56 protein-coding genes (1 of these 56 running past the window's edge) are annotated in these 57,671 nt (G+C 42.1%); 29 read left to right on the top strand and 27 right to left on the bottom strand.

The genetic code is table 11. The features are described 5' to 3' along the window. Positions 1 to 461, bottom strand: the 5' portion of a protein-coding gene (locus ACFEL9_RS15130; protein WP_385891628.1) for an iron-sulfur binding domain-containing protein. The gene continues 202 nt to the left of window position 1, outside the view; the window shows 461 of its 663 coding nt (coding positions 1-461); its start codon is at positions 459 to 461; its stop codon lies beyond the left edge, outside the window. 11 nt (positions 462 to 472) lie between these two features. Here ACFEL9_RS15130 and ACFEL9_RS15125 point away from each other — a divergent pair, with 11 nt between their 5' ends. Continuing rightward, entirely contained in the window at positions 473 to 925 is a 453-nt protein-coding gene (locus tag ACFEL9_RS15125; protein WP_385891626.1) for a hypothetical protein, read from the top strand. Between the two features lie 32 nt (positions 926 to 957). After that, positions 958 to 1,785: a protein NO VEIN domain-containing protein gene (locus tag ACFEL9_RS15120; RefSeq protein ID WP_385891624.1), complete on the top strand. Its 828-nt coding sequence runs from the start codon at positions 958 to 960 to the stop codon at positions 1,783 to 1,785. 3 nt (positions 1,786 to 1,788) lie between these two features. On the opposite strand, the gene ACFEL9_RS15115 is transcribed toward ACFEL9_RS15120, so the two are convergent. The 5 genes from ACFEL9_RS15115 to ACFEL9_RS15095 form a co-directional block, all read right to left on the bottom strand. After that, entirely contained in the window at positions 1,789 to 2,676 is an 888-nt protein-coding gene (locus tag ACFEL9_RS15115) for a DNA cytosine methyltransferase (RefSeq protein WP_385891622.1), read from the bottom strand. A gap of 98 nt (positions 2,677 to 2,774) precedes the next feature. After that, on the bottom strand, positions 2,775 to 2,903 hold the full coding sequence (locus ACFEL9_RS15110) for a hypothetical protein (RefSeq protein WP_385892611.1): 129 nt from the start codon (positions 2,901 to 2,903) through the stop codon (positions 2,775 to 2,777). Positions 2,904 to 3,044: 141 nt separating this feature from the next. After that, positions 3,045 to 3,284 carry a hypothetical protein gene (locus ACFEL9_RS15105; protein WP_385891620.1) on the bottom strand — a complete coding sequence of 80 codons (240 nt, stop codon included), beginning with the start codon at positions 3,282 to 3,284 and terminating at the stop codon, positions 3,045 to 3,047. A gap of 429 nt (positions 3,285 to 3,713) precedes the next feature. Continuing rightward, a complete protein-coding gene (locus ACFEL9_RS15100; protein WP_385891618.1) occupies positions 3,714 to 4,400 on the bottom strand; it encodes a nuclease-related domain-containing protein in 687 nt (228 codons plus the stop codon). 150 nt (positions 4,401 to 4,550) lie between these two features. Further along, positions 4,551 to 5,690 (bottom strand): YncE family protein, encoded by a 1,140-nt coding sequence (locus tag ACFEL9_RS15095; RefSeq protein WP_385891615.1) that lies wholly within the window; start codon positions 5,688 to 5,690, stop codon positions 4,551 to 4,553. Between the two features lie 72 nt (positions 5,691 to 5,762). Between ACFEL9_RS15095 and ACFEL9_RS15090 the strand changes: the two genes are divergently transcribed. Beyond that, positions 5,763 to 5,996, top strand: a complete 234-nt coding sequence (locus ACFEL9_RS15090; protein WP_385891612.1) for a hypothetical protein — start codon at positions 5,763 to 5,765, stop codon at positions 5,994 to 5,996. On the opposite strand, the gene ACFEL9_RS15085 is transcribed toward ACFEL9_RS15090, so the two are convergent. Together ACFEL9_RS15085 and ACFEL9_RS15080 are read right to left on the bottom strand one after the other, a co-directional pair. After that, positions 5,986 to 6,525 carry a nuclear transport factor 2-like protein gene (locus ACFEL9_RS15085; RefSeq protein ID WP_385891609.1) on the bottom strand — a complete coding sequence of 180 codons (540 nt, stop codon included), beginning with the start codon at positions 6,523 to 6,525 and terminating at the stop codon, positions 5,986 to 5,988. The genes ACFEL9_RS15090 and ACFEL9_RS15085 overlap by 11 nt on opposite strands. A 167-nt stretch (positions 6,526 to 6,692) precedes the next feature. After that, positions 6,693 to 7,133 (bottom strand): SRPBCC family protein, encoded by a 441-nt coding sequence (locus tag ACFEL9_RS15080; RefSeq protein ID WP_385891607.1) that lies wholly within the window; start codon positions 7,131 to 7,133, stop codon positions 6,693 to 6,695. A 286-nt stretch (positions 7,134 to 7,419) separates the two neighbouring features. Between ACFEL9_RS15080 and ACFEL9_RS15075 the strand changes: the two genes are divergently transcribed. Genes ACFEL9_RS15075 through ACFEL9_RS15065 form a run of 3 tightly spaced genes read left to right on the top strand, consistent with a single transcriptional unit; the run spans position 7,420 to position 11,560 of the window. Beyond that, positions 7,420 to 8,826: an FAD binding domain-containing protein gene (locus tag ACFEL9_RS15075; RefSeq protein WP_385891606.1), complete on the top strand. Its 1,407-nt coding sequence runs from the start codon at positions 7,420 to 7,422 to the stop codon at positions 8,824 to 8,826. A gap of 48 nt (positions 8,827 to 8,874) precedes the next feature. Continuing rightward, positions 8,875 to 9,252 carry a GIY-YIG nuclease family protein gene (locus ACFEL9_RS15070; RefSeq protein ID WP_385891603.1) on the top strand — a complete coding sequence of 126 codons (378 nt, stop codon included), beginning with the start codon at positions 8,875 to 8,877 and terminating at the stop codon, positions 9,250 to 9,252. Next, positions 9,239 to 11,560, top strand: a complete 2,322-nt coding sequence (locus ACFEL9_RS15065) for a xanthine dehydrogenase molybdopterin binding subunit (RefSeq protein ID WP_385891600.1) — start codon at positions 9,239 to 9,241, stop codon at positions 11,558 to 11,560. The genes ACFEL9_RS15070 and ACFEL9_RS15065 overlap by 14 nt, the downstream gene beginning before the upstream one ends. A 366-nt stretch (positions 11,561 to 11,926) precedes the next feature. Here the strand turns inward: ACFEL9_RS15065 and ACFEL9_RS15060 are convergent, their stop codons facing one another. Beyond that, positions 11,927 to 12,871 carry an NADP-dependent oxidoreductase gene (locus ACFEL9_RS15060; RefSeq protein ID WP_385891598.1) on the bottom strand — a complete coding sequence of 315 codons (945 nt, stop codon included), beginning with the start codon at positions 12,869 to 12,871 and terminating at the stop codon, positions 11,927 to 11,929. Positions 12,872 to 13,092: 221 nt separating this feature from the next. Here ACFEL9_RS15060 and ACFEL9_RS15055 point away from each other — a divergent pair, with 221 nt between their 5' ends. After that, entirely contained in the window at positions 13,093 to 14,094 is a 1,002-nt protein-coding gene (locus tag ACFEL9_RS15055; protein WP_385891595.1) for an XdhC family protein, read from the top strand. A 64-nt stretch (positions 14,095 to 14,158) separates the two neighbouring features. Here the strand turns inward: ACFEL9_RS15055 and ACFEL9_RS15050 are convergent, their stop codons facing one another. Together ACFEL9_RS15050 and ACFEL9_RS15045 are read right to left on the bottom strand one after the other, a co-directional pair. Next, complete coding sequence (locus ACFEL9_RS15050) at positions 14,159 to 14,515, bottom strand: helix-turn-helix domain-containing protein (RefSeq protein ID WP_276502381.1); 357 nt, start codon at positions 14,513 to 14,515, stop codon at positions 14,159 to 14,161. A gap of 145 nt (positions 14,516 to 14,660) precedes the next feature. Beyond that, on the bottom strand, positions 14,661 to 14,888 hold the full coding sequence (locus ACFEL9_RS15045) for a type II toxin-antitoxin system HigB family toxin (RefSeq protein WP_385892608.1): 228 nt from the start codon (positions 14,886 to 14,888) through the stop codon (positions 14,661 to 14,663). A gap of 275 nt (positions 14,889 to 15,163) precedes the next feature. Here ACFEL9_RS15045 and ACFEL9_RS15040 point away from each other — a divergent pair, with 275 nt between their 5' ends. Together ACFEL9_RS15040 and ACFEL9_RS15035 are read left to right on the top strand one after the other, a co-directional pair. After that, positions 15,164 to 15,679, top strand: coding sequence for an SRPBCC family protein (locus ACFEL9_RS15040; protein WP_385891593.1), 516 nt, complete (start codon positions 15,164 to 15,166; stop codon positions 15,677 to 15,679). A 145-nt stretch (positions 15,680 to 15,824) separates the two neighbouring features. After that, positions 15,825 to 16,427, top strand: coding sequence for a M23 family metallopeptidase (locus ACFEL9_RS15035; RefSeq protein WP_385891591.1), 603 nt, complete (start codon positions 15,825 to 15,827; stop codon positions 16,425 to 16,427). A gap of 8 nt (positions 16,428 to 16,435) precedes the next feature. Here ACFEL9_RS15035 and ACFEL9_RS15030 read toward each other — a convergent pair whose 3' ends face one another. From ACFEL9_RS15030 to ACFEL9_RS15020, 3 genes are all read right to left on the bottom strand, one after another. Beyond that, positions 16,436 to 17,320 (bottom strand): alpha/beta hydrolase family protein, encoded by an 885-nt coding sequence (locus ACFEL9_RS15030; RefSeq protein ID WP_385891590.1) that lies wholly within the window; start codon positions 17,318 to 17,320, stop codon positions 16,436 to 16,438. A 127-nt stretch (positions 17,321 to 17,447) separates the two neighbouring features. Beyond that, positions 17,448 to 18,197, bottom strand: coding sequence for a LytR/AlgR family response regulator transcription factor (locus tag ACFEL9_RS15025; protein ID WP_385891587.1), 750 nt, complete (start codon positions 18,195 to 18,197; stop codon positions 17,448 to 17,450). A gap of 12 nt (positions 18,198 to 18,209) precedes the next feature. After that, the gene (locus ACFEL9_RS15020) at positions 18,210 to 21,332 is read right to left on the bottom strand and encodes a sensor histidine kinase (protein ID WP_385891584.1); all 3,123 of its coding nucleotides are present in this window, start codon (positions 21,330 to 21,332) and stop codon (positions 18,210 to 18,212) included. 474 nt (positions 21,333 to 21,806) lie between these two features. Between ACFEL9_RS15020 and ACFEL9_RS15015 the strand changes: the two genes are divergently transcribed. The 4 genes from ACFEL9_RS15015 (at position 21,807) to pnuC (ending at position 24,023) form a co-directional block, all read left to right on the top strand. After that, on the top strand, positions 21,807 to 22,394 hold the full coding sequence (locus ACFEL9_RS15015) for an OsmC family protein (RefSeq protein WP_385891581.1): 588 nt from the start codon (positions 21,807 to 21,809) through the stop codon (positions 22,392 to 22,394). Positions 22,395 to 22,438: 44 nt separating this feature from the next. After that, positions 22,439 to 23,182, top strand: a complete 744-nt coding sequence (gene mddA / locus ACFEL9_RS15010; protein ID WP_385891578.1) for a methanethiol S-methyltransferase — start codon at positions 22,439 to 22,441, stop codon at positions 23,180 to 23,182. Between the two features lie 3 nt (positions 23,183 to 23,185). Further along, the gene (locus ACFEL9_RS15005) at positions 23,186 to 23,311 is read left to right on the top strand and encodes a hypothetical protein (RefSeq protein ID WP_385891575.1); all 126 of its coding nucleotides are present in this window, start codon (positions 23,186 to 23,188) and stop codon (positions 23,309 to 23,311) included. Between the two features lie 76 nt (positions 23,312 to 23,387). Next, positions 23,388 to 24,023 carry a nicotinamide riboside transporter PnuC gene (gene pnuC, locus ACFEL9_RS15000; protein ID WP_385891574.1) on the top strand — a complete coding sequence of 212 codons (636 nt, stop codon included), beginning with the start codon at positions 23,388 to 23,390 and terminating at the stop codon, positions 24,021 to 24,023. Positions 24,024 to 24,181: 158 nt separating this feature from the next. On the opposite strand, the gene ACFEL9_RS14995 is transcribed toward pnuC, so the two are convergent. After that, entirely contained in the window at positions 24,182 to 24,580 is a 399-nt protein-coding gene (locus ACFEL9_RS14995) for an Hsp20/alpha crystallin family protein (protein ID WP_385891571.1), read from the bottom strand. 108 nt (positions 24,581 to 24,688) lie between these two features. Here ACFEL9_RS14995 and ACFEL9_RS14990 point away from each other — a divergent pair, with 108 nt between their 5' ends. After that, on the top strand, positions 24,689 to 25,279 hold the full coding sequence (locus tag ACFEL9_RS14990) for an AAA family ATPase (RefSeq protein WP_385891568.1): 591 nt from the start codon (positions 24,689 to 24,691) through the stop codon (positions 25,277 to 25,279). Positions 25,280 to 25,312: 33 nt separating this feature from the next. Here the strand turns inward: ACFEL9_RS14990 and mtgA are convergent, their stop codons facing one another. From mtgA to ACFEL9_RS14965, 5 genes are all read right to left on the bottom strand, one after another. After that, positions 25,313 to 26,032: a monofunctional biosynthetic peptidoglycan transglycosylase gene (mtgA, locus tag ACFEL9_RS14985; protein WP_385891566.1), complete on the bottom strand. Its 720-nt coding sequence runs from the start codon at positions 26,030 to 26,032 to the stop codon at positions 25,313 to 25,315. A gap of 43 nt (positions 26,033 to 26,075) precedes the next feature. Then, entirely contained in the window at positions 26,076 to 26,591 is a 516-nt protein-coding gene (locus ACFEL9_RS14980; protein ID WP_385891563.1) for a hypothetical protein, read from the bottom strand. A 99-nt stretch (positions 26,592 to 26,690) separates the two neighbouring features. Beyond that, positions 26,691 to 27,323: a LysE family translocator gene (locus ACFEL9_RS14975; RefSeq protein ID WP_385891560.1), complete on the bottom strand. Its 633-nt coding sequence runs from the start codon at positions 27,321 to 27,323 to the stop codon at positions 26,691 to 26,693. A 137-nt stretch (positions 27,324 to 27,460) separates the two neighbouring features. Next, a complete protein-coding gene (locus ACFEL9_RS14970) occupies positions 27,461 to 28,993 on the bottom strand; it encodes a GH3 family acyl-acid amido synthetase (protein WP_385891559.1) in 1,533 nt (510 codons plus the stop codon). 153 nt (positions 28,994 to 29,146) lie between these two features. Then, positions 29,147 to 31,111 carry a glycosyltransferase family 2 protein gene (locus ACFEL9_RS14965; RefSeq protein WP_385891557.1) on the bottom strand — a complete coding sequence of 655 codons (1,965 nt, stop codon included), beginning with the start codon at positions 31,109 to 31,111 and terminating at the stop codon, positions 29,147 to 29,149. 210 nt (positions 31,112 to 31,321) lie between these two features. Between ACFEL9_RS14965 and ACFEL9_RS14960 the strand changes: the two genes are divergently transcribed. From ACFEL9_RS14960 to ACFEL9_RS14950, 3 genes are read left to right on the top strand one after another with little or no spacing between them, the layout of a single operon-like run. After that, positions 31,322 to 32,101, top strand: a complete 780-nt coding sequence (locus ACFEL9_RS14960) for an inositol monophosphatase family protein (RefSeq protein ID WP_385891555.1) — start codon at positions 31,322 to 31,324, stop codon at positions 32,099 to 32,101. Beyond that, positions 32,098 to 33,129, top strand: coding sequence for a thiamine-phosphate kinase (gene thiL / locus ACFEL9_RS14955; protein ID WP_385891553.1), 1,032 nt, complete (start codon positions 32,098 to 32,100; stop codon positions 33,127 to 33,129). The genes ACFEL9_RS14960 and thiL overlap by 4 nt, the downstream gene beginning before the upstream one ends. Positions 33,130 to 33,162: 33 nt before the next feature. After that, the gene (locus ACFEL9_RS14950) at positions 33,163 to 34,701 is read left to right on the top strand and encodes a S41 family peptidase (protein WP_385891550.1); all 1,539 of its coding nucleotides are present in this window, start codon (positions 33,163 to 33,165) and stop codon (positions 34,699 to 34,701) included. A gap of 355 nt (positions 34,702 to 35,056) precedes the next feature. Here the strand turns inward: ACFEL9_RS14950 and ACFEL9_RS14945 are convergent, their stop codons facing one another. Continuing rightward, positions 35,057 to 35,917: a nitrilase family protein gene (locus tag ACFEL9_RS14945; RefSeq protein ID WP_385891548.1), complete on the bottom strand. Its 861-nt coding sequence runs from the start codon at positions 35,915 to 35,917 to the stop codon at positions 35,057 to 35,059. A gap of 175 nt (positions 35,918 to 36,092) precedes the next feature. On the opposite strand from ACFEL9_RS14945, the gene ACFEL9_RS14940 reads away from it, so the two are divergent. Next, entirely contained in the window at positions 36,093 to 37,766 is a 1,674-nt protein-coding gene (locus tag ACFEL9_RS14940) for a PQQ-dependent sugar dehydrogenase (protein WP_385891546.1), read from the top strand. 70 nt (positions 37,767 to 37,836) lie between these two features. On the opposite strand, the gene ACFEL9_RS14935 is transcribed toward ACFEL9_RS14940, so the two are convergent. Then, a complete protein-coding gene (locus tag ACFEL9_RS14935; protein ID WP_385891544.1) occupies positions 37,837 to 38,307 on the bottom strand; it encodes a regulatory protein RecX in 471 nt (156 codons plus the stop codon). 146 nt (positions 38,308 to 38,453) lie between these two features. On the opposite strand from ACFEL9_RS14935, the gene dnaN reads away from it, so the two are divergent. The 4 genes from dnaN to kdsB all read left to right on the top strand — a co-directional run bounded on the left by dnaN (position 38,454) and on the right by kdsB (position 41,584). Further along, positions 38,454 to 39,569 (top strand): DNA polymerase III subunit beta, encoded by a 1,116-nt coding sequence (dnaN, locus tag ACFEL9_RS14930; protein WP_385891541.1) that lies wholly within the window; start codon positions 38,454 to 38,456, stop codon positions 39,567 to 39,569. 84 nt (positions 39,570 to 39,653) lie between these two features. Next, positions 39,654 to 39,887 (top strand): putative signal transducing protein, encoded by a 234-nt coding sequence (locus tag ACFEL9_RS14925; RefSeq protein WP_385891539.1) that lies wholly within the window; start codon positions 39,654 to 39,656, stop codon positions 39,885 to 39,887. 122 nt (positions 39,888 to 40,009) lie between these two features. Continuing rightward, positions 40,010 to 40,834 (top strand): sterol desaturase family protein, encoded by an 825-nt coding sequence (locus ACFEL9_RS14920; RefSeq protein ID WP_385891537.1) that lies wholly within the window; start codon positions 40,010 to 40,012, stop codon positions 40,832 to 40,834. Between the two features lie 24 nt (positions 40,835 to 40,858). Then, positions 40,859 to 41,584 carry a 3-deoxy-manno-octulosonate cytidylyltransferase gene (gene kdsB, locus ACFEL9_RS14915; RefSeq protein WP_385891534.1) on the top strand — a complete coding sequence of 242 codons (726 nt, stop codon included), beginning with the start codon at positions 40,859 to 40,861 and terminating at the stop codon, positions 41,582 to 41,584. Between the two features lie 9 nt (positions 41,585 to 41,593). Here kdsB and ACFEL9_RS14910 read toward each other — a convergent pair whose 3' ends face one another. Next, positions 41,594 to 43,090, bottom strand: a complete 1,497-nt coding sequence (locus ACFEL9_RS14910) for a rhomboid family intramembrane serine protease (RefSeq protein ID WP_385891532.1) — start codon at positions 43,088 to 43,090, stop codon at positions 41,594 to 41,596. Between the two features lie 117 nt (positions 43,091 to 43,207). Here ACFEL9_RS14910 and ACFEL9_RS14905 point away from each other — a divergent pair, with 117 nt between their 5' ends. Then, positions 43,208 to 44,992: a chloride channel protein gene (locus tag ACFEL9_RS14905; protein ID WP_385891529.1), complete on the top strand. Its 1,785-nt coding sequence runs from the start codon at positions 43,208 to 43,210 to the stop codon at positions 44,990 to 44,992. 53 nt (positions 44,993 to 45,045) lie between these two features. Here ACFEL9_RS14905 and ACFEL9_RS14900 read toward each other — a convergent pair whose 3' ends face one another. After that, complete coding sequence (locus ACFEL9_RS14900) at positions 45,046 to 45,969, bottom strand: YihY/virulence factor BrkB family protein (protein ID WP_385891527.1); 924 nt, start codon at positions 45,967 to 45,969, stop codon at positions 45,046 to 45,048. 125 nt (positions 45,970 to 46,094) lie between these two features. Here ACFEL9_RS14900 and corA point away from each other — a divergent pair, with 125 nt between their 5' ends. Together corA and ACFEL9_RS14890 are read left to right on the top strand one after the other, a co-directional pair. Next, a complete protein-coding gene (corA, locus tag ACFEL9_RS14895; RefSeq protein WP_385891524.1) occupies positions 46,095 to 47,204 on the top strand; it encodes a magnesium/cobalt transporter CorA in 1,110 nt (369 codons plus the stop codon). A 33-nt stretch (positions 47,205 to 47,237) separates the two neighbouring features. Then, positions 47,238 to 47,627 (top strand): GxxExxY protein, encoded by a 390-nt coding sequence (locus ACFEL9_RS14890; protein WP_385891522.1) that lies wholly within the window; start codon positions 47,238 to 47,240, stop codon positions 47,625 to 47,627. A 27-nt stretch (positions 47,628 to 47,654) separates the two neighbouring features. Here the strand turns inward: ACFEL9_RS14890 and ACFEL9_RS14885 are convergent, their stop codons facing one another. From ACFEL9_RS14885 to ACFEL9_RS14875, 3 genes are all read right to left on the bottom strand, one after another. Continuing rightward, positions 47,655 to 48,164, bottom strand: coding sequence for a DUF2480 family protein (locus ACFEL9_RS14885; RefSeq protein WP_385891520.1), 510 nt, complete (start codon positions 48,162 to 48,164; stop codon positions 47,655 to 47,657). 184 nt (positions 48,165 to 48,348) lie between these two features. Beyond that, positions 48,349 to 50,490 (bottom strand): peptidylprolyl isomerase, encoded by a 2,142-nt coding sequence (locus ACFEL9_RS14880; RefSeq protein ID WP_385891517.1) that lies wholly within the window; start codon positions 50,488 to 50,490, stop codon positions 48,349 to 48,351. Positions 50,491 to 50,600: 110 nt separating this feature from the next. Next, on the bottom strand, positions 50,601 to 52,802 hold the full coding sequence (locus ACFEL9_RS14875; protein WP_385891515.1) for a S46 family peptidase: 2,202 nt from the start codon (positions 52,800 to 52,802) through the stop codon (positions 50,601 to 50,603). 613 nt (positions 52,803 to 53,415) lie between these two features. On the opposite strand from ACFEL9_RS14875, the gene nadA reads away from it, so the two are divergent. The 4 genes from nadA (at position 53,416) to ACFEL9_RS14855 (ending at position 57,481) form a co-directional block, all read left to right on the top strand. Continuing rightward, positions 53,416 to 54,426 carry a quinolinate synthase NadA gene (nadA, locus tag ACFEL9_RS14870; protein WP_385891512.1) on the top strand — a complete coding sequence of 337 codons (1,011 nt, stop codon included), beginning with the start codon at positions 53,416 to 53,418 and terminating at the stop codon, positions 54,424 to 54,426. A gap of 208 nt (positions 54,427 to 54,634) precedes the next feature. Further along, positions 54,635 to 54,976, top strand: a complete 342-nt coding sequence (locus tag ACFEL9_RS14865) for a helix-turn-helix domain-containing protein (RefSeq protein WP_385891510.1) — start codon at positions 54,635 to 54,637, stop codon at positions 54,974 to 54,976. A gap of 103 nt (positions 54,977 to 55,079) precedes the next feature. Continuing rightward, on the top strand, positions 55,080 to 56,030 hold the full coding sequence (locus tag ACFEL9_RS14860; RefSeq protein WP_385891507.1) for a tetratricopeptide repeat protein: 951 nt from the start codon (positions 55,080 to 55,082) through the stop codon (positions 56,028 to 56,030). Between the two features lie 245 nt (positions 56,031 to 56,275). Next, the gene (locus tag ACFEL9_RS14855; RefSeq protein ID WP_385891504.1) at positions 56,276 to 57,481 is read left to right on the top strand and encodes a tyrosine-type recombinase/integrase; all 1,206 of its coding nucleotides are present in this window, start codon (positions 56,276 to 56,278) and stop codon (positions 57,479 to 57,481) included. The last annotated feature ends 190 nt before the right edge of the window (positions 57,482 to 57,671 follow it).

Genomic DNA, 57,671 nt, shown 5'->3' with positions numbered 1-57,671 from the left:
CCAAAAAATCTTTCTAATACTCTAGCCATATTCACATCAACTAAAGGACTCGGTTGGTTAAAAATCATTAACTCCACAGCATTCGCAATATACTGACCCATAAAAGGAATAGTTTCCAATTCTTCTCTTTGTTCAGGTAGCTTGTTATTTCGCTTCACCATTTCAAGTGCCAAACCCATTAGTCGTTTTGATCGCTGGCGATAAAGCCCTACCGGTTTTAAATATTCTTCTAATTTTTGAATATTAGCATCTGCTAGAGACTTCCAGTTTGGAAAATCTTTAAGAAAACTCACATAAAAATTAGCAATGGTTTCGGCTTTGGTTCTTTGTAATAAGGTTTCCGCTATCACATATTGATAGTGAGTCAAACCTTTTCTACGCCATGGAAATTTTCTACCATTTAGAGCGTACCATGTCAATATCTTTTCTTGAAAAAATTTTACTTTATTATTTTTAGACACAAAAATTTTTTATGGTAGAAATTAATATCGAACAATTTGAAGGATACGATAAGGACGAATTTAAGGAGTTTCTTTTAACCCAAAACGAGGATGAGTATAAGTTAGTATTGCCAAAGGAAACCGTATTATTTTTTTCCGAAAGTAATGACCTGGCGTGGGAGTATGGTTCCGCAGCATTTGTGGGACAGAGAATAAAGGAATTGTCTTCAAATTTTGAATATTCAAGTGCTCCTCTGGCTGACAGGGGTGAGTTTTCTTTTCGATTTAAAACTAACAAAGTTGATGAGCTTGCCGTTTTGTTACTTTACATTTCAAGTGGATATGGAAATATCGAGATCATTGAACCAATCGATTTTCAATGCGAAGCAAGTGATTTTATTGAGACTTCAAAAGATAACAGGGATATTGCTTGTCAAGATTTAATTGATGTATATTTTGAATATTTTGTTGCAGAGGAGGAATAAGAGTTTAGTTGACGATTAAAAAATTAATGGAAATGGATTGGTCAAAAGAAGAAGTGGCACTGATAGTAGCCGACTATTTTGAAATGTTCAACTTGGAACTACACAATACCAAATATAATAAGGCAGAGCATCGGCGATCTTTAGCGAGGCTGCTTAATAACAGGGATAAAGCCATTGAGTTTAAGCATCAGAATATAAGCGGTGCGCTTGCAATGATGGGGCTACCATTTATTAAAGGATACAAGCCATTGTTCAATTACCAACAGTTATTGGCCGATGAAGTAGCTGAATACCTGCAAGCCCATAAATTTTCTTTTGAAAAGGAATTCAAAAAATTTGCTGATGAAAAGACTGAAGTGCCTGTAAAGAAAATAGACTTCAACAAGGTAGTGGATTCAAAACCGGTCAAACAAAAGTATGTTGAAAGAGAGCCAAAATTTATTCCCATTAAGACCAATTATTTGGAGAAGGAGCAACATAATCGAAGCCTCGGTGAAAAAGGAGAAAGCTTTGTAATAGATTATGAAAAGTGGCGACTGAACAAGGCGGGGAAGGAAAACCTTGCCGATAAAGTGGAATGGATCTCCCAAAAATATGGAGACGGGACCGGCTTTGATATTCTTTCAAAAAACAATAATGGAACCGACCGATATATAGAGGTAAAGACGACGAAACTAACGAAGGAAACTCCTATTTATCTATCAAGTAATGAAGTAAAGTTTGCGCATAAAAAGGCAAAGGATTTTTACCTGTACCGGGTTTTTAATTTTGCTGACGACCCCAAGCTTTTTATTAAACATGGTCATTACGATGATTTCTGCAAAATGGTGGTTCAAACTTATAAAGGGTACTTTCATTGAGACCTAGTTGAAATAATTCAAAGCCACATCGCCCACCCATCTGCCCATGTGAACAGGTACTGCATTGCCGATTAATCGATATGAACTTCGCTTGTTCTCAAAATGAAAATCGTCGGGAAATCCTTGCAGCCTTGCATACTCCCTAATAGAAAAAGGACGCATTCCCAAACGGGTTTTCCGATCAACGACTAGCCGTGTTCCCAAGTCCTTAGCATAGTGTGCCACGCAAGTGGGAGCCAAGACTCCGGGATCATCAGGATTAACGATAATCGGTTTGTCACGATATTTGCCCACGATGCGGCTAATAACATAGGCAGGTATTTCAATAAGAGGGTCTTTTTCCAATATGTCTTTTAACCTGGGTTTGTTTCTGACTTGGGTAGGTTCGGCTATGGAAAATGGCTTTCTTGTACCAATTAGAATTAATCGCTTACGCCGCTGCGGTAACCAATTAGCAGCGTCAACAGGGCAAAAGACATTGACATAGTAATCCGGCAGCTTGGTCATAGCTTCCATCACTACTTTAAACTTGCGCATGCCGGGCACATTTTCCACCACATACATCTCCGGTTTTTCAATAGCAATGTGCCGGAAGAAGTGAAGGAATAGATCATCTCCTGTTCTAGTACCATGAATGTCTGCGATTGGAGAATATTTGGTGCATGGATAAGTGCCGATAATAATGTCCGACTGCGGTTGCTCTAAAACGGTTTTATCTTTAATGTCCGCTGTCAGTACATGATGCGAGAAGTAATGACCGTTCATTTTCATGCAAGCAGTAGCTTCCCGATCGAGGTCAAGGGATTGAATGATATTGACACCAGCTTGCATCATTCCTATTTCCATGCCGCCGCATCCTGAAAAATAACCTTTGACAGTGGGGGTATACATCTTGTGTTTTTGTTTGATTAAATCTAGCCGCAGTCGTTAAAGTAAACGGTGTGCTTTAAGACACAAGATAGATATGTGAGTATTGACTGCATTTGCTTTTAAGTCACGTTTTGAGGACCCACACCAGGTTTGCCAGGTAATGTTTTATCGTGTAGTTTGTAACAAAAGCCCTGGGCATGTAGGAATTTCCGTACCAGTAATTCCGGTTTGGTGTTCGTCGCCCTTATCTACGACATATTATAGCTGCGGGTAAGTTTGTTATGAACGTCAGTCATATTTATCATGCATCCGCCTACGGCGGACAGGCATCGGCCATGCTGCGAAGTTAGCACTGAACAGGAAGAATGCAGGCCATATCGCCGCATGGGCTATTCCTCCTCCTTTCTTTTAAAACCAATCTTTGGCCGTGTCGGCTGAGGTGGCGGATTCAGCAATTGTTTCAGGTATTTAAAGATGAGGGCAATGTCTTCATCATGGCCGGTGAGTTTTTTCTCCATTTTTTCAAGTTGCAGCAATATGTCTTTATGGGTGAGCAGCAGTTCCCGCATTTTCGCAAATACGCGGATGATTTGTATATGCACCCTGATGGCTGTTTCGCTGTTCAACACACCGGAAAGCCTGCCTACCGGTCAGGCAGGCATGGCTACACCTTGTTCTGTAAAGACAAAAGGCAGGTATTTTGAATATTTTCCCCTGCCATCCTCTAAGGTCACAATTTGTGACCTTAGAGGCCCCATTCCTTCATTGTTAGTTGAATTATAAAATCTTCCGGAAACCCTTACTATTCAACTTTGCTGAGCAGAATTACGGAACGATGAATGGAGCGTATTCTAAGTCAAAAACAAATATTTGAACAGAAAAAAACGAGAAGTAGTGTAAAAACTAAAAAATGTAGGAATAAAAAAAGCCTGAAGACCGCGAAGACCTTCAGGCTCGATGAAGTAAATTATGCATTACTGATTAAAAGTCCATTTCAGTTTTGATAAATTCTTTTAATGCACTATTAGCGGCAGGCTTTTTTCATATTTTCTGTTCAGTCAAATTATCCTATCCTTGCCTAGCATTTCCCGGACATTTTTGATGTGTTGAACTTGAATTTCTTTGTCTTCTCCATTTTTCACAGCCTCTTTTAATATTCGGACTATTTCATTTTTATTAGTATAACGAGCAAGTTCATTACTTTTCATAAGCGTTTCCATAAGTTCTAATACCCTATTTGATTTTACAAGAAATGTTCCATTGGGTACAAAATTGATGTCTTTCAATACACAATTACCGTAGAACACGACAATTGAATAAAACGGAACAGTTTCAAATTGTCTGAGCTGCTTTTTTAAATCGCTAATATGTTTACTGTTTTGTATTATCGGGTTGTATAAACGATATTTTCTTTTACCATATGCTAATACTTGAGTCCATTGAGAATTATGACCAGCTCCAAAAATCCAACCGCTATAATCTTTTACTTCGAGTACGATTATACCTACTTTCGTTGCAACTACTAGATCAATTTGAGAAAAATTCCCATTATGCTTTTTAACATACAAATCGTGAAAAATGGTTTGTGCAGGTATTCCATACTTCAAGAATTTTAACACTAAATCTCTTTCTGTTCTTGTACCTCTATTTCGCTTTGTGACAGTTTCTAATAATTTTTTGTCTCGTATTTCCCTAAATATGAGAATGAAGACTACCAAAGAAACTATACCAATAAAAATCCACATTCTTGATTTACGATTTTAATTATAAAGTGTATCGTTTTGAGTTTTTAAGTCGGAGGTTTCGTAAGGTTAGTTCCAAAGTCGAACGGTCCTAAACTAAAGGTCGCAACTGCCGATGCCCCCTGCACTGCAGCCGGCTAAATAAAATCTTACTTATCTTATCCCTCCAATCCCAAACTGGTCTCCCGCCTTCACGGCTTTACTACCGGCCATATGGATCTCCACCATTTTTTCACTGGCTACATTGTTGTGGTGTTCGTCCTGCAGGGTGGTGATGATCTTACGGGTTTTGGTGTCGATGACTTCGCCACTGGAAGGATATACATATTTACCATCGATGCCGAAGCTGATCCAGCCGGGCATATCCTGCACGGGGATAGTGGTCAGTTGCTGGTAGGGTTTCATTGCACTGAACACATGCACCCGCATATTGTGACCATCGGCCAGCCAGATCTCGGTTTCGTCCGGGGTGAGGCCAATGCCATGGCTGGGATTGCCATGCCGCCGCACGGGGCCGGGATTCCAGCCTTTCACTTCGATATGGGCCAGCCTGGCGCCGCTGCGGATATCCCCGACTTCAAAACCCAGCAGGCTGTCGACCGTGACAAAGGCTATGGTTTCTTTTCCGTTGATAGTAAAGGGCCGAACATAATTGGCGAAGGGACCCACTTTATGCACCAGCTCATGTTTGCCGGGATCGGCAATCCATAACCAGGGTGAAGCAATATCACCCATGTACACCTGTTTGCCGGAAGGACCATAGATAGTATTGTGTGCCCGCTTGTGCACGGGAATTTTTTTGATGATGTCGCCGGTGGCGCAATCCACCACGTTCCAGAATGTTTTTTCCAGCGAAGGGAGGTACATGGTTTTACCATCGGGAGAAATGGCCATGCGGTCGCAACCGCCTTCAAATGGTTTTTCCCATACCAGTTTATCCGTGGCCAGGTCGATGCGCTGCAATGATTCGAGGGTGCTGATAAAAATGCTGTTGAGCGCCACGCTGACAGCAATGCCTTTTACATTGGAAGGGGTACCATCAGGATGGAGGCCTTTGGCGGGAATGCGCCTGACAAAGCGATGATTGTTATCGATATCAAAAACAAGAATGCCATGACCGCCGTAGCCGAGATAATCACGGATACCGGGAACGGCTACGTATAAATATCTTTTGACCGTATCCCGGCCCGGTGCAACAGCGCCCGGTACAGGCCGTGCAGCTACGGTGAATGAACCGATAAGCACTGCAAGAGTGGTAAGCAAAAGTTTTAGGGTGTTGAGTTTTATCGTCATGACGAGCCCGTTTGTTCTTAAAGATAAATCAATACCGACGAGACATTAAAGTAATATTATTGAAGACACATCATGTCTGTCGGCCCCCGGGCACAGGGACGATTGAACCACGATGGCGCAAAGACAGGTGATACACAAAGATTAATTAATTGCGTCGTGACTCTTCGTGCCCTGGTGCCTCCGTGGTTCAACAATTCTATGGCGTTGGGTTCTGCTATATATGCTTTGCGCTACTTCATGTCTTTACCGAAAAATACTTTTGAAGCAGCCTCTTCTTTAGCAAACAAGTGGATAGTTATTTTTTAAACCCTCTTTTCATCGAGCTATACCAAACTATTTTACCATCCTTTACCTGGTTGATATCATGGTAGGTGGCTGAATCGACTTTGCCATTTTTATAGGTGTCGATTTCCTTATACCAGGTGACGACATGCCCTTCTTTTTTATCGGGTGCATACATTTTTTGCCAGGCATACATATCAATGGTCACGGAGCTCAGGCTGTCGCGGTAGGTGGTCCACATTTTCAGCAGGTCAGCTTTTTTTAAATGATGCGAACTGCCATCGCTGGCATCATAGTCCACGGAATCACCCAGGACGGCTTCCAGGCCGGAAAGGTTACCAGACTCCCAGTCTTTGTAAGAGTTTAGTACCATTTTCAAATCTGCATCCGAAACATCGGTGGTAAAGTTGCTGGCATATGAAGCTTTGTAGGGCAGATCCACGGCGGGTTCCGCGGCCTTTGTTGTAGTTTCTGTCTCCGATGTTTTTTCTTTCGGACTGTTACAGGACAATAAAAACGTGAGAGCACCCAGGCATAAAAAGATCTTTTTCATAAATGAAGTTTTGGTTAAATGATGAAGAGGAAGCAATCAAAAGGAGGGATAGGCGCAGCGAAGTATAGGGTGGTACAGCGTTGGTTACAGAAAGGTAATGATTGTATCACATAAAGGAATAAAAAAACTCCGGCATCAACCGGAGCTTTGAATAATGTGCCTGTTATTTAATTTTCCGACAGTTTTCTTACATTCTCCAGCGCCTTCGGCCATATTTGTGCAAACATATCTTTGAACTCGTCGGTGATATCCATATCCACGGTCAGTTCTGTTTTACCGTTTACTTTTTTCAGCGTATAGTTTTCATGCGCACCAGCCCATTGTTTTACCCTGTCGCTGGTAGTGTCTTCGACACCGTCTCTCACCTCGCCCAGGTGTTCGATCGACATGTATTCATTGGGCCTGTTTTCGGCAATGCGGCTTACCATGCCTTGTTGGCCGCTGCCATCGAGGAACAGCGCTTTGCTGCCCTGTTTCCAGTCCGTTTTTGCGAAGGAGCCCTCGGCAAAAGCGGATGTCCATTTGCGATAGGTATCATCATCCCACAACACATGCCATATTTTTTCAGGGGCGGCATTGATAACAGTTTTGAAATTCAGTTTTTCCATGACAAAACAATTTTACAATGAATGATTAGGTTTCAGTCGGCATTACAAATCTGGTAATAAAAGATGACAGCGAAACGGTATAAAAGCGACTATTTGGGAGGTCATTTGCGACGTAGTACAGGAACACGGATTCTACTGATCAGATGGATTTACACAGATAGCATTTGTGCCACTCCCGCACATCGGTAGCCATTTTCTACAACTACTGTTTTGGGGTTTTCTTCGCCTGCCGGAAAAACCATACTCCATAAATTATGCTAACTTTAAGCATACCCAATTCACCGTTTTGATCCGCTTCATACTCAACGATAAAAACATTGAAACAAACCAGCCACCGGGCATGGTGTTGCTGGATTTTATCCGTTATCAGCGCCACCTGGTGGGTACCAAGATCGGCTGCCGCGAAGGAGACTGTGGCGCCTGCACCGTATTGGTGGGCGAACTTAAAAACGGAAGGGTGGCTTACCAATCGATGACTAGTTGCCTGGTACCGCTGGGCAATGTGCGGGGGAAACATATTGTAACGATTGAAGGAATCAATTTTCCCGATCAGCTCAATCCCATTCAGCAAGCCATGGCGGAGGAAGGCGCTACACAATGCGGGTTTTGTACACCGGGCTTTGTGGTGTCGCTGGCGGGTTTTTGTTTAAGTGATGAAAGAGCGACAGCGGAAAATGCGATTGGCGCCGTAGATGGAAATATTTGCCGCTGCACCGGTTATAAATCTATTGAAAGAGCCGCCCGAAAAGTTGCTGACTTCATGAAAGAAAAAAACGGGGAGCAGGCGACCAGTTTTGTAGCGAATAAAAAAATACTTCCCGAATATTTTGCTTCAATAAGAATAAAACTGCAAAACCTGGAGAACGGTGTTCCCCCCACTAGCCATCCCCCAAACCCTACTTACCTCGTCGGCGGCGGAACCGATCTCTATGTACAAAAGCACGAAGAGCTGGTGCATGCGGATAACCAGTTTTTGTTTGATCATACACAACTGAAGGGCATTTATCAAGAAGGCAATCGTTGTACCATCGGTGCTTCGGCAACAGTAACAGACCTGTTGAACTCGCCCATCATACAGCAGGCATTCCCGGATTTTCCTAAATATGCCAAACTGGTTTCCTCCACGCCTATTCGCAACATGGCCACAATCGCCGGTAATTTTATCAATGCTTCACCCATTGGCGACTTTACGATTTTCTTTTTGGCGCTGGATGCGCAGGTGATCGTAAAAGAAGGAGAAAGAAAAAGAGAAATAGCATTGAGAACCCTTTATACAGGGTACAAACAGCTGGCTAAACGTCCCGGAGAAATCGTGGAGCAGGTAAGATTTGAATTGCCGGGAAAGAACTCGTATTTCAATTTTGAAAAAGTAAGCAAGCGAACCAACCTGGACATAGCGAGTGTGAATTCAGCGATCCATTTAATCATACAGGATAACAGGATTGAATATGCCGGTCTTTCAGCCGGTGGTGTGGGACCTGTACCGATGTATTTGCAAAAGACATCCCAGTTTCTAACCGGGAAAACGATTACAGCATACCTGGTGGATGAAGCGATTGACATCATGCAAACAGAAATTTCACCGATCAGTGATGCACGAGGAAGTAAAGAATATAAAACATTTTTATTAGGGCAGTTGATAAGGGCACATTTTACGAGCCTGTTTAAGATCGAAGAGCCTCTGTCACCCTGAGCCACTTCGACAAGCTCAGTACCGAAGGGTGATTAAAGAAAGATAAATATGAAAACGGGACATAACTATTATGTATATGTAGTGAAGTGTGGAGATGGCCTCTATTACACCGGTGTCACCAATGATCCCGAAAGAAGATTATGGGAACATAATACTGGTTACAATGAAAGATGCTTTACCTACAAAAGACGCCCAGTGACATTAATGTATGAAGAAAAGTTTCATGATATCAGGAATGCAATTGCATGGGAAAAGCAAATTAAAGGATGGTCAAGAAAAAAGAAGGAAGCTTTATTTAAAGGTGACTGGGAAGAAATAAAACTATTATCCAAATCGAAAAAACAACTTTCGTCACCCTTCGACCCTTCGGCGAGCTCAGGGCTCAGGGTGACACGGGATGACATTGCTAAGAATGAAAAACATTGACTCATACACCCATCTCCGGGGCGAGTCCGTCTACCTCGATGATATACCCGTCATCAACGGCACTTTGTATGCCGCAGTGTTTGATTCACCCATTGCGCATGGAAAAATAAAATCGCTTGATACCAGCGAAACAGAAAAGATAAACGGCGTTGTAAGAGTTTTTACCGCAAAAGATATCCCGGGAGAAAATCAGATAGGCGGGATTGTTCCCGATGAAGAATTATTGGCCAGTACGCATGTTCATTTTTGTGGTATGCCCATCGCCCTGGTCGTAGCCGAAACAGAAGAAATAGCCAAAGCGGCGGTAAAGAAGATCAAAGTTGAGATTGAGCCCTTGCCTGTTATTACCGATCCAAGAGAGGCGAAAGAAAAGGGTGATCTGATCATTCCACCACGTACTTTTAAAATTGGTGATGCCGATACTGCCTGGTCAGTGTGTGAACATATTTTTGAAGGCCGTACAGAAACCAATGGCCAGGAACATTTATACATCGAAACACAGGGGGCTTACGCCCTGCCCTTGGAGAATGGAGCCATTAAAATTTATTCTTCCACACAAGGGCCTACAGCGGTACAGCGAACTGCGGCCAGGGTACTGGCCATCCCAATGAATAAAATTGAAGTGGATACGACAAGACTTGGCGGCGGCTTTGGTGGTAAAGAAGACCAGGCCACCACCTGGGGTGTCATGTGTGCTTTGGCCAGCTTTCATTTAAACAGGCCGGTAAAGTATTCACTGCACCGTATGGAAGATATGCGGATGACCGGTAAACGCCATCCTTATTCGGCCGATTTTAAAATTGGTTTGAACAGCGATTTAAAGATCATTGCTTACGAAGTAACTTTTTTTCAAAATGCCGGCGCCGCTGCTGACCTTTCACCAGCGGTAATGGAGCGGACCCTGTTTCATTGCACCAATTCTTATTTTGTGCCGCATGTAAAAGCAACGGCGTATAGTTGCCGAACTCATTTGCCACCTAATACAGCCTTCCGCGGGTTTGGTGGCCCGCAAGGGATGTTTGTGATAGAAGCCGCTATTGCAAAAGCGGCCGAACAGTTGGGTATTCCTGCATTGGCTATTCAACAAAAAAATTTGCTGAGGACCGGTGATGAATTTCCTTATGGACAAAAAGCCGAAAGTGAAGCGAATGAATGTTGGAACAAGGTCAATGACCTATATAATATAAAAGCCCTCCAACAGGAGGTTGAACAATTCAATGCTGCGAACAAATGGTATAAAAAAGGGATGGCCCTGATGCCCATTTGCTTTGGTATTTCCTTTACCAAAACGCTGATGAACCAGGGGCGATCATTGGTGCATGTCTATACCGATGGTAGTGTGGGTATCAGTACCGGCGCCGTGGAAATGGGGCAAGGCGTGAATACAAAGATTGCGCAGGTAGCTGCCAGAATATTTTCGTTAGACATTTCAAAAATAAAGATCAACAGCACTAACACCTGGCGCATTGCCAACACCTCACCATCGGCTGCCAGCGCCACCGCCGATCTCAATGGAAAAGCCACGGAGATTGCCTGCAAGGCCATCCTGAAACGGCTGATGCAGGTTGCCATGGATGAAAATCTCGCTACTGCCAATATTGACGATACGGAATTGCCGCCTTTTGAAATAAAGGAAGAATGGATCTATATCAACGGAAAGAAAACAGCCTGGAGCTGGAACAAACTGGTAATGGCCACTTATATCAAACGGGTGAGCTTATCCGAGCACAGCCACTATACACCACCGGGTATTCATTTTGATCCGGCGAAAGAAAAAGGACATCCTTTTGCCTATCATGCTTATGGCACTGCGATCATCACTGCTACGATCGATTGCCTGCGGGGTATCTATGAAATGGACTCGGTAAAAGTGGTACATGATTTTGGCCAGAGCATGAACACAATGATCGATATTGGTCAATGTGAAGGCGGCATAGTACAGGGTATCGGCTGGATGACGATGGAAGAGATCGTGTATGATAAAGAAGGAAAACTCAGATCCAATGCACTGAGTACTTATAAAGTGCCGGATATTTATTCTGTACCTAAAGAAATTATTATTCATTCGCTGGACACAACAAAAGATAACCTGGCTGTTTTTCGCAGCAAAGCTGTGGGCGAGCCACCGCTGCTGTATGGTATTGGTGCCTATTTTGCGTTGCGCAATGCGATCAAAGCGTTTAATCCTTCAGCGGTTATTCCTTTTGATGCGCCGATGACACCGGAGAAAGTGTTGATGAGTTTATATCCCCAGCCGGGTTCACAAGCTCTGTCGCTGAGCCAGCACACCGCTGCTGCAAGCAAATAAAGTATTCTTATCTTTTCTTTTTCCCTTGACGGAAAAAGAAACAAAAAGATCAAGGACAAACAAATGCTCCGCTGTTTGTCCAGCCACGCACAAAGACTCCGATAATTTGAAATCGTTTTTGTATTGGTAATGACAGGTTGAAGCTCTTGCTTTCCCGAAGCTAGTTCGGGACAGGCTATGCTATTCGGAACAACGAAAGGCACTGCTTTTTCGGCCCCCTCCTAAATCCCCCCTATAGGGGAGGACTTTCCTCCGTAGCGGATTTCGAAAAAGAGGTGCAGGAAATTTCTATCAATTAGTGCGAAGTGTATCGAGCTGCAACAAGATTTCAAAAGGATAATTCGGCAGCTACCTATACTAAAACATTTATAAGGTTAACACAATCTTCCCTTTTGTCTTTCCAGTTTCTATTTGTTCATGTGCTTCTTTCATTTTTTCAAAGGGGAATACTTGTGATACATGCGAACGGATGACTCCTTTTTCCAGCAGTTGCGCCAATTGCTTCATATCATCACCATTGGATTGAACGGAAAAGAAAAAACCATTGATGCCTTTTGCTTTTGATTTTTCGGCAACCAGATCTTTGTAAATACTGGGCAGCATGATCACCGTTCCTCCTTTTTTCACCGCATTCAGTGATGCATCAATATTATCACCGCCCATTGGGTCCAACACAAAATCAGCATCTTTTACTACTTCATCAATGGCATGTTTTTTATAATCGACATGTTCATCAGCGCCAAGGCTCAACACAAATTCTTTATTCGCGGCTGATGAAGTAGCAATCACGTAAGCGCCGAGATATTTTGCAATTTGTACCGCATAATGGCCCACACCACCGGCAGCAGCTTGTATCACCACTTTTTGTCCTTTAGTAACCTTACCATTTGTTACTAATGCCTGCCATGCTGTTAAAGCGGCAAGGGTAGCCGCCGCAGCTTCTTCGTGTGAAATATTGGCTGGTTTATGTGCCAGGTGAGCAGCAGGCGCCGCAACATATTCCGCATATGCCTGCCCATGACCCGGAAAGTTGACCATTCCAAATACTTCATCGCCTTTTTTATAACCGGTCACATTTTTGCCTGCTTCTTCCACCACACCTGATACATCCCAGCCGAGAACGATAAATGGATTTTCCGACCTTAATTCATTGTATAAACTTTTGCCGATCCGTGTCTTCATATCCACGGGATTGACACTTATCGCTTTTGTTTTAATTAATACTTCATCATTCATTATGGATGGCTTGGGTAATTCGGTAAGTTTGAGTTGGCTGGCATCGCCGGCTTCTTCCAAAATAAAGGCTTTCATTTGCTTATTTTTTATGGTTTTAGCCAAATGTAATCTTGCCTGTCGGCAGACAGGTTCGCCGGATAAACATCGCAGTTGCTGACAGCGTTGCTACGGCTCATTTCATAATTGTCTTTTTTTTATAAAAATTAATCATTAACCTGTGCTTAAGCAGGTTGCTTTGAAGAATGGTGGGGTAATTTAATTTTGTATAACAGCAGTTAAGAAAAAAAGTTTATCGTATGAAGGGTCTCGCTACCTGGGAGTTGATTGAACATAGCCTGGAAAAAAATATTCCGGTCATGCTGTTGTATGTGCTGGAAAGCAAGGGCAGCAGCCCGGGACGGCAGGGATTTTTTATGGCGGTAACTGATGATGTTGCTCCGGCTTCGTCCAACATGGAAGGGTCTATCGGCGGCGGTATCATGGAACATAAGTTTGTGGAAATGGCAAGGGAAAAGCTGCGAGCAGTGAGCGGTGACCTGCGAGCCGGTTCTATCAAAAAACAATATCATGATAAAACCGCGGCAAAAAATCAAAGCGGTATGATCTGTTCGGGCGAACAAACCATTTTTTTATATCCTGTTCAGCAAAAAGACAAAACAACAATACAGGCTATTATCAGCTCATTGGCACTAAATAAAAACGGCACATTGGTGCTTTCTCCCGACGGTATTGATTTTACTGATTCTGTTCCTGGAAAAGATTTTCATTTTGTCATGCAAGCGGAAGATGACTGGGAATACCGGGAGAAAACGGGTTATAAAAATAAGCTCTCAGTGATTGGCGGTGGCCATTGCTCGCTGGCATTTTGCAGGCTGATGCGAAGCCTGGATTTTTACATCCGGGTATATGATGATCGTTCAGCACTAAAAACGATGCTGGAAAATGAAGCTGCACATGAAAAACATTTCGTCAATAGTTATTCCGAATTGAGCGATTTGATCGAAAGCGGGGCGGATCATTATGTGGTTATCATGACGATGGGTTATCGCAGTGACGATATCGCCTTAAAGGCACTGCTCAATAAACAATTTCGTTTCCTGGGTGTACTGGGCAGCCAGACTAAAATCAAAAATATGATGGATGAGTATGAAAAGGAGGAAACAAAAAGGGAGTTGATACAAACCATTCACGCACCTGCAGGCCTGGCTATCAAAAGCCAGACGCCGGAAGAAATCGCTGTAAGTATCGCAGCACAGATCATTCAAATAAAAAATCAGGATTTCCATCACATCACGTAAACCCGTACTTTTTTACACAACTACCGACAATGTATAGGAACTAAGTTGACGACTTCTTGTTTATTCAATACGCCTGGATTAACACGTCTGTCGGAATGTTTAGACTATCATGTAACTGACGAATCATTTCAAGTGATAACTTTCGTTTCCGGTTTAGAATTTCGCTTGCTCTGCTTTTTAAGCCTACAACCCTCGCCAGGTCATTTTGTGTATATCCCAATTGATCCATCCTGAATTTTATTGCTTCGATTGGATCAGGAAGGTCTATAGGGAAATTTTGAATTTCATAATTATCAATAAGTATTCCTAAAACCTCCAGCTCATCTCCTTCAATTGTACCTTTTTTGGCGTCAAAAATTATTTCAAGTCGCTCTAAAGCCTGTTTATAGTCTTTTTTTGTTTTTATCGGTTTAATTTTCATATGTTCATTTTTTATTGTTTTTTGGCCATATGGAATCTTGCCTGTCGGCAGACAGGTTCGCCAAAATAATCATCACGGTTGGTGATCCGCCGCGGCGGATCATGGCTCATTTCATCTGTATATTTTTTTACGGTTCATTTCATAATCAAATCTTATTTGCATCAATTTTATCATATTCCGAATGCGTTCCAATGAATCGAATCCAGACCATTTGATAGTCATAATTAATTTTAATGATTAACCTATAACTGTTTCCTTTTATATTGAAAACAATACGGTTATTGGCTAAGAAACTGGCAGTTGGGTAGTCTGATTTTATATCAGCGGGTCGCTTCCAATGACTTTTAAAGGCCTCCTGGAACCAGGCTTTCAACTGTTGTTCGCAATCGGGATGCTTTGACCAAAAATCCCGAAGTGTTTTCTTAGCTATTACTCTCAATAATTTACCCTTTTCCTAAAAGTAAGATAAAGTTCCCAAATTGGGAAATTTAAACGCCCAAAACCTGGTTGTCTCCCTCAATCAGCGATAGTCCGCTTCTTTTTGTTAAACATAAGACCACACTCCATTCGTGCTCCGAAAATATATTGACCACTGGCTTGCCAGCAAGCATTGTATTCTGTAACTTGAATTTCCTAAAACCACCTGTTATGATCTTCGTTTACATTTTTGCATTGCTCATCATCGGTGTACTGGTAGCGGCCGCCCTGATGCCTAAAGTTTATAATATAGAAAAAACAATAGTGATCAATAAACCGGTAAGAGAAGTAATGAACCGTATCGGCAACCTGAATGAATATGCGCTGTGGAATCCCTGGCAACAAACGGATCCAAAGGCGCAAAAAACAATTACCGGCGAGCCAAACACTCCCGGGCATAAATATGCGTGGGAAGGGAAAAAAGTAGGCATGGGCAGCCTGACCCTCCGGGATATTGATGAAAAACATATTCATTTTGACCTGGAGTTTTTAAAACCCTGGAAAGCGAATGCAAAAGATAACTGGCTGTTCGAACATTGGGGCAATAGTGAAACAAAAGTAACCTGGCAAAACAGCGGCGAACTGCCCTGGCCCATGGCCCGGTTGATGGGACCAATGCTGAATAAAAACCTGAACCACCAGTTTGGCATCGGTTTGAATAACCTGAAAAAATTATGCGAAGGCTAAATTTTAATAATTAATTGCAGGCGGGAACGGTTCTTGATTGAACCGTTTTATTTTTATAGAATCAATGGTGTATCCCGAGGCAGGTTCGGGACAAATTCCGACCGAAAACCTGTCTGCCGACAGGCAGGCAATAAAATGTATGCGGATGAAGTTGTGTTGGTTTTTTTTGAGTGCTTTTGTCGTATCCGGTTGCTATGTCAGCAAAAACCCTATGCGAAATGAAGTAAAGCGTTTGCAGCGAGGTATTACCAAAGACGATTCAAGCTATGTGTATGCCTTGCCCTTTGAAGAAGGTAAATCCTACTACATGGTGCAGGGTTATTTTAGCTCTTTTACGCACAAAGAAAGAGCGGCGCTGGATTTTAAAATGAGGAGGGGGTCGAGGATCTGTGCTGCAAGAGATGGAGTAGTGGTAAGAGTGAAGGAAGACGGCGACCGCGGTGGATTGAAAAGGCGACTCAGGGCCTATGGCAACTATATCATTATTCAACATGCGGATAGCTCCCGTGCGGGTTACTGGCATATACAAAAAGACGGCGCACTGGTCAATGTAGGAGACACGGTGAAGAGAGGACAACCTATTGCCTTAAGCGGTAAAACCGGTTACTCCGCCATTCCCCATCTTCATTTTTTAGTGTGGTCAACCGACAGCAAACGCCAATGGCGGCAGGTGGCGACCCGTTTTAAAACCTCAAAAGGTATTAAATACCTGCGCCCATTAAGAAAGTATAAAAACAATGGCGATTGATCATCCGATCATTTGAATGAAGATATGTTTTGTATATAGGGATAATCCTTTGCCGGTTCTTCTTCCAGCCATTCCTTTAGCATCATCCATAGGGTTGACTTTAACTGCAATTCAAAAAAACAAAAGTTCTTTTTTCTTTTCACAGCCAATGTCTCCGCGTCTACATGATAGCGGGTGATACCAGCGCTGGAAAAATAACTGAGTAAACCATCCACTCCTTTTTGCGGCGTCAGCCAGTCATCTGAAAAGCTAACACAAAGCAAGGGCACCTGCAGCTTGCGGTAATTGTTATCGGGAAATACGTCAAACAACCCGTTTGGATTATTACACCAGTCGGCCCACTCGTGTACTACGCCTTTGGGCAGATCACGAAACAAACCTAAACGTGTGCCGGGAAAATAGCCGTACCACCAGTTGGCCAGGCGGGCAATTTTTTTCATCACAAAAATCCTTAACCGCCCTTTCCATGGCCAGAGTTTTTTGCACGATAGAGCACTACTGACCAACACCAGCTTATTGATGTATTGACTGGCGGGAACCAACCCAATCATTTCACCGCCGATGCCGTGACCTATATAAATCAACTCCTGGTTCAAAAAGCTTGCCCGCACAAAACGAATAACCGCATCAGTGTCCTGTACGGCCCATTGATGCAGTCCTGCGTCAAAACCCTTTAAGAGTGCCGGTGCCGAAGTGCCGACACCACGGTAATCAAAGGTGATGACATGGTATCCCTGCTGCTGAAAAAAGACAGCAAATGAACTATAATCTTTTTGCACTACCTGTACAGCCGGTGCGATGATGATGCACCTGCCGATGGGCTCACTTGCACAATAACATGTTACACTGATCGTCCTCCCGTCTTTTGTCCTTATTTTCTTCTTTTCCTGCATATGATACTATCTTAATCCTTGACCTGGTACAAAGATGGCAGGAAGAAGGCTGGCAGAAAACGGGTATTTATCCAAACAGTAGTTTGTATGAGTATAATGACGGCTTGTTGAGTTGAAGCATTGCCTATCAGGCCAATAATTCCATCAGTTCTTCCCTTTTTGTCTTGGAGACCAATACCTTCATTTTATTTTCCATGACCAGGTAGCCACCGTCGCCACGGATAAACTCTTTTACCCTTTTCAGGTTGATAAGATAGGAATTGTGTGGCCGGAAAAAATCATAGAGGCTAAGCATATCTTCAAACTCTTTTAATGTTTTGGAGATCACTTTTTTCCGGCCTTCTGCCAGGTATACATTGGTGTAGTTGCTATTGGCTTCGCAGCAGATGATCTGCTGCGGATCCACAAATTCAATACTTTCTTTAGATGCCAGCGCTATTTTACCCGACTTTCCTTTTTTCTCAGCCTGCACATTACTTAGCAGTATTTCGATTTGCTCCGGCGGCACCTTATTTACTTTCTTCTTCAAATGCTTGTCGATGGCTTCTTTGAGTTCGCGGTTTTGTACCGGTTTTAGCAGGTAGTCCAGCGCACTGAATTTGACTGCCTGTATACCGAAATTATCATAGGCTGTAATGAAAATAATATCGAAAGGCAAATCACGGCCCAGCTCTTCCAGCACGTCAAAGCCGTTCAGCATCGGCATTTGAATATCCAGGAACAAAAGGTCGGGTGGATTATTTTTTAAATACTTTATGCCTTCGGCAGGTGAATCAAAGGAAGCCTGCACGGCCACTTCTGAACAGTAGTTCTCCAGTTTCCACTTCAGCGTGTCAATACTGTGCTGTTCATCGTCAATTATCACGGCTTTTATCATTGCGACATTTTTTTAAATGGGGATCATTAATTCTACTCTTGTTCCCTTAGGGTTGCCGTCTTTATCATGCAGGTCAATCACCTGCATCGTAGTATTGGTGTTGTATAATTTATTGATCATTTCAATCCTGTCCTTCGTGATCTGCATGCCCATGGATCTTTTTCGGTTACCGGGGTGCCTGGCCCTGAGAGCCTCTGCTTTTTCGCGGCCGATGCCATTATCCTGTATTACGCAAAACAGGTTGTCTTCTTTTTTTGTGATAAGCAACTCCACTTTTCCGTCAACACCATCTTTCTTGTGCATCAGGCCATGCCAGATTGCATTTTCAACATAAGGCTGTATTAACATAGGCGGGATCAACACTGAAGCAACATCAATATCGGGCATTACTTTTATTTCATAGGAAAAACGATTGGCAAATCGCAGGCTTTCCATCTGCAGGTATAAATCCAATGATTCCAGCTCATCTTTCAGGCTGATATAGTTTGACCTGGAGTTTTGCAGGATCAGGCGGACCAGCCTTGCAAAATTATTGAGGTATTCTGACGCTTTCTTTGATTCATTTCGGATAATATAGCTGTCGATAGAATTGAGGCTGTTGAATAAAAAATGGGGATTCATTTGTGCCAATAAAGCACTCATTTCAACGTTCGCCAATTTTTTTTCATACTGTGACCGGAGCTGTTCTTTTTTCCTGATCTGGCCGATACGATACTGGTACAGCCACCCGGTAAACAACACTATCGCTATTAATGTAATGATCTTAAACCACCAGGCTTGCCACCAGGGTGTTTTGATGTGTACGGGCAACTCCAGCAGTTGCTGGTTCCAAATACCTTCATTGTTAGCGGCCTGCAGTTGGAAAGTATAATTGCCTGGCGGTACATTGGTATAATTGGCGAGCCTGTCCTCGCGGGTTTCAATCCAGTCATCAAATCCTTTTAGCCGGTAACGAAATTTAGTTGCCTGTGACATAGTGTAGGCCTTTGCCGAAAAAGACAGGGCGAAAAAATTTTGCCGGTGATTAAGGTTCAACTGGTTTTCACTAAAAAGAGACCGGGAGACATGCTGGTTTAATAATTTTACCTGCACCACATAGGGAACAGGCAGTTCTTTATTTCTCCTTAACTCCATAGGGTTAGCTAACGTGATGCTGTTTCTTCCGCCAAATATCATTTCACCGGTTGATAAGAAAGAGAAATGAAAAAAATCAGGATTGCTTATCCCGTAATCAAAGCTGAATAAAGCAAAGGGTTTTTCGGGGTCGGCCACTTTGAAAAGATATTTTTTATTGTAGCCCCATACTGTGCCGCCTTTATCGGTAGCTAAATGAATGGCTTTATTAACGATGCCTTTTTCTTCCAGGCTCACTTTTTTTACTATTCCTTTTTCGACAGAATCGATATGTGCATAGCCAATCCACGAATCACTGTTGTTGATCCAGATTCTTCCTTTTTTGTCTTCGGCAAAACTGTTAACAAAGGGAAAACTATTTTGAGCGTTCTGGTTATGTAAGAAGACAATAACTTCTTTTGTATCGCTTCTATACACGCCAAAACCATCATGGCAGGAAAACCAAATATTATGATGACTATCTTCAAACAGGTTGGAAACCTTTGGCGAATAGGTCTCACCGGGCAGCACGAGCTCCTTTTTAAAAATTCTTTGTGCGCCCGTTTTTAAATCTCTTTGTACCAGGCCATCCGCATTGGCAGCAACCCAGAGATTCCCATTTTTATCCAGCAATGCATCGCCCCATTGATCAAATTGTGTTTTTGGCGGATTGGCATAACGGACTAATTGTTTGGTTTGTTTTTTATAAACGAACAAGCCCTGATCGGCCGAGATAAAATAATTTCCATCCGGAAATTTTGTAAAGCCCCGGATAGTGATTTGTTTCAGCTTCCATTTTTTTAGCTCCGGTATTTCCTGCCGCATCCATGTTTTTGTATCCTTATCAAATAAATAAAAAGCATTCGCCTCACGAGGACACACCATAATTTTTTTATCCGCTTCTTCGGAAAGATAAAAAGCAAAGCCCCAGTTAATGCCATATAATTCATCGTACGAATAAGTGGCAAACTGCTGCATCACCGGGTCAAAATAATACACACCATTAATAGTGCCCAGCCATACCCGGTGAAGGCTGTCCACACAGTCGACACCGTAAAATTCATTTTTAACACCATTGTTGTATTTATAAAAACTAATCGCTTTTTTGTCCGTATCATACAGCACTAAGCCATTCAGGGCGGTAATCCAGATCTCGTTCCGGCTTTTACGAACAAGCCGGGCTATCGGAGTTTTTAAAATATCCACTCCTGGTCCATCTTTTACCGGTAATGGCTGAAAGGTTTTTTTTGCAGGGTCAAATATATTCATACCGGCTCCCCAGCTTCCTACATACAATAAGCCGTCATCATGATAATACAGGCGACGAAATGCATTTACGGCAACCTGGTAGTCCTTATCTTTTTGTGGAAAGGTGTACCATTTTACTTCGCCGGTGTTTTTATTTATTTCCTCGAGACCTGATGGGGTGCCTGCCCACACAATACCATCTCCGGCTGTAGAAGATTCAATGGAAAGAATGGTGATGTTGCTGGCAAGTGATGGAAAAATAGGGTTGTACGCTTCTTTTGGATAAGAGAAATTGCGAAACTTGTCTTTTGCACTATCATATAACCAAACTCCCTGCGAAGGAGTGCCTGCCCACAGATCGCCCTGCTTATCGCAAAATAGCACGGAAGCACCGCCGTCAAAATCCTTTTTTATGGGCCTGGGTTGATTGACCTGGTAATGCCTGAACTTTTCTGTTTTTAGATTGAGCGCTGAGATTCCTTTATTGGTCGCCGTCCAGATTTCATTATGCCAGGCAATGGTGGCATTTACCGTTCCGGCAAAAATAGAGGTGGAGTCCTGCGGATTATTTGCGTATACTTTAACGGCCTGGCCATCAAACCTGCATAATCCATCTGTCGTCGCTATCCAGGCAAACCCGTCAGCAGCCAGTTGCACAGCTCTTACATCATTGGACGGCAGCTTGTTTTCTTCTGTCAGGCGAATGGCTTTGTCAAAACGGTACTGGGCTTTCCCATAAAAAAGAGTAAGAGGAAGCAGTATGACGGTCAACATTATTTTGAAGTGGCCCGGCATGGATTTGAAACAAAGAAGTTACAAAATTTTGGCTTGAAATGAATCTGTTGTAAGTAATACTATTAACACGACGATAAAAACATCTCTTGATCACTGTTACGGTTTGTGTGAGCAGAACACAATTCCACTTGAGTAGCGCAAGACCAGGTGGCTTACCCGGTTTTTTCTTATCGTCTTAAAGACCGTCTCACCCGGAAACCGATCCTGCGCAATAAGACCACCGATTGGCTAAGCTTCTGTTTTAATTGCTTTATCGCAACAGTAATCTTGTGCCCGCAATCACAAAAACCTTATCAACATGAAATCAATTATCAAAAGCATCCGGGTGGCTTTAGAAATTTTTTCACCCGTCATTCTCATCAGCGTCGTACTAGTTCTTGACATGATCGGTCACTGATTCAATGTCAATTATCACAGGGTAATCAATTCTTAACACCATAAAACATTAAACCAATGCAAACAACGATCAATGCCATGAACGGAGTGAACCTGGGCCGGCTGTCAGCAACGATAGCAGCCATCCGGGCGCAGCCTGACCTGGCAAAATTTAATTTCCGCCTAAGTAATAACTGGGTCGACGGTGGACACAACCGGTCCATCATCCGCGAATTTTATGGCGCCGGCCAGGAAGATACAACCCGCCGCCAGACTTTTGTGTACGACAATGACGAGCCGGAAGTGTTATTAGGAATGGACCAGGCACCTAACCCGGCAGAGTTTGTACTGCATGCATTAGCCGGTTGCCTGACCACTTCATTAGTTTATCACGCAGCTGCGAGAGGCTATGAAATTAAAAAAGCAAGTTGCGAACTGGAAGGCGATTTCGACCTGCGGGGTTTCCTGGGTATCGAACCATTTGTACGAAACGGCTATAAAGAGATCAGGGTTAAATTTTTGATCGAAGGAAATTTCTCAGAAGATCAAAAAGAAGAAATATTAAAACTTGGCCCTGCTTTCTCTCCTGTTTTCGACATCATTAAAAATGCGGTGCCGGTAAAAGTCAGTCTTGATGCGGGTGCCTCCAAAGCCGAAGCTGCCTGAAGTTTTTCCTATTCAAATTCATTAACCATTAACACTTATCATTTATGAAAAAAATATTGTTCCTGCTATATGGCATTATCAGCTATTTCGCCTTTTTTGGAACCATTTTATATGCCATTGGTTTTGTCGGCAATATCGCGGTGCCCAAAACTATCGATGGAGAGCCGGAAGTCTCTCTTTTAACGGCTATTCTTATCAATGCCTCTTTATTGCTGTTATTCGCCTTGCAGCACAGCATTATGGCAAGACCTGCTTTTAAACGCTGGTGGACACGCATTATTCCATCCGAACTGGAACGAAGCAGTTTTGTTTTGCTGTCGAGTCTTTGCCTGATGTTGATGATGTGGCAATGGCAGCCGATTGGTGGCATTGTTTGGTCTGTTGAAAACGGAGTTGCAAAAACCATCTTACTCATTCTATACCTGTCAGGTTGGGGCATCGTATTCGTGAGTACATTTTTGATCAACCACTTTGACTTGTTTGGGCTGCGGCAGGTTTGGTTGTATTTTAATGGCAAGCCTTATGCGCCATTGCCATTCCGGTTGCCCGGGTTATACAAATTAGTACGTCATCCTTTATACATGGGTTTCCTGGTAGCTTTTTGGTCAACGCCGGTAATGACGATTGCACATTTATTATTCGCTATTCTCACAACAGGATATATTCTCACAGCCATACAATTTGAAGAGCGGGATCTTATCACTCACTTTGGAGAAAAATACCGGAGCTATAAAAAATGGGCGCCGATGCTGATTCCTTTTTCAAAAAGAAAAACAGCTAAAGAGTAACCGATGAAACGATTACTGGCGACTGCCTGGTTTAAAAAATATGGAAAAAAAGCATTGTTCATTTATTTGTGCTGGTGTTTGATAAAAGGGTTTCTCTTTCTCTACGCCGGGTATAAATTATTGGAATAATAAGGGCGGTTAAAGGTGTCAAAGCAAACCTCTGCAGGGTTTGCTTTTTTAATTATGTTTACAGCAAACTAAGGCTTTGTCAATACAAGAATTTTATCAACAGTTTGTCGACGGTATAAGAAACACCACCCTACTTGAATATATCGCTGTATTTGCCGGAATTGCCAGTGTGTGGTTTAGCAGAATTGAAAATATTTTGGTTTACCCTGTTGGACTGATCAGTACGATTATTTATAGCTATATCAGTTTTAAATATCATCTTATCGGCGAAGCAACCGTTAATTTTTATTACACCGTCATGAGTATTTATGGCTGGGTATTATGGGCCAAAAAAGATGAGCAGCAACACCACGTAGTGGTGATCTCTTATTCTAACCAAAAAGAATGGTTACAGCAATTGGGTTTCTTTTTTGCTTTATATCTCGCCTTCTTCTTTTCGCTTACCTATTTAAAAGATGCTTTTTTCAGCGGTGTAATTCCCTGGGGTGATTCTTTTGCTACTGCTACAGCCTTTACCGGTATGTGGTTGATGGCAAAGAAAAAAGTGGAGAGCTGGTACTGGTGGATCGCAACGAATATTGCTTCTATCCCGTTGTATTTTTTCAAGCAGCTGGTTTTTACCAGTGTATTGTACGCAGTGCTATTAGTTATGGCCTTCTGGGGATTGACAGAGTGGAAACGAAGGGCAAAAAAAGAGGCCTCAAAAGCTTAATAATTTCACGCATACTTCGACTTCGCTCAGTATCGCAAAGTGAGAAGCGACGCAACGAAGAATGAGTAGTTTTCAAATCGCTGCGTTCTTTGCTTTCTTCGCGGCCTTTGCGAGAAAATTCTTTTGACGACCTCTTAGCTTTTACAAACTCACTCCCTTTAATTCACTTTGATCTCCTGGCTTTTTGCTTCTTTCCCGGGAATGAGTGGCAGGCTTACCTGTAGTACACCATCTTCATACTTTGCAGTGATAGCTGTAGTGTCAATGGTATCATCCAGTGTAAAGGTTCTCTCAAAACCACCACGACTATATTCCCGTTGTACCCAATCGAACTTAGGAAAGCCTTCAGGTGGTGTGTAAGAAATAGTAAGTTCATTTCCTTTTACACCCAGGCTAAAGTTTTCTTTGATACGACCAGGAGCAAATACAAGCATTTCAAAACTTGTATCTGTTTTGTACACATTCACGGCAGCTCTTTGCATAGATCGGATGAACAGGTGCCGGTTCCTGCTTCCGGGATAATTGCCTTTTGCGGCACAAGACTGATTGTAGTTCATGTCTGTTTTGTTTAAGTGAAAAATTTAATTACTTAATGATAACAAGAGACGAATAAAAAATGTTTTGACCGGTACTATACTGAAAGATCAACACGTTAAATTGCACCTATGTTGAAAAAAGTAGTTGTCATTGGACCTGAAAGCACCGGAAAAAGTACCTTATGCGAATTGCTGGCAAAACAGTATCAAACAAAATGGTGCCCCGAATATGCAAGAGAGTTTTTGTTGAAAAACGGAACCAACTACAGCTATGAAGATCTGCTGACTGTGGCAAAAGGACAACTGGCAGGTGAAGACAAATATGTTTTGACTATGAAAAGTCAAAAGTCAAAAGTTGAAACCAATGCTGACTTTCATTCGCCACTGACCACTCCCGACAGCCATCGTCGCGACTCACTTCTTTTCATCGACACCGAGATGTATGTAATGAAAGTATGGTGTGAATTTGTATTTGGCAATTGTCATCGCTTTATCCTTGATCAGATCGTTCAAAGAAAATATGATCTATACCTGCTTTGCAATGTAGATATGCCCTGGATAAAAGATGAGTTGCGGGAATACCCGGACCTGGAGACAAGACGTAAGTTATATTTTATCTATAAAGACATTATGATAAATCAATCAACGCCCTGGGTAGATATCAGTGGTAGCTATGAAGAACGGCTGCAGAAAGCAATTGCTGCTGTTGATAAATTATGATGTGTCATCACGACGCTTTGTAAAACTCCGTGGTTATTTTATTTTACTATTCTTTATCAGTATCACTTCCTGGATATCGGGGTCAGGATATAAAAAATTCATTTGCTGAACGATTTTTCTTGACCGGGCCATTACGTAATTAGAAGCTGGTTTTACTTTCAATCGCTTGGGATTAGGAAGGCAGGCCGCCACCAGCGCAGCTTCCTGTCGGCTAAGATTACCCGCAGATTTATTAAAATAAATATTTGCTGCCCGTTCGATACCAAAAACGCCTTCTCCCATTTCACTTACATTCAAATACATTTCCAATATTCTCTTCTTACCCCATATTCGTTCAATCATAAAAGTGAAATAAGCTTCCAGCCCTTTACGGATAAAACTTTTTCCCTGCCACAGAAATACATTTTTGGCTACCTGCTGGCTGATCGTACTGGCTCCCCTGATACGGCCTGGTTTCCGCTCATTATACTTCATGGCTTTTTGAATGCTTTTCCAATCAAAGCCACCATGATCAGCAAAAAGCTGGTCTTCAGATGCAATAACGGCCAGCTTTGCATTGTACGACATGGATGAATAGCTCACATAATCCCGCTTCAATCCATGACCGGTTATCCAACTCATCAACTGCGTGAGGGTCACGGGCGGGTTTACCCATTTTAATAAAATGATATAAACGAATTGAGCAATGAAAAGAATAATGAAGATCCTTTTAATCCATCGCCATAGCTTCGGGAAAAATCCTTTTGTTTTCATTTTGCGCTGCAATATTAAAAATTAAATCCTTGCAGTGGGGGCTTTAAAAAGCCCGTTGCCGTTGACGGGGAATATAAAAATCAAGAACCTGCAGCCTGAATTTTTTGCCGATCCGGTATTTTTTTCGCTTTAGCGAAATTTTACTTTTTAAATAACCAACAGCAAGTGGACCATAACCCATTACAAGACCGGCTGTCAACGCTTCTTTAAAATCAGCCTGGTCACTCAGTGTGAGGCCACCGGTCACAAGGACAACGCCGCCAGTGATCAGCAACAGATCTTTTACCGGCACATGAAACCGCTTCTTTTCCCTGCGTCGAATAATTACCTCTTTTACAGAAACACGGGGAATGGGCCAGCCACTTAAGTAGATGGTATCATTCATCAATCTTGTGATCATGCCATACCGCAGGCTATCATTCTGCAAGCGCAGATAGATATTATCGCCTTCTGTGTATGTCTTTTTTTTCTTTATTCCTTTTTTTACAAACAAATATCCTGTTTGAGAATAAGAAAACACAGAAGAGAAAAGAAATATGAGTAGGAGCAGCCGGTTCATTTATCAAACTTACTATTCAATGCGGGACCGAATTGTTAAAAGATAAACGTTGATGCAGAAGATGGTTGTTTCCGGTTGCTGGTTGCCGGTAACTGGTTTTTATGTATTGGAATAAACCAGCAGGCCCCAGATTAAGGCAATACCAAAGCCAATAAGGATGATTCCATTCAGCCGGTTGATGTTATGAATATTATGCGGCGTAAGCCGGTTGCGGATCTTGCCGGCGAGCATCACCTTGGCTATATCAGCTGCTAATACGAATAGCAGGCAAGTGATAAAAATAATTAGTCGTTGCTGTACGGTATGGCTGACAAACGTAGTAGAGGTGGTGATCCAGAAAAGAAAAATAGCAGGGTTCAGCGTATTCATCAAAAAACCAGAAGCAAATATTCTTGCATAATCTCGCTTTCGAAAGCGGCTCAATACCTGCTGTCCCCTGTCGTCTACATTTACTTTTTTAAAAAACAAAAAATAAATGCCCATTACAATCAGGAAAATGCTTCCTGCAATACCGATCGGTGTGCGGTGGCTGCTGATGCTGCTAAATAGTTCGGTAAATACATTGCTGATCAGCACTAAGGCAATATCACTTGCTGATACGCCAAGAACAAATGCCATTCCTCCCTTATGGCCGTTATTAAGACTTTGCTTGATTATAGAAAATACAACTGGGCCAACTGCGAGGCTCAGCAAAAAACCAACCGTTATTCCTTTGAGGAAAGCTTCCAGCATAATGAGAAAGTACGAAGTTAGAACTGCGAAGTACGGTAAACCAAGTTAAAGTAAGAAGTATATGAAAAGATGCGTGTTTTACAAAAGTTTTATTGTTTGCAAAGCATCATTACTAATATGAATGGATGGACAATTGATCATACTTTCCCGGTTTCGAGATACCGGTTCCAGTCTTCCAGCATTTTTCCTTTCATCACCCGTGGAAATTTATGCTGGCTTCCCAACTTTCCTTTTAACTTCATAAACTCCAGGAATTTTTCTTCCGGTAACACTTCCAGGAAAACTTCTTTCAAAGCACTGTCTCTTTCGGTAGCATAATCATCATTCAGCATGCGCAGGTTTTCGTCAATTCGCTTTCTCAATTTTTCCGCATCTACTTTGTCATCGGTAGCTACATACCATCTATGCGCAAAAAAACTTTGATAGGGAAATCCTACAATTGTGTACTCGGGTATACTGATATTAAATTCTTCGCTGACCAGTTGAATGGCCCGATTCATATTTTCCACACTCAGATGCTCACCCACCAGGCTCAAAAAATGTTTGGTTCGACCGGTGATCGCTACTTCATGCCTTTCCAGGTCAACAAACTTGATGGTATCGCCAATGAGATAACGCCAGGAGCCCGCATTGGTGCTCATGAGCAATGCATATTCTTTACCCTCTTCTACTTCATGAATCATTTTGGTTTCGGGCTTGTCCACCATCTTTCCTTCACTATCGAAGTTTTTGTCATCAAAAGGAACAAACTCAAAAAAGATATTATTATTCAATATCAGTTCCATTCCTTTTGCATGCTCTCTTGTTTTATAACCAATAAACCCTTCGCTGGATAAATAATTTTCGATGTAGACGATGGGTTTACCCAACAATTTTTCAAATCCTTTTTTATACGGTGCAAAAGAAACGCCGCCATGTACAAACACCCCAAAGTTGGGCCATATCTCATGTATGTTTTGCAGTTTATAATGTTCGATCACCATTTCCATACACATCTGGCACCAGGCAGGAACCCCCACTATATAGCCGATATCCCAGTCTTTCGCATGTTCGACGATCTCGTTCAACTTTTGATTCCAGTCTTTCATCGCCGCTATACGACCACCGGGCTTATAGAATGTCTGGAACCAAAAAGGTCTTTTTTTCGCCAGTATTCCACTCAGGTCTCCCGCATACCAACCCGCTTTTCCTTTTTGCAGATCGGTAGCGCCTCCCAACATCAGGAAGCCCTTTGTCAATGCTTTTCGGTTCGCATCTTCATAGCCAAAAACGCTGATGAGCTGGCGGATATAATTCACACTATTACTCCGCAAGAGGTCTTTTGTAACAGGAATATATTTACTGGCCGCTTCGGAAGTGCCGGAGCTGAGGGCATAGTATTTAATCTTACCAGGCCAGGTTACATCCGGTACCCCGTCCAGGGTTTTCTTCCACCATTCCTCGTATATTTTGTTGTAATCATGCACCGGCACCAGTTCCTGGAATTTCCTGGCGACGTTTTTACTTAATAACGCATCATCAAAATGGTATTGCTGGCCAAACTCCGTAAATCTTGCTTTTTTCAATAGCTTTTTCAATACTCTCACCTGCTGACGACGAGCATCATTAGGAGGAATACGCAATGCGGTGGCAATTGCTTTCGGAAGTTTTATATCAATAATATTTGCCATGTTTGCAATCTTCTAACGTCGTGGCTTAAAGTTACACATTGTATATTTTAAAAAGGGCTGCGAATATAACAGGCAATGGGCAATAGACAATAGGCAAACCGAAGCATGGGCCACAATAAGGTATAATTGCCTGTTGCCTCTTGCTTATTTTTTTTATCCACCCAGTCTTCTATACATCTTCCATACCAGCTTTAAATCCTGCACTGGTTCATAGTCCCGGGCATACCAATAATCGATCATCTGCAGGCTATCCGCAGATAATTCCTGTTTGATCGTTTTCGGAATTCCATTGCAGGCAAGTACTGCAGGTCGCAGGTCGGGAAGGTTTTTCCCATCCGCCGCATATCCTACCCATGTTTTTTGGCCAAACAATATTCCAAAGCAATTTGTAAAAAACCGCAGCGGCTTTTTTACCCAAATAAAGTGCAACGGAAAACTAATGATTGCCGTAAAGGAAATAAACAGGTCCTGCAATCTTTTTATGCGCCGGTTATAAGGATCTGCCAGGTTAAGTCCATTTTCTCTTGATACATACTCACCCAAACTGTCTTTTGACTCGCTTCCAACAATGCTGTGGCTGCCGGTTGCATGAATTTTTATCTTTTTTTCACCAGCTGATTGCTCCAGGGCCTCAATAATATTTTTAAACGAAAGTGTTCCCTCACAAAAAATTACTTCTTTAAAGGGAACAGCCTTGTACAGCAAATTTAATTTCGACCAATAACCAATGGCCGACTGATCATTCTCCGTAACGGCTACCCGTCCCAATACCTTTTCTTTCATGCCGGCATCATGCATCAGCTGAAGCACGGTTTCGTATTCTGACGACGAAGCAACAATCAGGGTGCTGGCATGCTCTTCCTGCTGTTTGGCGGCTGCCAGGACTTTTGAAGCTACCAATATCCTGCGAAGCAAACCAATAACAATAAAAGATAAAATGGCTCCAAATAAAATAATGGCTCTTGAAAACCGGTATTGCTCCGGCAGCAATGAATAACAGGCCAGCAAAACAATTGTGGCAATTAGTGTAGAACGAACCAGTTCCGATCGTTTATACCAGCGATCGTAAAGCCCCGCATAATAAGCCGTCAATAAATATAAAATAGTAAAAGCCGGAATAGCAATCCACAGCAGGCGGTCATCATATTGCACTTCGGGTCGAACATAACTACCCCAGATCTTCCTGATGGTCCAAAAGCTAAGCATGATCAGGCCTGCATCAATCAACGGCAACCCTACCAGGCGAATAAACCGGCCGATGCCTGCCAGCACGGCCCTTATCCAGATACCAAGATGAATTAACAGGTTAAAAAAGCCAGCCCGGTTGCCTCCATAATGTTTTCGGACAAAAATGCTCATCGCATTATAAAACATCCGCACATAGTTCATGCTTCCCCGCTTGGTACTTTCACCTTTGAAATGTATGATACTGCTACCTGAAAAATAATAATTCTTATAGTTTTCGCCGGTGGCATCACATGGTGTTTTTTGTATGCGATAGCTCAGATCCACATCCTCGCCATACATAAAAAATATTTCATCAAAGCCACCGGTTTTTTTCAATACTTCTTTTCTTATCATCATAAATGCTCCGGCCAATACATCTATTTCATGATCATTGTTTTTATCCAGGTGCCCGAGATGATAACTGGAAAATAACCTGGAGTGCGGAAACAACCTTGACAAACCAAACAATTTAAACAGCGAAGTAAGTGGTGACGGAAATGAACGCTTGGACTCTTTTAAAAAACGTCCGCTGCCATCGATCATTTTAATGCCCAATGCTCCCGCACCAGGATGCGTTTCAAAAAAGGCCAAACATTTTTGGAAGCAATCTTCCGGGACTATCGTGTCAGGGTTTAAAAACAAAATGTATTTGCCCGTTGCCAACTGCAATCCCTGGTTACAGGCTTTAGCAAAACCAAAATTTTCGGTGTTCGCTATGAAACGGGTATCGGGGAATGATGGGCGGAGGTAGTTAATGCTGTTATCAGAGGAATTATTGTCAATTACAATAATCTCAGTCTCCAGGCCGGCACTTGCTTTTTGAACAGCATAAAGACACTGTTCTAAAAAATGTTTCACATTATAATTAACTATTATAACCGAGATATCCATGCCCTGGTCCGCCCACTGCGGAAAAATTTGATGATTTGTTCCAAAAATAGGAGTTCTATCATAGCCTGAAAGAATTTCTTGTTGTTCTACGCCGGTGATTCCTAAAGTATGCGGTTTTTAGTATAAATAACTCAATTCATGTCGCCGGTGATGAAGCTCCGTAATCTGTGAAATCATTTCAATCAGTGCATTCTGTGGTTATCTTTGCCCATGCTTAAAAATACCCTTATAGAAGCCGCAAAGGCCGGCGCTGCAGAAATAGTCCGGTTTTTCAACAAAGAATTTAAGATAACCAATAAAGAAGGCATTAATAATCCTGTAACGGAAGCTGATCATGCGTCTGAAAAGGCAATCATGGCTGTCATAAAAGCCAACTTTCCTGATCATTATATCCTGAGCGAAGAAGCTGGTAAGATTGTGCAGGACTCCAATTATAAATGGATCATTGACCCGATTGATGGTACTATCAATTTTGCGCATGGTATTCCGCTGAACTGTGTATCAATCGCAGTAGAGCATGAAGGAGAAGTGATCATGGGTGCTGTATATAATCCGCACCTGAACGAGTTGTTTTTTGCAGAAAAAGGAAAGGGTTCAACCTTAAATGGCAACCCGATCCGTGTAAGTGCTGAAACAGATGCAATAAAAGCCTGTCTTGTTACTGGTTTTCCCTACACTTACTTAGACATGCCCAATGGACCGTTGGAAGTTTTTGAGCGATTTATCCGCAAGGGAGTCCCTGTAAGAAGATTGGGATCTGCGGCTATTGATCTTTGTTGGGTAGCGGCCGGTCGTTTTGATGGATTTTATGAACACAAACTGGAAGCCTGGGACAGCGCCGCCGGATTTATAATTGTGGAAGAAGCGGGAGGTAAAGTGACCGATTTTACCGGGGGAAAGTTTTCTCCTTATCAACACCGGATTTTGGCTACCAATGGAAAAATTCATGATGACCTTCTTGCTGTAATCAATAACCAAAAAAGTTTATGAGCAACGAACGTACAGAAATATCTTCACTAGGAGAGTTTGGCCTGATTGATCACTTGACGAAGAACATTGAGCTGCAAAATGCTTCTTCCTTGTTGGGAGTGGGCGATGATGCAGCGGTGATCGATCATTTTGGCAAACAGACGGTGATCACCACCGACCTGTTGGTGGAGGGTGTTCATTTTGATCTTATGTACACCCCACTTAAGCATTTGGGTTATAAAAGTGTGGTGGTTAACCTCAGTGATATCTATGCCATGAATGCGACGCCAACGCAGATAATCATTGGGCTTGGCATCAGCAACCGGTTTAGCGTGGAGGCGCTGGATGAATTTTATGAAGGCGTATATGCCGCCTGTGAGGCTTATGATGTAGACCTGGTCGGTGGTGATACCACCTCATCCCAAAAGGGCTTTATTATTGCTGTAACGGCAGTGGGTGAAGTGGCCCCTGACAAATATGTAAAAAGAAGTACCGCAAAAAAAGGTGACCTGCTTTGTGTAACCGGTGACCTGGGCGCCGCTTATGTAGGATTGCTTTTTATGGAACGGGAAAAAAAGATCTTTGTGGAGAGCCCGGGAGTACAGCCCGACCTGGAGGGGGAATCCTATGTGATTGGCAAGCTGTTAAAACCCGAGGCAAGAAAAGATATCATTGAATTTTTTGCGCAGTCCGGTATTATGCCCACAGCTATGATGGATGTAAGCGATGGCCTTAGTTCCGACATATTACATATATGCCAGCAAAGCAATGTGGGCTGCGTGCTGTATGAAGACAAAATACCCATAGCTGAAGAGATGAAAACTGCGGCTTATAAGTTTGAGATTGATCCGACGGCCTGTGCGCTGAGTGGGGGTGAAGATTATGAATTATTATTTACGCTACCGCAGGCCGATTATGATAAATTGGTATTGAATGAACAGATCAGTGTAATAGGATATATGACGGAGCCGGAGCAGAAGCCAACCATTATTACCAAAGGGGGAAGCAAACACCCGATCACGGCGCAAGGCTGGAATCATTTAAAATAAGCAGACCCTGGATTTATAAGATATTAAAGGATTATGAGGAGATTATTGGTTTTAGCGGTGGTAATAGTGTTATTAAGCGGATGTGCTGCAAACAAGAATGCTTTTTCTCCTGCCAAAAAATATGCCCCCGCAAGGCTGCAAAAGGACTACACTATTTACCAGGAAATCCTGGAGGAAGTGCACCCCGGCTTGTATTGGTACACCAGCAGGGATAGCATGGCTCAATATTTCAATTGGGGCCGGGAACAATTAAAAGATTCCCTCACCGAAACAGAATTTAGAAAAGTACTGAGTTACGTTACTGCCAAGATCAATTGCGGTCATACCTCAGTTCGTTCCTCCAAAAAATTTTCCCGCTACCTTGATACGCTTCGTTTGTCGAGACTTTTTCCGCTTAGTTTAAAACTTTGGAATGATACCGCGGTTGTAGCCGCCAATTTGAACCGCCGCGATAGTTTGTTACAACGGGGAGTGATGATCAAAAAAATTAATGGTCATACCATCAAACAAATAACAGATACCTTATTCAATTATATTTCTACTGATGGGTATAACACAACTCACAAATACCAGTCACTTAGCAACCGGGGATTTTTTGGCTCCCTGTATTCTTCTATTTATGGTTATACCCCAACCTACAAAATAGAATATGAAGACAGCACGGGAACAGCCAGGCAAACCAGCATTACGCCATATCGTCCCGTGTCAGATACATCAAGAACTGCCGTAGTTTCACAGCCCAATATTCCAAAGCCTTCCCGCCGGGAAAGAAAAAGAATGCAACAAAATTCGGTGCGGCTCTTAAAAATTGATTCGGCCAATCATGTTGCCATGATGGATCTGAATTCATTTGGCAGGGGATATGGCCTGAAAGGGTTTTTTCGCCGCTCATTTAAAGTGCTGCGAAAGACAAGGGTGGAATATTTAATGATCGATGTTCGGGGAAATGGTGGCGGAAGCGTAAACAACTCTACTTTTATAACCCGCTATATCGCCAACCAACCCTTTAAGGTGAGTGATTCTTTATATGCGATTACCAAACGAAAAAAATACAGCCGTTATATTAAAGATGATTTCTTCAATCGTCTTTTCACGACCTTTTTTACCCGCCGAAAATCGGATGGGTATTATCATTTCCGCTACTTTGAAAGGCATTGGTTCAAGCCCAAAAAGAAAAATCATTTTAACGGAAAGGTGTATATTCTTACCGGCGGTAATTCTTTTTCGGCAACCACTTTATTTGCAAGCTCACTGATCAAACAGGAAAATGTAATTGTAGTCGGCGAAGAAACCGGTGGCGGCGCCTATGGTAATTCAGCATGGCTTATCCCGGATGTAACTTTACCTGAAACAAAAGTTCGCTTTCGGTTACCATTGTTTCGGCTGGTAATAGATAAAAATTATCCGAAGACCGGACGGGGCGTTCAGCCCGAAGTGGTATCAACGCCAACCATTCAAGCCATTAAAAAAGGTGTGGACTACAAAGTGGAAAAGGCCATGGAGTTGATAAAAAAAGACAAGGAAAGCCGGAGGCCACCAGGGCTCATTCAAACCCCACCGAACCTCCCCTAAGGTGAGGCTCAATGCACAACCCTTGCTTATACCACATGGTGATAAAATTCAGAGCTTCGAAAATGTTGTAAGGCCTCCTCCCGATCCCGACGTTTCGTCGGGGCCATCCAACACACAGTCCTCGCTTTTGGGAAACTTCGTATTAAAGCGGAGTCTTCGGGAATGACGAGTAGAGATATTAAGATGAATTGGTAATTATATGAATTGGATTTGCAATGCAGCACCGCTCTTTCCCTTTCGGGTAGAGAGAAGGAGATAGAGGCCGGAAAGGATAAGAGGATGAGGTTTCACCAACGCCCCATTCCTGCTTTTTGGAATAGTTCTCACATGTTAAGAAAACCAGATGAAGGGGTGTCTATTCACTACCCGGCATTATTTGGAACTCATCGGCGTCTTTCCAAAATGGAAATTTTTCCCTTACGTTTTGGAGGTGTTCTTTATTTAAGGATATGGTGAATATATCTTCCTCGTCTTTCTTATGATAAAGAATTTCACCCAGCGGATCAATGATCATACTGTCGCCGCTATGATAAATATCGTTACCATCTTTACCAATGCGGTTTACACCCACCACATAGCATTGGTTTTCGATGGCCCTTGCCTGCAGCAATGTCTTCCAGGCAGTGTTTCTCCTTTCAGGCCAATTGGCCACATATACCAGTACATCATATTCAGGAGTTGCTATCTCTCCCTCTCCTTTGGAGAGGGAGTTGGAGGGTGTTTGTCTTGCCCATACGGGAAACCTCAGATCATAACAAACCTGCAAGTTTATTTTCCAGCCTTTAACAGAAGCGATCAATCTTTTATTACCTGCAGTATAGTGCTGATCCTCTCCGGCAAAAGCAAAACGATGACGTTTATCATAGTAGCCATATTTGCCATTTGGCAGCATCCAGATAAGCCGGTTGAAATAAAGCTCGCCCCCCGCCCTCTCCTTTGGAGAGGGGGCCTTTTCCTTTATAATAATGCTTCCGGTAAGAATTATTTTTTTTTCTGAAGCTACTTTTTTCATCCACTGCACCGTTTCTCCTTCCATTGTTTCCGCCAATGCAGCGGGTTTCATGCTAAAGCCAGTGCTGAACATTTCGGGCAAAATCACTATTTCGGTCTTTTTGCCGATGTTACGGATCTTCTGTTCCAGCATTTGCAGGTTAGCCGCTTTATTTTCCCAATACAGGTTTGTCTGTATAACCGTTAGGAAGATTTCTTGATTCATGCTTTGTTGATTTTATTCCACAAAAGGAAAATCGGAAGAAGCGTAAAAATAAACCTCTATGTGAATAAAGCAGCGTGTTCTTTTCTAATTCCTTAATTATTAGTCCAATAATATATTGCCAAAAGAGCTAATTCAGGGCATTGGTTTTGTTGATTAATTTTCAAAATCATACGGCGTGAAGAGCAAAACAGCCATCCCTGTAAAAGCCGCTTTTATTTTCTTCCTGCTGCTCAATACGCTCCAATCTTTTTCTCAGCCTGATATAAATTACCAGCCTATGATTGGAGCATCAGAAGGACTTGTCTCTCCTATTGAATTACTAAGCGCCCCCGGCGATGCATCCGGAAGATTATTTATTGTGGAAAAAGGAGGTACCGTCAAAGTCTGGAATGGCAGTAGTTTGCTGCCAAACCCCTTCCTGGATATAACATCCAGGGTAAAAAATGACGGTGAACAGGGACTGTTAAGTATGGCCTTTCACCCACAATATCAAAGCAATGGATTTTTTTTCGTGTATTATAACAATACTGACGGCGATATTACGATAGAACGTTACAAAGTATCTGCCAATCCTAATATAACAGATTATGTTGCGAACCCGCCCACTACTTTGATCAGTATTTCAAAAAATTATGGCAATCATAATGGGGGACATCTGCAGTTTCGTAGTGAGGGAGGGGTCAATTATTTATATTTTGCCACGGGCGATGGTGGAGGCAGCAATGATCCGGATAATAATGCACAAAACCCTGGTTCTTACCTCGGAAAAATGATCCGGATAAATGTAGATGCAACCCCGTATACACCGCAAATATGGGCAATGGGACTCAGAAATCCATTCCGGTGGAGCTTCGATAAAAGCACCGGAGATATCTGGATCGGCGATGTGGGACAGGATGCCAAAGAAGAAATTAATTTCAGGGCACTTGGAACCGCGGGAGCCAACTATGGATGGGCCTGTGTCGAAGGAACTATCGATAATGCTGCTGCTCCTGACGATGCAGATTGTGATGAGGTAAAAGAAAATGATGTCTTACCCATAATGGACTATGATAACCCGGCTGATGGCCGATCAGTAATCGGTGGCTATGTATACAGGGGCAATGAGTTCCCGGCATTAAGAGGCTATTATGTGGCTACTGATTTTTACACGGGAAAGCTTTGGTTGATTCGCCGGAATGGTTCTGAATGGGATATTATCGAAAAAACGGGATTTGCCACTGGCATTGCGTCCATCAGCGAAGCTGGAAATGGGTCGTTGTATGCGGTTTCACTGACCCAAAGCGCCATCCTTAAGGTTGTTGATCCAACTGTAGTTCCATTAAGTCTTATAAATTTTTCCGGAACACCGCTAGACGGCTACAATGAATTGAAATGGACAACCGAGTCGGAGCAAAATATGGATAAATATATTGTTGAATATAGCAGCGATGGTAATAATTATTCTGCCGTTGGAGAAATTGTATCGGAAAACGACGTTAACAGGCACAACTACACTTTTCGGCATACAATCACCAGCAGCAGCCCGGTTGTTTATTACCGGCTTAAAATGGTTGAGCTCAGTGGTATCCACCAGTTTTCTGCCGTGATAAGAATAGGAACCCAATTAAATACAGGCATAAAAGTATACCCTACTTCTGTTAGCAATAATGTATTGAATGTTATTGCTGATAAACCTGTTGAAAAAATAATAATCATCAATACAAACGGCATTGAGCTTTTTGCTAAAAATATAAATGGCATTACGGGTTACTTTAATGTAACACTGCCTGTTTTACAAAAAGGAGTTTATATCGTAAGGATAACGGGTAAATCGTTCCAACACACGGAAAAAATTGTGATTCAGTAAGCAATTAAATATAGATGATTCCTTCTTTTTTGTTTTGCAAAACGGGACCTATCTAAAACTGGGTCGTGAGTTATCCTGTTCCGATTATTTTGTTCACCAATTCCATTTCAAAACCTTTTTGCAGCAGGTAATCCATTGTTTTCTTTTTTCGCACCAGCCATTGTTCATCTTTTAGTGAATCATATTTTTCGTCGGCCAGCTTTTTTAACAGGGCCAGGTATTCTTTTTCATTGATCTGCTTCAGGGCTTTTTTGATGCTGTAATCGCTGACCTGTTTTTGTCTAAGAGCATATTTGATTTTATTTCGGCCCCATTGATTTTGGCGAAATTTTCCTCCGGCAAATGCAATGGCAAATCTTTCCTCATTCAGGTAGCCGTCTTCGATCAGCGTCGACAGGATGCTATCATGTTCATTTTTTCTTACGCCAAGGTTATAGAGTTTTTCCCTGACCTCACTATGACAACGCTCCTGGTAGCCGCAATAATGCCTTAGCTTTTGCAGCGCCTGTTCGGGTGTTAATTGGTTTCTGTAAATGGTCATTATTTGGTCTTTGCCCGGGTACTAATATCCGCGGCAAGATAATAAAACAGGGGCTGGAAATCCGCAGGATAAGAACATCAACACGTTCTCCCCACCTATTGGCAGTAATCTAAAAATCAGTAGTTTCGCCACATTCAATTTTACATATGAAGTTTATCGTAAGCTCGTCTTCTTTACTAAAACAGCTGCAGCACATTGCAGGTGTAATTAATTCAAACACGGTGCTGCCCATCCTGGAAGATTTTTTATTTGAAGTAGAAAAAAATAAGCTGACCGTAGTGGCTACCGACCTGGAAACTGTGATGCGGGTGCAACTCGATATCGAGGCAAAGGACAGTGGCAAAGTTTGTGTCCCGGCCAAGATCCTGCTGGACTCATTAAAAAATATCGCTGACCAGCCGCTGACATTCAATATTGACAAAAACTTTGGCGTAGAAATCACCAGTGACAATGGTAAGTATAAAGTGATGGGCGAAAATCCTGACAATTTCCCCAAAGAACCGGGGGCAGATGACACTACTTCATTCAATATAACGGCTTCATCGCTTATAACAGCGATCAGTAAAACATTATTTGCTACCAGCAACGACGATCTGCGGCCTGCCATGACGGGTGTGTTTTTTGAGTTGGATAAAAAAGGCATGCAGTGTGTGGCCACTGATGCGCATCGACTGGTTCGTTATAAGAGAAAAGATGTAAGCTGTCCCAAAAGCGATTCGTTTATCGTTCCCCGCAAACCGCTTAATCTGCTGAAGGCAGCTATTCCTTCCAGCGAAGATGAATTAACCGTAAGTTATAACAGTAATCATCTTTTTGTAAAGCATGGCACCACACAAATGAGTTGCCGCCTGATCGATGCCCGCTTCCCGGATTACAAAGTGGTAATACCTGCAGATAATCCCTATCGGTTAACGGTAAACAAAAGTGATTTTCAAAGTGCCTTGCGCCGGGTAAGCATTTTTAGTAATAAAAGTACCAACCAGGTGGCCCTGAGTATAAGCGGCAGCGAATTGCAGCTGGCTGCCCAGGATGTTGACTTTAGTTTTGAAGGAACGGAGAGGATGAAGTGCCAGTATAATGGTGAAGACATTGTGATTGCCTTTAACGCTAAGTTTTTAATTGAAATGCTTTCTGCATCGGATGGAGACGAAGTGAACATCGAACTATCAACGCCAACCAAGGCTGGTTTGATAAAACCTACCGACCAGGATGAAGAAGAAGAACTGCTGATGTTGGTGATGCCGTTGATGCTGAATCAATAGTCTGAACCAGGGTTTATTAGATTATTTGGATTATAAGGATATTTGAAGCTCTCCTCTCCGGGGAGCTTTTTAATTGTAGTTATCGTGAAGTTTGTCCTGTTATATTCCTTTGATAATTACATTCCCGCCTATATTGCGTTAGGCAGGTTGAAGGAGGAGTATATCAACTGTTATCTGCAGGATGAATACAGTGTCACCATCGACCCGTTTCTTTCGAATGCTATCGGAGGTATCAAATTGATGGTTGCGGAGTCTCAGCTTGAAAGAGCAAGAGATATATTACAGAACCTCGATTTACAAGATCCATCTGGATCATGAGTATAATGGGTTTTTATTTCCCTGTAATCCTTTAAATCCAGCAAATCGTGGTTCTTTTTGGCTGGCGTCTTTTTTTATAGGAACTTTTCATTCCTGTTAATCCTGTCCAAATCTTGTAAATCGTGGTGCTAAATATTATAGATTATTTTTCAACTCTCGAGCAGAGACCTATGGAAAGGATGGCGATCCTTGTAGGAGGGTTGCTGTTATTCTGGATTATTGAAGGAGCCATCCCCTTGCTTCCGATGCGGTATAAAAAAAACAAGCTCAATCATGCCGTCGTTAATTTTGGCTTCACGGTTATTCATCTTATCATTCACACCCTGCTGGCTATACTGATCGTCAAACTATCCGATTGGTGCCTGCATGCGGGATTTGGTTTAGTATACTGGTTCAATGCAAATGTTTTAATGACCATCATTATCGGCGTATTAGCCCTGGACTTCAGCAGCTGGCTGGTGCATTTTGTGATGCACAAAACACCGCTGCTCTGGCGTTTTCATCTTATACATCATAGCGATAACAATGTGGATGTCACCACGGGCCTTCGCCATCACCCGGGTGACAGTTTACTGAGAGGTGTTTTTTTCCTGCTACTCATTTTCATCTCGGGTGCGCCCATGTACAGCGTTATGATCTATCAAACATTGGTAGTACTTTCCACTGCCTTCACCCATGCCAATATCAGTCTTCCAAAAAATGTGGACAAGGCATTAAGTTTTATATTGGTTTCACCCAACATGCATAAGGTACACCATCATTGGAAGCAGCCCTATACCGACAGCAACTATGGCGCTGTCTTCTCCATTTGGGACCGCTTGTTGGGAACATTTATGAAGCTTGATACAAAAGATATCCGGTATGGATTGGATCGCTATTATCCTAATGAAAAGGATGAAGATTTTTTTGCTTTGATGAAAAAGCCTTTTCAGAAGTTAGACGCCTGAATTATTCCTTCCTATTTTTGTTGGATGAAGTGTGTCGCCCTAATACCGGCAAGATATGCCGCCACCCGTTTCCCCGCCAAACTAATGCAAATACTTGGCAACAAAACGGTAATCCGTCACACCTACGATGCAACAGTTGCAACCAAACTGTTTGATGAAGTGATCGTGGTAACCGACAGTGATATAATTTTCAACGAGATTGTTGCGAATAATGGTAAAGCAGTAATGAGTAAAAAAGCACATGAAAGTGGCAGCGACCGGATCGCAGAAGCAATTGAAGAAATGGATGTAGAAGTGGTTATAAATGTGCAGGGCGATGAGCCGTTTATTCAAAAAGAACCGTTGGAAAAGTTGGTCCGTCTCTTCAATGATCCGTCGGTACAGGTTGGATCATTAATGAGAAAGATTACTTCCCCGGAAGAGCTGAATGCAAGCAGTTGTGTAAAAGTGGTAGTGAATAAAAATAGCGATGCACTCTATTTCAGCCGGAGTGTGATACCTTTTGCAGCTAATACCAGTATCGATGCTCCTTACTACCTGCACATTGGTGTGTATGGTTTTCGGAAAAAAGCTTTATTACAATTTACACAGTGGCCCGCCGCCAAACTGGAACAAGTTGAAAAACTGGAACAGCTCCGGTATCTTGAAAATGGCATGCCGATCCGAATGGCCGAAGTCGATTTTAAAAGTGTGGCCATTGATACACCGGAAGATTTACAAAGAGCTGAGATTTTGATTCAGCGGAGTTAGCAGTTCAGCTCACTCTGTATCAGTTTGGCTCGCCGGCGAAACTTGATTTCCTTGCTGAATCTCAGCTACTATAGTAGTGATGATCTTTTGAATACTATCCATACTGGCAAAATAATTATTTCCTTCTTCCTTGGTCGCTTTGATTAACAATAGAGTTTGTTGTAGCCGCTGATTAGAGTATTCATGCAGTTTAATTCGATAACTCTCCATGCCCTCGGAAAGATCAAACTTCTCTGCTTCTTCAAAAAGTGTTACACAATCGACCCAGTCGGGTAGAGCAGTCTTTTGCAGCTTCAAAAGATAGGTTTCTTTTGTTACGGTGTCAGATTTTTGCATCGCTTCAAGCGCCATTTCTTCAATAATCGTAAAATGTTCCAATGTTTTGGAAAACTTTTCACTATCATCCTTTTTGAATGATGCAGACTGACCCCTCAAAACGAATAAGCAGCAAAGCACAGTTGCAACAACTATTATAGAAGATTGATAACCGCTCACTGGTTGCTCTTTATTACGAAGCTGCGAATAATAAATGTATCCAATAACTAGGCCGCCAATTAAACCACCAATATGAGCTGCATTATCTACACCTGATTTTATACCATATACTAAATTATATACAACAAATACAGCTATACTTTGCAGAAGTTTTGTTCTTATTTGTTTTGGAATCAAATTGGTACTAAGTAGTGCCAGGAAAACTCCGTATAGACCAAAAATGGCTCCCGATGCACCAGCACTTGCTACCGGCGTTTCATGCCACCACAAACTGGCTAAGCTTGCGTACAAACCAGTACATAAATAGGCAACAATGAATTTTGTTTTACCAAGCATCGGCTCCAGGTAAATGCTGATCGAATACAAGGCGTACATGTTAAACAAAAGGTGAATAATGCCAATATGAACGAATACACAGGAGATAAGTCTCCACCAATCACCGGCATAAGTGTAAGGTGAAAAGTTTCCACCCCACTTTACAATATCTTCCCCTGTAGGATCTATAAGGCTGACCCCGCTTACAACCATGGCAATAAAAACCAGGACATTTATTGCAATTATACCGTAGGTAACATACAGATTTGATTTCGACAGGTTCATTACACTGTCAATCTCTTCGGTCAGTCGATTTTCCTCTTCCATAACGACCTTTGTCTCTTTTTTGAGCTGACTAATTCTATCCGTCCAATCATTGATCTGAGCCCCACCAACAGAAGACTGGACATTTTTAAAGGTTTGGGCAAAGTCCTCCAGGGCTTTTTTGTTTTTGCCAAAAATGTCAAATAATTCGTTGTTCACCATTTTACTGGAAACGGTCAGCTCATTATCCCTGGCGGCTATATTAATTTCAAGCCCTTTTTTATCCCATTTCCCGGGAGTATATGCCAACAGTATATTTTCACCAGCGTATTTAATCGTCCAGTTTAGTTGTTCAAGGGCGCCATAAGCTATCGCTGTCGATGTTGTTTCATCTAAACCCGCAACTGCTATCACCTTTATTTTCCCAGGCATAAAATCTTTTTTACAAGATGCACATAATTCCTGAAGATTAAAACGTTGTTGACTCAAAAACTCCGCAGTTTTTACCTCCTTATCTTTGCCCATTCCTTTTTGACCAAACCACTGCGAATGCATTTACTTAAAAAGCTGTATCAATATGTCCTGCTTTACCTGCGCACAAAGATCAGCCGGGTGCAATACATTATGATCGTTGCCACGCTGACGGGCCTGGCATCGGGACTTACAGCTGTATTACTCAAAACACTGGTTCATTACCTGCAACACTGGATAAAAGAAATTACTATCAACAAGTACGCTTACCTCGCTTTTCCGGTTCTCGGCTTGTTGGTCACGGTAATGATAGTGAAACTATTTTTTGGCGGCGATATTGAAAAAGGAATAGCAATGGTATTAAGGGCTATTGCGGGTAAATCGTCTTTTATTCCTTTGCGCCATACTTACCAGCATGTTGTTACCAGCTCATTCACGGTCGGGCTGGGCGGTTCTGCTGGGCTGGAATCACCCATCGTATCCACGGGTTCGGCGATAGGATCCAATATGGCCCGAATCAGCGACCTGAATTACAGGGAAAGAACATTATTAATTGGTTGCGGTGCTGCGGCTGGCATCGCCGCGGCTTTTAATGCCCCGGTTGCCGGAGTGATTTTCGCCATTGAAGTGTTATTGACCGATGCCGTTGTGGTTAGTTATTTTATTCCGCTTATCATTTCCTCTGTTGTAGGAGCTTTATGTTCCAAGATCATATTACAGGAATCTTCATTATTTAATTTTTTACTGAAAGAAAATTTTGATTACCACAATACACCTTTTTATGTTTTGCTCGGAGTACTGGCCGGTTTTACATCCCTTTATTATGCCCGTGTGTTCAAAGGATCTGAGAGAAAACTGCATCACTGGAAAATCAATCTTTATGGAAAAGCCGTTATCGGTGGTTTGATGCTGGTATGTCTTTATTTCTTTTTTCCGCCGTTGTTTGGAGAAGGATATGATGTAGTAAAACTGGTTGCCGGGGGCAATGCCGAACAACTTAATGATAACAACAAATTATTTGCCCTGCTCACTGAAAACTGGTCGCTGGTAATCTTTGCAGGGTTAATCGTTTTATTAAAACCCATTGCGGCGGCCATCACCATTGGCAGTGGGGGTAATGGCGGCAACTTCGCCCCATCTTTATTTTCCGGCGCCTTCCTGGGCTATTTTTTTTCAAAGCTTTTAAACAGTACGGGCTGGATCAAAATGCCGGAGGGAAATTTCAGCCTCGTAGGTATGGCCGGCGTTTTGAGTGGCGTGATGTATTGCCCTTTGTCGGCCATCTTTTTAATTGCAGAAATTACCAACGGATATGAACTATTTATCCCCCTGATGCTGGTATCATCTATTTCTTTTTTTATCGTCAAATCCTATGAGCCTTTCTCGATGGAAATAAAACAACTGGCATTGGAAGGGCAGGTCTTTACGCATAAAAAGGAAAAAAATATTTTAACCGCTATCAGCCTGGATGAAATGCTACAGGACCAGTTTGACATCATACCTGTCGACAAAAAACTACGGGACCTGGTTGAGCTGATCAAAAGAAGCGAGAAAAATATTTTCGCCGTATCGGATAGCAAAGGACGGTTTGCCGGTATCATTGAATTAAACGATATCAAACAAAAACTGTTTCAACCCGATTTGTTTGACAAAACTTCTATTCGCTCACTGGTAAAAAAACCTGCGGCCACCCTTTCAAATAAACAAAACATGAACGAAGTGATGGAAAAGTTTGACATCACGCAAAGTTGGTACCTCCCCGTGTTGGATGCTGAAAAAAAGTTCATCGGCTTTATTTCCAAGACAAAAGTGTTTAACAAATACCGGGAGATACTCGCCTCGCAGGGGGATTTGTATGAATAGAGCGAACCCGGAGTTGGCAGTAGAAAATAATAACAATCGTCCCAATTTCCTTTCTAACTGATCTTTTTCAACTGGTAACGATAAGCTTTATGCACCAGCCTGATTGGTTGTCCAATGGTCTCCGCATATACCTTGATAAAACTGGCGCCGAAATAAAGAATAAAAGAAGAATAAAAAACAAACAGGAGTATTAGTACAATAGAGCCGGAAGCTCCGTATAATGTACTGATATTACTATTGCGCATAAAATAAGACAAAAGCGATTTTCCAAAAGAGAAAAACACTCCTGTCAGCAATCCGCCAACAACGCAAACTTTCCATGAAGGACGCCCATCAGCCAGGTAGCGAAACAAAATAATAAACCAGAAAGTAATAACGACTGTACTTACGATCTCATTCAAAGCACTTTTAAAATAAGGGCCGGCAGCCGGCCATATTTTTGACAGGTATTGACCCGAAAGAATTTGAAAGCCATCCAAAAAGATACTGGCCAGGAATAGTAAACCGGCCACGATGATAATTGATAATGATCTTGCCCGGAGCTTCAGTTTAAACAGGATGCCAGGTTTGTCTTTTACGCCAATGTCCCATATATCGTTGAGGGAGTTTTTGATAACCGAGAAAAGGGTTGTAGCGATAAATACCAGGAATAAAAAACCTCCAACCGTTAAAAACCAGTTACTGGCCAGTGTACGAAAGCCCCTTGTTGTTTCTCTTATTTGTAAGGCACTGGCCCTGCCAAGTGTGTCGGTTAATATCTGCATCATTTCCGTTGCAACCAGCCTCTTGTTAAGAAATAAGCTGAACAGTTGAAATAGTATAATAAAAATAGGCGGCAGGGCGAAAGTGGTGAAAAAAGCGGTTGCGCCGGCGAGACGTAACGGATCATTTCTTTTTGTTTCAGCAAAGGATTTTCGCAACAGTCTTCCCAATACCACTATGTTACGATCGCCTTGTTGTTTTTTTTGTTCACGCATATTGGGTTCAACCTCTTAATCTTTTATAAATGTAATCTTTAGCCATAACAAAATTTCAAGCCAATATGCATCGTTTAAAAATAAGGCATGGTTTTTCTTTGCCTATATTTATTTACCTTTCTTTTATGAACGTCAAGCTCAAACCGGAGAAATATTTACGTTACCTCTATTTGCCAAATCTCTTTGGGACGCAGCGTACCAAAGAAATTCTGTCGGTAAATCCAACTATTATCCCGCAGAGAGAAGAGGCAAAGGAAGTATTGGTGTATGCCTTCGATTATGACGGCCAAACCATTGAAGAAAAAAAACTCAGTTGTGTACAGGATGCTTTTTATTTTAAAAACAGCAACCGCATCAGCTGGATCAATATTGACGGCTTGCGCAAAGCTGACGTAGAAGCTATCAGTACGCATTTTGGCATACACCCTTTGTTGATCGAAGATATTCTTAGCATCAACCAGCGGCCAAAGATGGATGAGGTAGAAGGCGTTTTGTTTTGCCTGCTGAATATGCTTTACTACAACAATACCAAGCAAACAGTAGAGCAGGAGCAAATCAGCATTGTATTGGGAAAAGATTTTGTCATCACGTTCCAGGAAGATGCCAGGCGGGATGTTTTTAATCCTTTGCGGGATCGTTTGAAAATAAACAATAGCAAAGCACGGCAGCGGAGCGCCGACTATCTCTGCTATACCATGCTCGACCTGATTGTCGACAATTATTTTCTGGTGATGGAAAAATTAGGGGATCGCATTGAGCTGCTGGAGGAAGAAGTAATTCGTAATAGTAATAAGCGGTCGCTGGCGAGGATCAACCAACTGCGAAAAGAATTGATTGTTCTGAAAAGAAATACGGTTCCGGTGCGGGATCTTATTGGTGGCATCCTGCGCAGCGAAAGTGATTTATTGGACGACCGCAACACCAAATACTTCAAGGATATTTATGATCATATTGTACAGGCCATCGATCTGAGCGACAACTACCGGGATATTATGGTGAGCATGCAGGACCTGTATATCAACAACGTAAACCTGAAGATGAACGAAGTGATGAAAGTAATGGCCATTGTAACCTGCTTACTGGCGCCTGCTACAGTTATCGGCGGCATTTTCGGGATGAACTTTGATGCCATTCCTTACCTGCACAATCAATATGGTTTTTGGATCGCCGTTTGTATCATGCTGATCATCCCGATATGGATGGTATATATGTTTAGGAAGCGGGGGTGGTTTTGACCACAGATTAATAAGATTAAATGATTTGAATGAATGGCCACTGCCGGGTACAAATTTGCCGATATTACTGAAAAGATCATTGGTTGCAGCATGCGGGTTCACCAAAAAATGCGCAATGGCTACCCAGAGCTTATTTATCACCGGTGTTTATGCATCGAGCTTAAAAAGGCTGAATTAAAATTTTCAAACGAAATCGAATTGCCCGTCTTTTATGATAATATTGAAGTCGGCAAAAGAAGAGCTGATTTTCTGGTAGAACAGAAAGTTGTGGTTGAAATCAAAGCTGTTTCTGAATTAACGGATGCTCATCTTGCGCAAGCATTAAATTATCTCGAAGCACTTAATCTTGAAATTGGTCTGCTAATCAATTTTGGCGGGAAAAGCCTTGAATTCAGAAGACAGATCAATAACAAAAAACTGTAGCCTTTCTTTATAATCATTCAATCTGCGTCATCGCGGTTTTTTATACACCGGCACAGTGCTGCAAGGTTCGCCGTACATAATACTTTTGGCAACGGGCCTCAGCAATTTTGTAAGCTCGAGGTAAACAAAATCACCAATCGGTATGTCACCGCATCCTTTTATGACAACCCGCTTGTCGTCAAAATCATGGGCATTAATTTGTGCGATATTTTTTAGAAATAACTGGCGATGCAATTCCTGTTCATCACCCATCACAATTTCTTTAGCTACCGGTTGCAGGTTGGAAGCTACCAGCATATAAGCCCAAACCGGTATGATGGCATCTGCAGAACAGGTAACCGCTACATTCCTGTTCCTGTATTGTTCCCAATCCATATTTTTCAGCGTCTCCCGAAAATCTTTTTCCTTCAGGATCAGGCCCATGAATAAATGATCTTTCAGATCAAATACCACTGTTTCTCCCGCGGGAATATAGCTGGCAGGATCCACGGTGATAATTCCGCTTTCTGCTACTTTATTGACAAGTTGTTCGGCCATAATTTATTGTTTCGTCTCAGATACAAAGATAATAACACTCAGCGGCGGCTGTTGTTTAGCTGAATGGCTGTTTACGTGGGCTCTTCGTCAAGCCTGTGTGCCGGCCTTTGTTGGCTCAGGGCCAAAAACAAACAGTCCCGAAGCTTCGTTCGGGACTGTTACAGTTGGTTTGGGTTATGTAAACTTAATAAATCTTGCTCCGGTTGTCTTTGATATCAGCAGCTTCCATCAATACCTGTTGCGGATAACCCCCTCTCATTTTCGCCTGCTGGTATCTTGATTTTCTTTGTTCTGCTACATTGGCGTCGGCAATAGCCGTAGCGGAAACACTGTTTACTCTTACTACATACACACCGCTTGTTCCCTCGATCGCTTGCGGTACTACTTTTCCTTTGTTGGCAGGATTGAAAGCAGCGCCGATCACTTTTGGTTCTGAAGCAACCAGTGAGGCTTGTGTTCCGCTCATTCTCACACTGTCTGCTGTTTCAATAGTAGCGCCGCCTAACTTAGCAGCAGCATCTTCAAGGCTGGTAATAGCACCCAGTTTCTTTTGGATCTGTTCTGCTTTTTTATGATTACGCAATAATGGTTCTACCAACGGTCTTGCTTTGGCTGCACTTTGGGTTCCTTTTTTATTCACCTCTGTTACCAATGCTACCACATAGTTTTCACCTACTCTTTCAGGTTGCAATACTTCACCCAGCTTTGCATCATAAATACTTTTTACAAACTGTCTTGACACACCTAGTCCTATTACCTGGTAAGCATTGGGAGTGATCTCTGTGGCAAACGCTTTATTAATGCCTTTTGCTTTTAGTTTTTCGGCATTCGCATCAAATGATTTTTGATCACGGCTATCACCGGCAAATAAGGTGGCGGCATTGCTGGCAGCGGCATCCGTTTCCTGGCTGGCTTCTATCGGCAAAGCGAGATAAGCGATTTTATACGCAGGAGATCCACCTTTTTGTGAAAGGATCTCGATGTAGTGATAACCAAACTCTGTTTTCACCACACCTTTTGTGCCCACAGGATTACCAAAAATAAAATCGTTGAACCCGGGAACCATTCCACCTGCCGTGACATTTTCATATACGCCGCCTTTGTCTTTGCTTCCGGGATCGTCAGAAACTTTTGCTGCTACTGTATCGAAAATTGAACCCGACGCAATAGCGGTCTGGATACTATCAATTAATTTTTTTGCTGTTGCTGAATCTCTGACAGGAATAGTTTGCCCGCTTTGCGGATCACGTTGTATGGTTGCAACCAGGATGTGGCGCAGTTTTACCGTATCAGGTTGTGTTCTTACTCCTACCAATTTTGCTAACGAAAAAGAACCACCATCTATATAAGGGCCATACACCGTGCCCACAGGTATTTTAAAGATTGAATCTTTAACCGGTATCTGGATGTTCTTACCGTTGATGTAGCCATCGTAATAATTTCTTACTCCCTGGTTTTCCAAAAACTGTTTCAGGTCTTTTGTACTATCCAATTCAGGTTTCAACGCCAGTAATCTGTCTCTTGTTGCATTGGTATCAGCCGCGGTTGGCAAAGCACTAAAGGCAACATAAGAAATGCTGCGATTCTCTTCCTGCTTAAATTCTTTTTTGTGTTTATCGATATAATCCTGGATTTCGCTATCACTGATCCTGATGCTGCTATCAGGAATGCTGGTATAGAATTGTCTTGCGAAAGAGATATTGGCCAACTGGCTGTTATCTGCATTTTGTTTTTCAACCAGCCATTTGGGGAAATTGGTACTATTCGTAAGCAATGAATTGTATTTTTCATTCAACCGCATAAACTCCAGTTGATCAACATAGCTGTTGAAGCCGGCTTTTTGTTCGGCAGAAACCTGTTTGCTTTTCAGCATCTGGTCTATCTGTTGTTTGGCCAATTGGGGATTATAAACACCTGTCTTAGGGTCGGTGAATTGTTGTTTCAGATCCTGTGGTGCATTTTCACCATATAAAATATCACCTAATTCTTTTTTGCCGATCTGCATGCCAAGTTTATCCAGCTCGGTTGTCATTACGATACGGCCAAGCTCCTGGTTCCAGGCATTATCAATTGCCATTTGACGGGTAGTAGCGCCGGAAGGATAGCCTTGTTGTTCCATGCTGGCTTCCTGCTGATCGATTTTTTTGCTGAAAGCGATCGCATCTATTTTTTCTCCATTGATGCTACCGATATTGGTAACATTTCCTCGGAACAAAGTTCCTCCGTTTTCAAAGGCAAGCATAACGACAAACGTAAGCAAGGCTACAGCAATGATAACAGCCATGAGTTTTGCATACTTGTCCTGGATCTTCTGAATAACTGACATATTAAATAACAGGGTTTAAAAAGGGAGGCAAAAATAGGGTAAAACCCCCAAACCCCCTATAGGGGGCTATGAGCTGATTTCAAAATTTAAAAATCCACCTTTTCAGGATCTTAGTGGGCCGCCTTCAGAGCTCGGGTTTTTTTAGGGTGAACGAGTTTCATTTCCTTCACTAATTGGCTGGCTCCGGCATATTTATCAATGATAAACAGGACATAGCGGATATCCACCATGATATTGCGGCAAATGGAAGGGTCATAATTGATATCACTCATGGTGCCTTCCCATACCCGGTCAAAATTGAGACCGATCAAGTTGCCATAAGCATCCAGGGCGGGACTGCCTGAGTTGCCGCCGGTAGTATGATTGGCTGCAATAAAACAAACGGGCATCCGGCCATTTTTTCCGTATTGACCAAAATCTTTTTTTTGATAGAGTTCTCTTAGTTTTTCGGGCACATCAAACTCATAGTCGCCGGGTTTATATTTTTCCATCAAGCCATCCATATAGCTATAATAATCATACTTCACCGCATCACGGGCATTATAACCTTTTACATTACCATAGGTGACCCGGAGCGTACTATTGGCATCAGGGTAGAATTTCCTTTCTTTCATCACCTCCATCTGCGCTTGCATATATGTTCGCTGCAGTTGATTGATCCGGTTTTGAATTTCATTAAGCCTGGCTGCTACTTTTTCATTATACGTTTTGCTCATATCCAGGTATAATAAAAAAGCTGAATCTTTTTTTATCGCCGCAAGAGCAGTTTTGGGATCAGTGGCTAAAAGATGGCTTTTGACTTTGTCTGCAGACGACAGGTCTGATATAGTATAACACAGGACTTCTAATACCGTGATGCCAGGGTCATGACTGTTTTGATCGGTCCAGCCATTTTTTGCAATGGGTGCTATATACTCAGCCGGCTGATCTTTGACATACATTTCCATCAAACTACGGAACAGGCGGCGGTCCACTTCTGCATTGTACTCGCTATAGATATCATTCAGCTTTACTTTTACTTTTTCCAATTGTTCGGAAAAACCTTTTTCACCATTTTGTTCATAGGCTTTCACCAATGAATTTAGCTGTGATGCGATAGCCAGCAATTCAATCTTACTGGTGATTTCCAAATAATAATCTCTGGCCAGCCCGTAGGGTTTCAATTCTGCATAAGCCGCATTCAAATCATGCAGTATAGTTCCATATTTTTCTTTCCACTGCGGGTTAGCCTGTACTCTTTTTTGAAATTGAGCTTCATAGTTCTTCTTCTTATCCACGCCATTGGTTCTTTTCAGTCCCAATATTTCGCCCTGCCATTTCTTCCAGGCATTGCTGATCGACGCATACTTAGCGGCATACTGAATTTTTATTTGTTCATCCTTGCGCATATAACTGTCGATAACCGCCAACGCCTTGTCACGAATGGCAATCTTTGCCGGATCATTTACATCCACTATTTGTTGTACGGCAGTTGAAGGAAGGTATTCCGTGGTTTTACCGGGAAAACCAAATACCATGGTAAAATCATTTTCCGCTACGCCATCCAACGATATAGATAAAGCTTTTTTGGGAACATAAGGCACATTACCGGGTGAATAAGCGGCCGGCTTATTATCTTTTCCGGCATAAATGCGAAATAGGGAAAAGTCACCGGTATGGCGTGGCCACATCCAGTTGTCCGTATCTTTTCCAAAATTGCCGATGGAAGATGGCGGCGCTCCTACCAGCCGGACATCATTATAGGTTTCTGTGACAAACAAAAAATACTGGTTGCCTTCAAAAAAAGGTTTGATAAAGGAAGATTGATAGCTTTCTTTTTTTACACTGCTATTGAGTTGCTGCGCATTTTTATCAATTACCGATTGTCTTTCCGCTTCCGTCATCCCGGCAGTTACTCCGTTCAGCACCTGTTTGCTGACATCATCAATACGCACAATAAACGTGACATAGAGCGTTGGGTTGGGCAATTCTTCCGCGTTGGTTTGGGCCCAAAAACCATCCCTTATATAATTATGATCAAGCGTAGAATGATTTTGCACTGCATCAAACCCGCAATGATGATTGGTTAACACGAGACCTTTGGCCGAGATCACTTCACCGGTACAAAAACCACCAAAACTGACGATGGCATCCTTCAGGCTTCCTTTATTAATATCATAAATATCTTTGGCGCTGATCTTCATCCCCATACTCTTCATCTCTTTTTCATTCAGCTTTTCCAGCAGCAAGGGCAGCCACATTCCTTCGCCCGCTTTGACGCTGGATATAATACATAATAAGAAAGAAAGGACCAGTAGTTTTAGATAGTTCATATGGCAAATTATTTTTAAATGGCTAAAATTAACAGATTTTGCCTGCTTGCTTTTTGTGCAGTGACTGGTTTTGATTGATGGTATTAGATTATTTGTTTATACCGTAACCGCTTTTTACCCCCATTAGCCTGTTGATATCCGGGTAAGAATGTGAATAATGCGTTGTGAAACGTTGATATGAAATAGAATTCTTTGCCGCTAAAATTTGAACAGTTCCAAAATTTAGTTCTTTTGGTTGGCTGACTGCCAGTTGTTCTATCAATATCCACACGAACATTTACGATCAAGGCGATGTTATTTTTCCCATTGCTGTTTTCACATGATTGTGGATAGCGTTGCCAAATCCGCTACCAGTGATGAACCATTATGTGGATTACGGTGTTTAAAATGTGAATATTGGAAAAACAATAATTTTGTAAAAGTTCTTTTCCACTAATTCACAGCCGTAATAGTAATAGGTTTTTTTATAAAAATTGTATTAATACATTTATTATAATACAGGGGAGGGCTGTGAAAATTGTTTTTGAAAAATTGAAAAAGCTGGTGGAATATTGCTCCCTCGTTTTGAATTTATCGGAAATCGGTTTCGCTCAGCACCAAAATTTTTAAAGTGATGAACACAGACACACTCGCCATAGCCAGGGCAAATGTTGATAAACGCGGGTTCCTTGACATAGACCTGGATCCGACGCTTGACCTGTTTGCAGAAATTGAGCGGTTGAAGAAAGAAAAAAATGCGGTGGTGCTGGCGCATTACTACCAGGAGCCGGATATCCAGGATGTGGCGGATTATATCGGCGATAGCCTGGGGCTGGCACAGCAGGCGGAAAAGACAACGGCGGATATGATCGTGTTTGCCGGTGTGCACTTTATGGCGGAGACCGCCAAAATTCTGAATCCCACCAAAAAAGTGGTGATACCGGATCTGAAAGCCGGTTGTTCACTCAGCGACAGTTGCCCGCCACCCTTGTTTAAAAAATTCAAAGAGCAGCATCCCGATCATGTGGTGGTGAGCTATATCAACTGCAGCGCCGGCATCAAAGCATTGAGTGATGTGATTGTTACCAGCAGCAATGCGAAAATAATTGTGGAGAGTTTTCCAAAAGATCAGAAGATCATTTTTGCACCCGATAAAAACCTGGGCGGCTATATCAACAAGGTCACCGGCCGTAATATGTTGTTGTGGAACGGCGCCTGCATGGTGCATGAAATATTCAGCCTGGAAAAGATAACCAAGCTGAAGGTAAAACATCCCAATGCCAAATTCATTGCACACCCTGAATGTGAAGAACCGGTGTTGCGTATTGCTGACTATATCGGGTCAACCACGGGTTTATTGAAATACACCCAAACGGATCCTTCCAACGAATATATTGTGGCTACCGAAACCGGTATCCTCCACCAGATGATGAAGGCTTCACCGCACAAAACATTTATTCCCGCTCCCCCCAACAACAGTTGCGCCTGCAACGACTGCCCGCACATGAAACTAAACTCACTGGAAAAATTATATCTCTGCATGGAATATGAAACGCCGGAGATCACCATGGAAGAAGAGTTGCGGCTGGCAGCTAAAAAACCAATTGACAGGATGCTGGAGATCAGTGCGAAGGCGGGGTTGTAGAGGAGAGGAAGCATTGAAGGAGAAGTTAAAACATATAGATTGAACGCTTTTACCCTGCCTTAGCCGTGCTTTATCCTACCAGGATCCTGACTCAAACTCCCAGACAAATGAACAGCCCGGGGACCTACCATAGAAATAGTACCGTGTTAATATGTTTTGACGGCGTGATTGAATTTTGTATTCTTATGCCCGCGTAAAGGCCGTTTGAGTGGAAAATATTATTTCTCCTTCTTTTGATTCTATCAGGTTTATTTCGGCTGGAACTGGTTTTGTTTTCCACGGAAGAAATATAAGGCGCTTCAGAGAGATGCGTGGCCTCAAGCAGGAGGGCCTAGCCATAGAGTTGGGAGAAGACTGGAGCCAAAAGAAAATCTCGCTTCTGGAGTCGAAGGAGGAAATAGATCCTGAAACTTTAAAACAGGTAGCCGATGTATTGAAGGTGCCGGTGGAGGCTATTACAAATATGGATGAGGATGGTGCAATAAACATAATTGCAACAACATTTAATAGTCACGAAATTCATTTGGCTATAAATGCAGTTTTTACATAAATCCTGTTGATAAATGGATGGAAGCTAATAATGACTTAAGAAGTTTCCCCACCGCAGGATAGTTGGTGAGAAACACTAACCCTGGCATAAAATTTTAAAGCTTATGAGATTATTTTTATTGACTGCCTTACTTTTCATTGCCTTCAACATTTTTGCTCAACCTGTTGCAGAACTCTTAGAACAGGGTGAACAATTAAGAACGAATAAAAAATATGACGAAGCTCTGGCTATTTATAACAGGATTGTCAGTGCTGATACTACCAATTACCAGGGTTTTGTACAAAGAGGTTTTCTTTTTAACGAGATGGATGAAATGGAAAAATCTTACGATGATTATAGCAAGGCAATAACCATATATCCTGACTCAGCCTTAGCCTATCATTACCGGGCAATTCTCTTGTTTAGATTAATGTACACTGACGAGGCTATATATGATAACACCAGGGCCATAGAACTGGCAGTTGATGATAGTATGCGGATGATATGTTTTGCTAACAGGGGTAATGCAAAACAACAAAAAAGAGATTTCCAGGGGGCTTACGAGGATTATTCAAAAGCCTATTTCATAAATTCTGGCAATATGGGTATTTTAAACAATATGGCCACATCATTAGATGAATTGGGACGAAGAGACGAAGCTATAGTCTTTTTTAAAAAGATCATAGCCATTGATTCTTCTTTTATCGGGCCATATGTGAATATCGGATTTCAATATACGCAGCTGGGAAAATACAAAGAGGCTATAACCTATTTTGATAAAGCCTTGCTAATTGAAAAAGATGAACCTCTTACTTTGAATAACCGCGGCCTGGCAAAATATCATTTAAAAGACTTCCAGGGAGCATTACTGGATATTAATTTATCTATCGGAAAATATCCGGGCAATGCATACGCATATAAGAACAGGGCTCTTGTTTATATTGCACAAAGTAAAATTGAGAATGCCTGTAAAGACCTGGAGGAAGCCCAAAAACTGGAATTTACAAAGCAGTATGGTGAGGAGGTAAATGAGTTGCAAAAGAAATATTGTTCAAAGAACGATAAAAAGAAATAGCAATGATTGGCATTGTAATTCTTTAATTCAGTTTTGACAATAAGATTCGTGATATGAGGCAGCTCGTTCAGCAGCCGTAACGGGGCGATGGAAGAAAATAAAAAGCTCTATGAAAGATTATTACAAAGCGAGAGAGAAAATGTAGCATTGCTTGAAAAAATGCTGGCAAACAAAGAATAATTTTCCAGAACTATAATCATTCAAGTCAGCTTTTCAATTTTCCCATACATTTTGTAAATTCAGGTATGCCGCCCGCCATTAACCTGAAACCTCTTTACCACCGCCAAATGGAATGTATTGGCTTGTATTATGCCAATAACTCTGCACTAAATAATATGGTAAAGAAGATAGCGGGTATAAAATGGAGTCAGACCAAGCGATGCTGGTACCTGCCATTAAGCAGAGAGAATTACAATAAGATACATTTGTCATTGCAGGGAGCTGCGCAAATAGCTAACGATGAGTTGAAACATTACCTGGAAAAAAGAAAATCTATACAAGCCACGGCAGCTTCATCAGTAAAAAAGCCCAATACTAAACTACCCGCACCTATTTCTTCGCCTGTATGGGGACTTAGCGAAAATAACCTGCAGGCATTGGAGAAATTCATTGAGCAATTAAAACTAAAATCTTATAGTCCTTCGACCATCACTACTTACCGCAATGAATTTTTACAATTATTACAGCTGGTGAATAAAAAAAACGTAGCGGAATTAAGTGTTGATGAATTGCGCAGGTATTTTGTGTACTGCCATGATAAGCTACAGTTGAGCGAAAATACTTTACATAGTCGTATCAATGCCATCAAATTTTATTTTGAGCAGGTATTGAACCGGGAAAAGTTTTTTTGGGAAATACCGAGACCGAAGAAGCCCATCCTGTTGCCAAAAGTTATGGGGGAACAGGAGTTACGGCGCCTGTTTGCAGCTGTAAGCAATATAAAACATAAAGCGATCTTATTTACAGCCTACAGTGCTGGTTTGCGTGTAAGCGAGGTGGTGAATTTGAAAATAAAAGATATTGACAGCGACCGGATGCAAATATTTATAACCAGGGCCAAAGGAAAAAAAGATCGGTATGTAATGCTAAGCCCAATGGTGCTGGATATTTTGCGCTCATATTTAAAAAGCTGCCGGCCCAGGCCCGTGAAATATTTGTTTGAAGGACAACAGCCAGGTACTGCCTACAGCATAAAGAGTGCGCAAAAAATCTTTCAGTTAGCAAGGGTGAAGGCGGGCATATCCAAACAAACGAGTTTTCATAGCCTGCGTCATAGTTTTGCGACACATCTGCTGGAAAAAGGAGTGGATGTGCGGTATATTAAGGATCTGCTGGGGCATTTCAGTATTAAAACCACGGAGATATATCTTCATGTAAAAAAAGAGCAGTTGATCAATATTGTAAGCCCTCTTGACGGGCTGTGGGAAAATGGGAGGAACGATATATTATAAAAATAGATAATTGTCATTTGTATACCTCACAATATAAAAAAGCGAATTGTTAACTAATGATAATCAAGGCGGCCAAAAATTTGGATAGTTCGTATTATATACCAATCTTAGTGTAAGGTGCAATAAATTGAGAACCCGTGAATTCAAAAATCTTTTTAATTCTGCTTTCCATCTTTCTTGTTCAGGTTTC

Origin of the sequence: Terrimonas alba (assembly GCF_042434975.1) — a bacterium.
Taxonomy (GTDB): Bacteria; Bacteroidota; Bacteroidia; order Chitinophagales; family Chitinophagaceae; genus Terrimonas_B; species Terrimonas_B alba.
Note: the sequence above shows the minus strand (reverse complement) of the source record. Positions and strands in the feature narration are given on the sequence as shown.

Coding starts and splice junctions, on each gene's coding strand:
- ACFEL9_RS14935 (WP_385891544.1), bottom strand. CDS start 38,307: ATGACCATTTACAGAAACCAATTAACACCCGAACAGGCGCTGCAAAAG.
- ACFEL9_RS14960 (WP_385891555.1), top strand. CDS start 31,322: ATGCTTAAAAATACCCTTATAGAAGCCGCAAAGGCCGGCGCTGCAGAA.
- ACFEL9_RS14945 (WP_385891548.1), bottom strand. CDS start 35,917: ATGAATCAAGAAATCTTCCTAACGGTTATACAGACAAACCTGTATTGG.
- ACFEL9_RS15025 (WP_385891587.1), bottom strand. CDS start 18,197: ATGATAAAAGCCGTGATAATTGACGATGAACAGCACAGTATTGACACG.
- ACFEL9_RS15060 (WP_385891598.1), bottom strand. CDS start 12,871: ATGAAAGCCTTTATTTTGGAAGAAGCCGGCGATGCCAGCCAACTCAAA.
- ACFEL9_RS14890 (WP_385891522.1), top strand. CDS start 47,238: ATGGCCACTGCCGGGTACAAATTTGCCGATATTACTGAAAAGATCATT.
- ACFEL9_RS15040 (WP_385891593.1), top strand. CDS start 15,164: ATGATCTTCGTTTACATTTTTGCATTGCTCATCATCGGTGTACTGGTA.
- dnaN (WP_385891541.1), top strand. CDS start 38,454: ATGAAGTTTATCGTAAGCTCGTCTTCTTTACTAAAACAGCTGCAGCAC.
- ACFEL9_RS14905 (WP_385891529.1), top strand. CDS start 43,208: ATGCATTTACTTAAAAAGCTGTATCAATATGTCCTGCTTTACCTGCGC.
- ACFEL9_RS14855 (WP_385891504.1), top strand. CDS start 56,276: ATGCCGCCCGCCATTAACCTGAAACCTCTTTACCACCGCCAAATGGAA.
- ACFEL9_RS15085 (WP_385891609.1), bottom strand. CDS start 6,525: ATGAAAAAGATCTTTTTATGCCTGGGTGCTCTCACGTTTTTATTGTCC.
- ACFEL9_RS15015 (WP_385891581.1), top strand. CDS start 21,807: ATGCAAACAACGATCAATGCCATGAACGGAGTGAACCTGGGCCGGCTG.
- ACFEL9_RS15065 (WP_385891600.1), top strand. CDS start 9,239: ATGAAAAACATTGACTCATACACCCATCTCCGGGGCGAGTCCGTCTAC.
- ACFEL9_RS15020 (WP_385891584.1), bottom strand. CDS start 21,332: ATGTTGACCGTCATACTGCTTCCTCTTACTCTTTTTTATGGGAAAGCC.
- ACFEL9_RS15035 (WP_385891591.1), top strand. CDS start 15,825: ATGAAGTTGTGTTGGTTTTTTTTGAGTGCTTTTGTCGTATCCGGTTGC.
- ACFEL9_RS14965 (WP_385891557.1), bottom strand. CDS start 31,111: ATGGATATCTCGGTTATAATAGTTAATTATAATGTGAAACATTTTTTA.
- mtgA (WP_385891566.1), bottom strand. CDS start 26,032: ATGAAAACAAAAGGATTTTTCCCGAAGCTATGGCGATGGATTAAAAGG.
- ACFEL9_RS15120 (WP_385891624.1), top strand. CDS start 958: ATGGATTGGTCAAAAGAAGAAGTGGCACTGATAGTAGCCGACTATTTT.
- kdsB (WP_385891534.1), top strand. CDS start 40,859: ATGAAGTGTGTCGCCCTAATACCGGCAAGATATGCCGCCACCCGTTTC.
- ACFEL9_RS14880 (WP_385891517.1), bottom strand. CDS start 50,490: ATGTCAGTTATTCAGAAGATCCAGGACAAGTATGCAAAACTCATGGCT.
- ACFEL9_RS15090 (WP_385891612.1), top strand. CDS start 5,763: ATGTCTGTCGGCCCCCGGGCACAGGGACGATTGAACCACGATGGCGCA.
- ACFEL9_RS14970 (WP_385891559.1), bottom strand. CDS start 28,993: ATGGCAAATATTATTGATATAAAACTTCCGAAAGCAATTGCCACCGCA.
- ACFEL9_RS15125 (WP_385891626.1), top strand. CDS start 473: ATGGTAGAAATTAATATCGAACAATTTGAAGGATACGATAAGGACGAA.
- ACFEL9_RS14900 (WP_385891527.1), bottom strand. CDS start 45,969: ATGCGTGAACAAAAAAAACAACAAGGCGATCGTAACATAGTGGTATTG.
- ACFEL9_RS15050 (WP_276502381.1), bottom strand. CDS start 14,515: ATGAAAATTAAACCGATAAAAACAAAAAAAGACTATAAACAGGCTTTA.
- ACFEL9_RS14995 (WP_385891571.1), bottom strand. CDS start 24,580: ATGAACTACAATCAGTCTTGTGCCGCAAAAGGCAATTATCCCGGAAGC.
- ACFEL9_RS14980 (WP_385891563.1), bottom strand. CDS start 26,591: ATGAACCGGCTGCTCCTACTCATATTTCTTTTCTCTTCTGTGTTTTCT.
- corA (WP_385891524.1), top strand. CDS start 46,095: ATGAACGTCAAGCTCAAACCGGAGAAATATTTACGTTACCTCTATTTG.
- nadA (WP_385891512.1), top strand. CDS start 53,416: ATGAACACAGACACACTCGCCATAGCCAGGGCAAATGTTGATAAACGC.
- ACFEL9_RS14860 (WP_385891507.1), top strand. CDS start 55,080: ATGAGATTATTTTTATTGACTGCCTTACTTTTCATTGCCTTCAACATT.
- ACFEL9_RS14975 (WP_385891560.1), bottom strand. CDS start 27,323: ATGCTGGAAGCTTTCCTCAAAGGAATAACGGTTGGTTTTTTGCTGAGC.
- ACFEL9_RS14950 (WP_385891550.1), top strand. CDS start 33,163: ATGAGGAGATTATTGGTTTTAGCGGTGGTAATAGTGTTATTAAGCGGA.
- ACFEL9_RS15030 (WP_385891590.1), bottom strand. CDS start 17,320: ATGCAGGAAAAGAAGAAAATAAGGACAAAAGACGGGAGGACGATCAGT.
- ACFEL9_RS15115 (WP_385891622.1), bottom strand. CDS start 2,676: ATGTATACCCCCACTGTCAAAGGTTATTTTTCAGGATGCGGCGGCATG.
- ACFEL9_RS15100 (WP_385891618.1), bottom strand. CDS start 4,400: ATGTGGATTTTTATTGGTATAGTTTCTTTGGTAGTCTTCATTCTCATA.
- ACFEL9_RS15080 (WP_385891607.1), bottom strand. CDS start 7,133: ATGGAAAAACTGAATTTCAAAACTGTTATCAATGCCGCCCCTGAAAAA.
- thiL (WP_385891553.1), top strand. CDS start 32,098: ATGAGCAACGAACGTACAGAAATATCTTCACTAGGAGAGTTTGGCCTG.
- ACFEL9_RS14885 (WP_385891520.1), bottom strand. CDS start 48,164: ATGGCCGAACAACTTGTCAATAAAGTAGCAGAAAGCGGAATTATCACC.
- ACFEL9_RS14875 (WP_385891515.1), bottom strand. CDS start 52,802: ATGAACTATCTAAAACTACTGGTCCTTTCTTTCTTATTATGTATTATA.
- ACFEL9_RS15005 (WP_385891575.1), top strand. CDS start 23,186: ATGAAACGATTACTGGCGACTGCCTGGTTTAAAAAATATGGAAAAAAA.
- ACFEL9_RS14910 (WP_385891532.1), bottom strand. CDS start 43,090: ATGCCTGGGAAAATAAAGGTGATAGCAGTTGCGGGTTTAGATGAAACA.
- ACFEL9_RS15070 (WP_385891603.1), top strand. CDS start 8,875: ATGAAAACGGGACATAACTATTATGTATATGTAGTGAAGTGTGGAGAT.
- ACFEL9_RS15095 (WP_385891615.1), bottom strand. CDS start 5,690: ATGACGATAAAACTCAACACCCTAAAACTTTTGCTTACCACTCTTGCA.
- mddA (WP_385891578.1), top strand. CDS start 22,439: ATGAAAAAAATATTGTTCCTGCTATATGGCATTATCAGCTATTTCGCC.
- ACFEL9_RS15055 (WP_385891595.1), top strand. CDS start 13,093: ATGAAGGGTCTCGCTACCTGGGAGTTGATTGAACATAGCCTGGAAAAA.
- ACFEL9_RS14990 (WP_385891568.1), top strand. CDS start 24,689: ATGTTGAAAAAAGTAGTTGTCATTGGACCTGAAAGCACCGGAAAAAGT.